General features: G+C 57.6%; 51 protein-coding genes and 1 tRNA gene (1 of these 52 running past the window's edge). 22 read left to right on the forward strand and 30 right to left on the reverse strand.

Translation table 11 applies throughout. The annotated features are described in order from the left end of the window. The 8 genes from groL to hypB all read right to left on the reverse strand — a co-directional run. Nucleotides 1-1,125 (reverse strand): chaperonin GroEL (gene groL, locus B3075_RS04460; RefSeq protein WP_290492031.1); only part of this gene is annotated, 1,125 nt, incomplete at its 3' end. A 41-nt stretch (nucleotides 1,126-1,166) separates the two neighbouring features. Then, nucleotides 1,167-1,457, reverse strand: coding sequence for a co-chaperone GroES (groES, locus tag B3075_RS04465; RefSeq protein ID WP_012420445.1), 291 nt, complete (start codon nucleotides 1,455-1,457; stop codon nucleotides 1,167-1,169). Between the two features lie 96 nt (nucleotides 1,458-1,553). Beyond that, nucleotides 1,554-3,482 (reverse strand): molecular chaperone DnaK, encoded by a 1,929-nt coding sequence (gene dnaK / locus B3075_RS04470; protein WP_290489100.1) that lies wholly within the window; start codon nucleotides 3,480-3,482, stop codon nucleotides 1,554-1,556. Nucleotides 3,483-3,859: 377 nt separating this feature from the next. Continuing rightward, nucleotides 3,860-4,894, reverse strand: coding sequence for a hydrogenase expression/formation protein HypE (gene hypE / locus B3075_RS04475; protein WP_290489098.1), 1,035 nt, complete (start codon nucleotides 4,892-4,894; stop codon nucleotides 3,860-3,862). A 4-nt stretch (nucleotides 4,895-4,898) separates the two neighbouring features. After that, entirely contained in the window at nucleotides 4,899-5,966 is a 1,068-nt protein-coding gene (gene hypD / locus B3075_RS04480; protein WP_290489097.1) for a hydrogenase formation protein HypD, read from the reverse strand. A 31-nt stretch (nucleotides 5,967-5,997) separates the two neighbouring features. Further along, a complete protein-coding gene (locus B3075_RS04485; protein WP_290489096.1) occupies nucleotides 5,998-6,240 on the reverse strand; it encodes a HypC/HybG/HupF family hydrogenase formation chaperone in 243 nt (80 codons plus the stop codon). Nucleotides 6,241-6,243: 3 nt separating this feature from the next. Further along, nucleotides 6,244-8,571 carry a carbamoyltransferase HypF gene (hypF, locus tag B3075_RS04490; protein WP_290489094.1) on the reverse strand — a complete coding sequence of 776 codons (2,328 nt, stop codon included), beginning with the start codon at nucleotides 8,569-8,571 and terminating at the stop codon, nucleotides 6,244-6,246. Then, a complete protein-coding gene (gene hypB / locus B3075_RS04495) occupies nucleotides 8,552-9,292 on the reverse strand; it encodes a hydrogenase nickel incorporation protein HypB (protein WP_343125175.1) in 741 nt (246 codons plus the stop codon). Before hypB ends, hypF begins: the two co-directional genes overlap by 20 nt. A gap of 490 nt (nucleotides 9,293-9,782) precedes the next feature. Here hypB and hisS point away from each other — a divergent pair, with 490 nt between their 5' ends. Both hisS and aspS read left to right on the forward strand, forming a co-directional pair. Beyond that, nucleotides 9,783-11,057 carry a histidine--tRNA ligase gene (hisS, locus tag B3075_RS04500; protein ID WP_290489090.1) on the forward strand — a complete coding sequence of 425 codons (1,275 nt, stop codon included), beginning with the start codon at nucleotides 9,783-9,785 and terminating at the stop codon, nucleotides 11,055-11,057. 38 nt (nucleotides 11,058-11,095) lie between these two features. Next, nucleotides 11,096-12,889, forward strand: a complete 1,794-nt coding sequence (aspS, locus tag B3075_RS04505; protein ID WP_094135377.1) for an aspartate--tRNA ligase — start codon at nucleotides 11,096-11,098, stop codon at nucleotides 12,887-12,889. A gap of 276 nt (nucleotides 12,890-13,165) precedes the next feature. Here aspS and B3075_RS04510 read toward each other — a convergent pair whose 3' ends face one another. The 6 genes from B3075_RS04510 to B3075_RS04535 all read right to left on the reverse strand — a co-directional run bounded on the left by B3075_RS04510 (nucleotide 13,166) and on the right by B3075_RS04535 (nucleotide 18,176). After that, nucleotides 13,166-13,717, reverse strand: a complete 552-nt coding sequence (locus tag B3075_RS04510) for a hypothetical protein (RefSeq protein WP_290489087.1) — start codon at nucleotides 13,715-13,717, stop codon at nucleotides 13,166-13,168. A gap of 527 nt (nucleotides 13,718-14,244) precedes the next feature. Further along, nucleotides 14,245-14,610: a DUF2752 domain-containing protein gene (locus B3075_RS04515; protein WP_290489085.1), complete on the reverse strand. Its 366-nt coding sequence runs from the start codon at nucleotides 14,608-14,610 to the stop codon at nucleotides 14,245-14,247. Between the two features lie 69 nt (nucleotides 14,611-14,679). Then, nucleotides 14,680-15,135, reverse strand: a complete 456-nt coding sequence (locus tag B3075_RS04520) for a hypothetical protein (RefSeq protein ID WP_290489083.1) — start codon at nucleotides 15,133-15,135, stop codon at nucleotides 14,680-14,682. A 116-nt stretch (nucleotides 15,136-15,251) separates the two neighbouring features. Continuing rightward, nucleotides 15,252-15,794, reverse strand: coding sequence for a hypothetical protein (locus B3075_RS04525; RefSeq protein ID WP_290489081.1), 543 nt, complete (start codon nucleotides 15,792-15,794; stop codon nucleotides 15,252-15,254). A 19-nt stretch (nucleotides 15,795-15,813) separates the two neighbouring features. Then, a complete protein-coding gene (locus B3075_RS04530) occupies nucleotides 15,814-16,977 on the reverse strand; it encodes an aminotransferase class I/II-fold pyridoxal phosphate-dependent enzyme (protein ID WP_290489079.1) in 1,164 nt (387 codons plus the stop codon). 23 nt (nucleotides 16,978-17,000) lie between these two features. After that, on the reverse strand, nucleotides 17,001-18,176 hold the full coding sequence (locus B3075_RS04535) for a beta-ketoacyl synthase N-terminal-like domain-containing protein (protein ID WP_290489077.1): 1,176 nt from the start codon (nucleotides 18,174-18,176) through the stop codon (nucleotides 17,001-17,003). Between the two features lie 121 nt (nucleotides 18,177-18,297). On the opposite strand from B3075_RS04535, the gene B3075_RS04540 reads away from it, so the two are divergent. Beyond that, nucleotides 18,298-19,581: an alpha/beta hydrolase family protein gene (locus B3075_RS04540; RefSeq protein ID WP_290489075.1), complete on the forward strand. Its 1,284-nt coding sequence runs from the start codon at nucleotides 18,298-18,300 to the stop codon at nucleotides 19,579-19,581. Between the two features lie 56 nt (nucleotides 19,582-19,637). On the opposite strand, the gene B3075_RS04545 is transcribed toward B3075_RS04540, so the two are convergent. The 7 genes from B3075_RS04545 to folP all read right to left on the reverse strand — a co-directional run bounded on the left by B3075_RS04545 (nucleotide 19,638) and on the right by folP (nucleotide 28,865). Further along, the gene (locus tag B3075_RS04545; RefSeq protein WP_290489074.1) at nucleotides 19,638-20,825 is read right to left on the reverse strand and encodes an acyltransferase; all 1,188 of its coding nucleotides are present in this window, start codon (nucleotides 20,823-20,825) and stop codon (nucleotides 19,638-19,640) included. Nucleotides 20,826-21,124: 299 nt separating this feature from the next. Next, nucleotides 21,125-21,724, reverse strand: coding sequence for an SDR family NAD(P)-dependent oxidoreductase (locus B3075_RS04550; protein WP_290489072.1), 600 nt, complete (start codon nucleotides 21,722-21,724; stop codon nucleotides 21,125-21,127). Nucleotides 21,725-21,804: 80 nt separating this feature from the next. Continuing rightward, the gene (gene ispG, locus B3075_RS04555) at nucleotides 21,805-23,562 is read right to left on the reverse strand and encodes a (E)-4-hydroxy-3-methylbut-2-enyl-diphosphate synthase (RefSeq protein WP_290489070.1); all 1,758 of its coding nucleotides are present in this window, start codon (nucleotides 23,560-23,562) and stop codon (nucleotides 21,805-21,807) included. Nucleotides 23,563-23,762: 200 nt separating this feature from the next. Continuing rightward, nucleotides 23,763-24,731: an NAD-dependent epimerase/dehydratase family protein gene (locus B3075_RS04560; protein WP_094135388.1), complete on the reverse strand. Its 969-nt coding sequence runs from the start codon at nucleotides 24,729-24,731 to the stop codon at nucleotides 23,763-23,765. Between the two features lie 64 nt (nucleotides 24,732-24,795). Further along, nucleotides 24,796-25,317 carry a GbsR/MarR family transcriptional regulator gene (locus B3075_RS04565; RefSeq protein ID WP_290489068.1) on the reverse strand — a complete coding sequence of 174 codons (522 nt, stop codon included), beginning with the start codon at nucleotides 25,315-25,317 and terminating at the stop codon, nucleotides 24,796-24,798. Nucleotides 25,318-25,426: 109 nt separating this feature from the next. After that, the gene (locus B3075_RS04570; protein WP_290489066.1) at nucleotides 25,427-28,018 is read right to left on the reverse strand and encodes a YfhO family protein; all 2,592 of its coding nucleotides are present in this window, start codon (nucleotides 28,016-28,018) and stop codon (nucleotides 25,427-25,429) included. Nucleotides 28,019-28,025: 7 nt separating this feature from the next. Continuing rightward, nucleotides 28,026-28,865, reverse strand: coding sequence for a dihydropteroate synthase (gene folP / locus B3075_RS04575; protein ID WP_290489065.1), 840 nt, complete (start codon nucleotides 28,863-28,865; stop codon nucleotides 28,026-28,028). A gap of 64 nt (nucleotides 28,866-28,929) precedes the next feature. Between folP and B3075_RS04580 the strand changes: the two genes are divergently transcribed. Then, nucleotides 28,930-29,445, forward strand: a complete 516-nt coding sequence (locus B3075_RS04580; RefSeq protein ID WP_094135392.1) for a hypothetical protein — start codon at nucleotides 28,930-28,932, stop codon at nucleotides 29,443-29,445. A gap of 126 nt (nucleotides 29,446-29,571) precedes the next feature. Here B3075_RS04580 and pssA read toward each other — a convergent pair whose 3' ends face one another. Together pssA and alaS are read right to left on the reverse strand one after the other, a co-directional pair. Beyond that, nucleotides 29,572-30,396: a CDP-diacylglycerol--serine O-phosphatidyltransferase gene (gene pssA, locus B3075_RS04585; RefSeq protein ID WP_094135393.1), complete on the reverse strand. Its 825-nt coding sequence runs from the start codon at nucleotides 30,394-30,396 to the stop codon at nucleotides 29,572-29,574. A gap of 32 nt (nucleotides 30,397-30,428) precedes the next feature. Then, a complete protein-coding gene (gene alaS, locus B3075_RS04590) occupies nucleotides 30,429-33,257 on the reverse strand; it encodes an alanine--tRNA ligase (RefSeq protein ID WP_290492029.1) in 2,829 nt (942 codons plus the stop codon). Between the two features lie 134 nt (nucleotides 33,258-33,391). On the opposite strand from alaS, the gene B3075_RS04595 reads away from it, so the two are divergent. From B3075_RS04595 to B3075_RS04615, 5 genes are all read left to right on the forward strand, one after another. Continuing rightward, nucleotides 33,392-34,414, forward strand: a complete 1,023-nt coding sequence (locus B3075_RS04595) for an efflux RND transporter periplasmic adaptor subunit (protein WP_290489062.1) — start codon at nucleotides 33,392-33,394, stop codon at nucleotides 34,412-34,414. Then, the gene (locus B3075_RS04600; protein ID WP_290489060.1) at nucleotides 34,411-36,174 is read left to right on the forward strand and encodes an ATP-binding cassette domain-containing protein; all 1,764 of its coding nucleotides are present in this window, start codon (nucleotides 34,411-34,413) and stop codon (nucleotides 36,172-36,174) included. The genes B3075_RS04595 and B3075_RS04600 overlap by 4 nt, the downstream gene beginning before the upstream one ends. After that, nucleotides 36,171-37,277 carry an ABC transporter permease gene (locus B3075_RS04605; RefSeq protein WP_290489058.1) on the forward strand — a complete coding sequence of 369 codons (1,107 nt, stop codon included), beginning with the start codon at nucleotides 36,171-36,173 and terminating at the stop codon, nucleotides 37,275-37,277. The genes B3075_RS04600 and B3075_RS04605 overlap by 4 nt, the downstream gene beginning before the upstream one ends. Nucleotides 37,278-37,281: 4 nt before the next feature. Further along, nucleotides 37,282-38,394, forward strand: coding sequence for an ABC transporter permease (locus tag B3075_RS04610; RefSeq protein WP_290489056.1), 1,113 nt, complete (start codon nucleotides 37,282-37,284; stop codon nucleotides 38,392-38,394). A gap of 152 nt (nucleotides 38,395-38,546) precedes the next feature. Beyond that, a tRNA-Arg gene (locus tag B3075_RS04615) sits at nucleotides 38,547-38,621 on the forward strand. Nucleotides 38,622-38,886: 265 nt separating this feature from the next. On the opposite strand, the gene B3075_RS04620 is transcribed toward B3075_RS04615, so the two are convergent. Together B3075_RS04620 and B3075_RS04625 are read right to left on the reverse strand one after the other, a co-directional pair. Further along, complete coding sequence (locus tag B3075_RS04620; RefSeq protein ID WP_290489054.1) at nucleotides 38,887-39,732, reverse strand: PEP-CTERM sorting domain-containing protein; 846 nt, start codon at nucleotides 39,730-39,732, stop codon at nucleotides 38,887-38,889. Between the two features lie 577 nt (nucleotides 39,733-40,309). Then, on the reverse strand, nucleotides 40,310-41,629 hold the full coding sequence (locus tag B3075_RS04625; protein WP_290489052.1) for an NTP/NDP exchange transporter: 1,320 nt from the start codon (nucleotides 41,627-41,629) through the stop codon (nucleotides 40,310-40,312). A gap of 185 nt (nucleotides 41,630-41,814) precedes the next feature. Between B3075_RS04625 and dinB the strand changes: the two genes are divergently transcribed. The 5 genes from dinB (at nucleotide 41,815) to recR (ending at nucleotide 46,192) form a co-directional block, all read left to right on the forward strand. Beyond that, nucleotides 41,815-42,894 carry a DNA polymerase IV gene (gene dinB / locus B3075_RS04630; protein WP_094135455.1) on the forward strand — a complete coding sequence of 360 codons (1,080 nt, stop codon included), beginning with the start codon at nucleotides 41,815-41,817 and terminating at the stop codon, nucleotides 42,892-42,894. Between the two features lie 107 nt (nucleotides 42,895-43,001). After that, the gene (locus B3075_RS04635; protein WP_290489050.1) at nucleotides 43,002-43,517 is read left to right on the forward strand and encodes a peptide-methionine (R)-S-oxide reductase; all 516 of its coding nucleotides are present in this window, start codon (nucleotides 43,002-43,004) and stop codon (nucleotides 43,515-43,517) included. Nucleotides 43,518-43,808: 291 nt separating this feature from the next. Next, entirely contained in the window at nucleotides 43,809-45,056 is a 1,248-nt protein-coding gene (gene fabF, locus B3075_RS04640) for a beta-ketoacyl-ACP synthase II (RefSeq protein ID WP_094135453.1), read from the forward strand. An 88-nt stretch (nucleotides 45,057-45,144) separates the two neighbouring features. Beyond that, on the forward strand, nucleotides 45,145-45,591 hold the full coding sequence (locus B3075_RS04645; RefSeq protein WP_290489049.1) for a hypothetical protein: 447 nt from the start codon (nucleotides 45,145-45,147) through the stop codon (nucleotides 45,589-45,591). Continuing rightward, a complete protein-coding gene (recR, locus tag B3075_RS04650) occupies nucleotides 45,584-46,192 on the forward strand; it encodes a recombination mediator RecR (protein ID WP_290489048.1) in 609 nt (202 codons plus the stop codon). The genes B3075_RS04645 and recR overlap by 8 nt, the downstream gene beginning before the upstream one ends. A 116-nt stretch (nucleotides 46,193-46,308) precedes the next feature. On the opposite strand, the gene B3075_RS04655 is transcribed toward recR, so the two are convergent. From B3075_RS04655 to B3075_RS04665, 3 genes are all read right to left on the reverse strand, one after another. After that, entirely contained in the window at nucleotides 46,309-46,533 is a 225-nt protein-coding gene (locus B3075_RS04655; RefSeq protein ID WP_102735285.1) for a hypothetical protein, read from the reverse strand. A 12-nt stretch (nucleotides 46,534-46,545) separates the two neighbouring features. After that, nucleotides 46,546-48,105, reverse strand: a complete 1,560-nt coding sequence (locus B3075_RS04660) for a hypothetical protein (protein ID WP_290489045.1) — start codon at nucleotides 48,103-48,105, stop codon at nucleotides 46,546-46,548. 102 nt (nucleotides 48,106-48,207) lie between these two features. Next, entirely contained in the window at nucleotides 48,208-49,917 is a 1,710-nt protein-coding gene (locus tag B3075_RS04665; RefSeq protein WP_290489043.1) for a hypothetical protein, read from the reverse strand. Between the two features lie 131 nt (nucleotides 49,918-50,048). Between B3075_RS04665 and B3075_RS04670 the strand changes: the two genes are divergently transcribed. The 8 genes from B3075_RS04670 to B3075_RS04705 all read left to right on the forward strand — a co-directional run bounded on the left by B3075_RS04670 (nucleotide 50,049) and on the right by B3075_RS04705 (nucleotide 56,485). Then, the gene (locus B3075_RS04670; RefSeq protein ID WP_179218298.1) at nucleotides 50,049-50,675 is read left to right on the forward strand and encodes a redoxin domain-containing protein; all 627 of its coding nucleotides are present in this window, start codon (nucleotides 50,049-50,051) and stop codon (nucleotides 50,673-50,675) included. Between the two features lie 260 nt (nucleotides 50,676-50,935). Continuing rightward, complete coding sequence (locus tag B3075_RS04675) at nucleotides 50,936-51,829, forward strand: mechanosensitive ion channel family protein (RefSeq protein WP_290489040.1); 894 nt, start codon at nucleotides 50,936-50,938, stop codon at nucleotides 51,827-51,829. A 66-nt stretch (nucleotides 51,830-51,895) separates the two neighbouring features. Then, nucleotides 51,896-52,621 carry a UMP kinase gene (gene pyrH, locus B3075_RS04680; protein WP_094135444.1) on the forward strand — a complete coding sequence of 242 codons (726 nt, stop codon included), beginning with the start codon at nucleotides 51,896-51,898 and terminating at the stop codon, nucleotides 52,619-52,621. Between the two features lie 51 nt (nucleotides 52,622-52,672). Continuing rightward, nucleotides 52,673-53,239 carry a ribosome recycling factor gene (frr, locus tag B3075_RS04685; protein WP_012420357.1) on the forward strand — a complete coding sequence of 189 codons (567 nt, stop codon included), beginning with the start codon at nucleotides 52,673-52,675 and terminating at the stop codon, nucleotides 53,237-53,239. Nucleotides 53,240-53,273: 34 nt separating this feature from the next. Further along, nucleotides 53,274-53,594 (forward strand): bactofilin family protein, encoded by a 321-nt coding sequence (locus B3075_RS04690; protein WP_012420356.1) that lies wholly within the window; start codon nucleotides 53,274-53,276, stop codon nucleotides 53,592-53,594. Between the two features lie 619 nt (nucleotides 53,595-54,213). Next, nucleotides 54,214-54,675 (forward strand): MarR family winged helix-turn-helix transcriptional regulator, encoded by a 462-nt coding sequence (locus tag B3075_RS04695; protein WP_290489030.1) that lies wholly within the window; start codon nucleotides 54,214-54,216, stop codon nucleotides 54,673-54,675. After that, complete coding sequence (locus B3075_RS04700; RefSeq protein ID WP_290489028.1) at nucleotides 54,672-55,586, forward strand: DUF1848 domain-containing protein; 915 nt, start codon at nucleotides 54,672-54,674, stop codon at nucleotides 55,584-55,586. Before B3075_RS04695 ends, B3075_RS04700 begins: the two co-directional genes overlap by 4 nt. Beyond that, a complete protein-coding gene (locus B3075_RS04705; RefSeq protein WP_290489026.1) occupies nucleotides 55,583-56,485 on the forward strand; it encodes a radical SAM mobile pair protein B in 903 nt (300 codons plus the stop codon). The genes B3075_RS04700 and B3075_RS04705 overlap by 4 nt, the downstream gene beginning before the upstream one ends. A gap of 37 nt (nucleotides 56,486-56,522) precedes the next feature. Here B3075_RS04705 and B3075_RS04710 read toward each other — a convergent pair whose 3' ends face one another. Both B3075_RS04710 and B3075_RS04715 read right to left on the reverse strand, forming a co-directional pair. Beyond that, the gene (locus B3075_RS04710; RefSeq protein WP_290489025.1) at nucleotides 56,523-57,092 is read right to left on the reverse strand and encodes a sugar O-acetyltransferase; all 570 of its coding nucleotides are present in this window, start codon (nucleotides 57,090-57,092) and stop codon (nucleotides 56,523-56,525) included. Then, nucleotides 57,082-57,671, reverse strand: the 3' portion of a protein-coding gene (locus tag B3075_RS04715; RefSeq protein WP_290489274.1) for an HDOD domain-containing protein. Its footprint extends 31 nt past the window's final position; 590 of the gene's 621 nt are visible here — the last part of the coding sequence; its start codon lies beyond the right edge, outside the window; its stop codon occupies nucleotides 57,082-57,084. Before B3075_RS04715 ends, B3075_RS04710 begins: the two co-directional genes overlap by 11 nt.

Here is a 57,671-nt window from a genome sequence, read left to right on the forward strand (position 1 = left end):
GCCGCCGGCCAGCTTGGCCAGGCGTTCCTGGAGTTTTTCGCGGTCGTAGTCGGACGTGGTGTCCTTGATCTGGCGGCGAATCTGGGAAATGCGGGCTTCAATGTCGGAAGATTTTCCGGAACCTTCCACGATAACGGTTTCATCCTTGGAAACAACCACGCGCTTGGCCTGGCCGAGGTCTTCAATGCCCACGTTTTCCAGCTTGATGCCCAGGTCTTCCGTGATGCACTTGCCGCCGGTAAGGATGGCGATGTCTTCCATCATGGCCTTGCGGCGGTCGCCGAAGCCGGGAGCCTTGACCGCGCAGATGTTCAGCACGCCGCGCAGACGGTTGACCACCAGGGTGGCGAGAGCTTCGCCTTCAATGTCTTCCGCGATTACCAGGAAGGGACGGCCGCTCTTGGCCACTTTTTCGAGAAGCGGAAGGAAGTCCTTCAGGTTGTTGATTTTCTTTTCGTGGATGAGGATGTAGGGGTTTTCCAGCACCGCTTCCATCGTTTCCGCGTTAGTCACGAAGTAGGGGGACAGGTATCCCTTGTCAAACTGCATGCCTTCCACCACGTCCAGCGTGGTTTCAATGCCCTTGGCTTCTTCCACGGTGATGGTGCCGTCCTTGCCCACCTTGTCCATGGCTTCCGCGATGATGTTGCCGATTTCAGCGTCCCAGTTGGCGGAGACGGTAGCGACCTGGGCCACTTCCTTGCTGGAGTCAACAGGCTTGCTGATTTTCTTGAGTTCTTCCACAACGGAATCCGCAGCCTTCATGATGCCCCTCTGGAGGGAGATGGGGTTGGCTCCGGCAGTGACGTTGCGCAGACCTTCGCGGTAAATGCTTTCAGCCAGCACGGTAGCGGTAGTGGTGCCGTCCCCGGCCACATCATTGGTTTTGGAAGAGACTTCCCGGACAAGCTGGGCGCCCATGTTTTCAAACGGGTCTTCCAGTTCAATTTCCTTGGCCACGGTTACGCCGTCCTTGGTGATGAGGGGGGAACCGAATTTCTTGTCGATCACTACGTTGCGGCCGGCAGGGCCCAGCGTGCTCTTGACAGCCTTGGCAATCTGTTCCACGCCGCGGAGCAGAGCCTGGCGGGCGGTTTCGTCAAATTGGATTTGTTTAGCCATAATATTAATATTTAAAATGATGTTGAGTGTGTGTGCGGTGCCGTTTAGCCGATGATGGCCAGAATATCATTTTCAGACAGGATAAGGTAGTCTTCTCCGTCCAGTTTGATTTCCGTGCCGCCGTACTTGGAAATAAGCACGCGGTCTCCGGGCTTCACGGTGAATTCAATCAGGGCGCCTTTTTCATCGCGGCCGCCGGTGCCTACGGAGATCACTTCGGCTTCCTGGGGTTTTTCCTTGGCGGTGTCCGGCAGGAACAGGCCGCCGGCCGTCTTGGTTTCAGCTTCAATGCGCTTGACCAGCACACGTTGTCCTAGGGGTTTGATGTTTGCCATAGTATGTTGTTTTGATGTTGTTGTAGATGAATAATACGGGATGTAATGTTCCGCCGGAGGGGGAATCGCTTCCCACTCCGGCGGGAAGGGGATTGCTTATTTGTCGTCGTCCACGATTTCGGCGTCCACCACGCGGCCCTTCGCCTTGCGGGGACCGTCGGAAGGTTCCTCTTCGGGAGCGGCGCCCGGCATGGGGCCGGCGGCCCCGGCGGACTGCTGGGCGGCTTCCGCCGCTTTGTACAGGGCTTCCAGGCGGGATTCCAGGTCTTCCTTGCCAGCCTTGATCGCCGTGATGTCTTTCTTGGAGACGGCTTCCTTGAGACGCGTTACCTTGTCTTCAATTTCGCGCTTGAGTTCCGGGGGCAGCTTGTCCCCCATATCCTTAAGCTGGCGCTCCACGGAGAAGCAGAGGGAGTCAGCCTGGTTAATGGTGTCAATTTCCTCAGCGCGTTTCTTGTCTTCTTCCGCGTGGGCTTCAGCGTCGCGCTTGGCGCGCTCAATTTCATCCTTGGAAAGGCCGCTGGAGCCCTGGATGGAAATTTTCTGCTCCTTGCCGGTGCCCTTGTCCTTGGCGGACACGTGCAGAATGCCGTTGGCGTCAATGTCAAAGGTCACTTCGATCTGCGGTATGCCGCGCGGAGCGGGGGAAATGCCGTCCAGCTTGAAGTTGCCGAGGAGCTTGTTATCCTCAAACATCTTGCGTTCGCCCTGGCAAACGCGGATGTCCACGGCGGGCTGATTGTCGGCGGCGGTGGAGAACACCTGGCTCTTGCGCACCGGGATGGTCGTGTTGCGTTCGATCATCGGAGTGGCGATGCCGCCCATCGTTTCAATGGACAAGGTCAGCGGAGTCACGTCCAGCAGAAGCACGTCGTTTACGTCCCCCTGAAGCACGCCGCCCTGAATGGCGGCGCCCAGGGCCACCACTTCATCCGGGTTCACGCCCTTGTGCGGTTCCTTGCCGGCCAGCGTATGGGCCATTTCCTGAACGGCGGGCATGCGGGTCATGCCGCCCACCAGCACCAGCTCGTCAATGTCTCCGGTTTTCAGCCCGGACGCGGCAATGCAGTCCAGCACAGGCTTGCGGGTGCGGTCCAGCAGGTCTTCCGTGAGCTGTTCCAGCTTGGGACGGCTCAGCGTCAGCTGGATATGCTTGGGGCCGGAAGCGTCCGCCGTAATGAACGGCAGGCTGATGTCATAGCTCTGGGTGGAGGAAAGGGCGATCTTGGCCTTCTCCGCTTCTTCCTTGATGCGCTGGATGGCGTCAGGCTGGTTGGAAAGATCCATGCCGGAGTCTTTCTTGAACTCGCCTATAATCCAGTTGATGATTGCGTTGTCCCAGTCGTCGCCGCCCAGGTGGGTGTCGCCGTCGGAAGCCTTCACCTCAAACACTCCGTCGCCGATTTCCAGCACGGAAATATCAAAGGTGCCGCCGCCGAGGTCATATACGGCAATGTTTTCATTGGACTTTTTGTCCAGGCCGTAGGCCAGGGCCGCCGCCGTCGGTTCATTGATGATGCGGCGCACTTTAAGGCCGGCGATTTCACCGGCGGCCTTGGTCGCGTTGCGCTGGGCGTCATTGAAATAGGCGGGGACGGTAATCACGGCCTCCGTGATGGTTTCGCCAAGTTTGGATTCCGCATCGGCTTTCAGCTTGGCCAGCACCATGGAAGCGATTTCCTGGGGAGAAAAGGTCTTCTTTTCGCCGCCCACGTCCACGCGGATATAAGCATCCCCGTTGGGAGCTTCCACAATTTCGTAAGGCACCTTTTTATCTTCTTCCGTCAGTTCGCTGTATTTGCGGCCGATGAGGCGCTTGGAGGAAAACACGGTGTTTTTCGGATTGGTTACCGCCTGACGTTTGGCGGCCTGCCCCACGAGGCGTTCACCGCTTTTGGTGAAAGCGACAATGGAGGGAGTGGTGCGCGCACCTTCGCTGTTTTCAAGTACGGTTCCCTGACCGCCTTCCATCACAGCCATGCACGAGTTGGTCGTGCCAAGGTCAATTCCTAATATTTTAGCCATATCGTTATTTTAGATTGTTTTGAATGGATTTCGTTGAGATTTGATTTCCTCATGACCTGAAGTGTCATGCAGGCAAACTCATATTCTTGCCTCTCTTGTTGCAAATGGCATGCCAACCTGGCAAGGCATACAGAACAATAAACATAAATGTCATATTATGATGACATTATATCGTTTCTTCCTTCCTTTCCACTATTTCCCTGACAGAGGAAAACGGGACATAATGTCACACCAAAAAGAGACAAAATGTCGCACAACGCCATTTTGTCCCACTTCCTAAGAAACAAGACGGACGCAATGCCGTTCTGAATTCCCTGCGCCGGGAGAAGTTTCCGCATCCCCCATGGTTCCGCATTTTCCATATGAAACGCCAGGCGTCAGCAGATGCGGGGAAGCTGCATTCCTGAAGGCATCGTCAACACCCGCTCCACTCCAAGACGCCCCGTCATCAGCAGGGGAGCCGTCCCCAATTCCGCCACACGGCCTATGACGCAGGCTCCGGCGGATACGCCGCAGCCGCGCATCAGGTTCAGGGCCTCTTCCTCATACTCTCGGGGAAGAATAGCCAGATAACGCCCCTCACAGGCCACTTGAAGCGGGTCCAGCCCTAGCAGGCCGCACGCCGCCCTGACATCCTCGCGCACGGGAATGGACATTTCATTCAACTTCACCGTCAGGCCGGCAGATTCCGCAATTTCCGAAAGAGTGGCGGTCAACCCGCCGCGGGTCACGTCACGCAGGCAATGCACGGGAATGCCGGAACGAATGACGGCAGCCACAGACTCGTGCAACGGAGCGGAATCACTTTCCAGGCCATCTCCGAAAGACAGCCCGGCGCGCAGGCTCATAATCGTCATGCCGTGCCTCCCCAAATCCCCGCTGAGCAGCACGGAATCCCCCGGACGAACGGAAGAAGGGCTGATCTCCAACCCATGGCGCACGATGCCCACCCCGGCAGTATTAATATAAATGCCGTCCCCTTTTCCGCGCTCCACCACCTTCGTGTCCCCCGTCACAATACGGACGCCCGCCGCACAAGCCGCGGCAGCCATATCCTGCGCCACGCGGGTCAGCACCTCCAGCGGAAGCCCTTCTTCCAGAATAAAGCCCGCCGTCAAATACAACGGCTCCGCGCCGCTCATGGCGAGATCATTCACCGTTCCGTGCACCGCCAGTGAACCGATGGAGCCACCGGGAAACTCCAAAGGCTGCACCACAAAGCTGTCCGTCGTCATCGCCAGCCTCCCCGGAGGAACCTCCAATACGGCAGCGTCATTCTGCACGCCGCCGGAAGGGGAACCGAAGGCGCTCAGAAACACGGAACGAATCAGCTCATTCATCAAACGGCCTCCGCCGCCGTGAGCCATCTGGATACGGTCGGAGACAGGTTCAGGAACAGGACACTCAAACATGGCATCAACTTCTTTTATAATGATAATAAGCGGCGCATGCTCCTTCCCCGGACACCATGGGAGCGCCCAGCGGGGTCAGCGGCGTGCAGGACGAGCCAAAAAAAGGGCATTCCCCAGGGCGAATCAGCCCCCTCAGCACCTGCCCGGCCAGGCATCCGGAAGCTTCATCCGCTCCCGGCCTCCCCGTTCCGCATTCAAAACGAAGAACGGCATCCATAGCACGCCACTCCCGGCGCAGCCTCATGCCGCCGCGGGGAATCAACCCCAGCCCGCGCCAATGACGGTCTTCCGGCTCAAAAACTTCATTCATTCTTTCCTGCGCCGCCCTGTTTCCACCGGGTTTCACATAACGCCCGTACGCATTCCGCACTGCATATTCCCCGGCTTCCAGCTGACGGACGCACATCAGAATGCCGCGGAGCAGGTCCGGAGCCTCAAACCCCGTCACTACCATGGGCGTCCGGTAACGAGTGGCCAGACGCCCGTAATCCATTTCCCCCGTGACGGCGCAGACATGGCCGGGGGCCAGGAAGGCGTCCGGTCTGCCCTCATCCTGATCCATCAGCCATTCCAGAGCCGGGGGGACCTGCACATGGGCGCAGAGAACGGAAAAATTGGCATACCCCAGCGCGCGGGCCTGCTGCAGGGCAAGCGCCGTAGCCGGGGCCGTCGTCTCAAACCCTACAGCGAAAAACACCACTTCCGTATCAGGATGGGTTCCGGCATAAGCGACCGCTTCCAGCGGAGAATACATCAAAAGCACGTCTCCCCCCCTGGCCTTGGCGGAAAACAGATCCCCGCGGGAACCCGGCACCCGCATCATATCCCCGTAGCTGCACAAAACTACGCCGGGCCGCAGGCTCAATTCCACGGCCTGGTCAATCAACTCCACCGCCGTCACGCAGACCGGGCAGCCGGGGCCGTGAATCAGGCGCAGACCGGGAGGCAACAGCTCCTCCAGCCCCAGAGAGGCAATCGCATGCGTCTGGCCTCCGCATACCTCCATGACCGCCCACGGACGCGTCACAGCGTGGCGCAATTCTTCAATCAGCTGCCGGACTTCCTCCTGCATAAACCATTAATTGAATTCGGGAAACGCCCCCTTACAGAGGATCCGTATTTTCCACAATTTCCCTCATCTCCCTGCGGGTTTGAAGAGCGGTTTCCTCATCCAGCACGCTCAGGGCCATGCCCACGTGGACGATGACGTAATCCCCCGGCACGGCTTCCGGCACACAGGCCAGGTTCACTTCACGGGTCACGCCGCCAAAGTCCACCACCCCCAATCTGAACAAAGGGTCCGTATCATTAACGCTCACAATCTTTCCGGGAACGGCCAAACACATATTCTATCCTTTCCATTGGCGTACGACCGCCGCAACCTGCCCCAAGGAAATTCCCCCGTCATTGCACGGCACCCGCTGGGGCAGAGCCAACTGGCACTTTCTAGACTGGGCCATTCCCGCCAGGCCTTCAAGCAAAAAGGCATTCTGAAAACATCCGCCGCCCAGCACCAGCCTGTCCAGGCAAAAACGCTCCGCCACGTCAAATGCCAGATTCGCCAGGCTCTCATGAAACTTGCGGGCGATGCAGCCGCGGGAAACGCCTTTCAACAAATCTTCATCCACAGACTTCATCAGCGGCCGCCAGTCCAGTTCCAGCAATCCCTCTTCTTCATGCATAACCCATTCATACGCTTCCCCCCGCATTTTTTCCCCGGAAGCTTCCGCGGCCCATGATTCCAGCATCATGGCGGCATGACCCTCACACCCCGCCTCACCGTCAAAACCGCACCAGAAAGCCACGGCATCAAACAACCGCCCCATGGACGAGGTAGCCGGGCAATGGATATTCCGGGCCATCATCGCCTCCAGAACCTCACGTTTCCGCACAGGCATCCCCCTCTCCAGACGCTTATCAAGACCCTCCGTACGCCACGGCATCATCTGGCGGGCCACGGAACAGGCGCACCGGAAAGGGTCCCGAACCGCTTCATCCCCGCCGGGCAGAAGAAACGGCCTGAGCCGTGCCACCCTGCGCGGCTCACCCTCTTCCTCCAACACAAAAAATTCCCCTCCCCATACCGTTCCGTCCGTACCGAACCCCGTCCCGTCCCAGGCGATGCCCAAAGCAGGAAACGGCGTTTCATTCTCCACGGCGCAGGCCAGCACATGAGCCTGATGATGCTGCACAGGGACAACCGCTGCATTCCACTTCCGCGCCAGACGCCGGCCAAAGGCCAAGGCAGGGCCGTCCGGATGGGCGTCCACGGCAATCACCTGCGGAACGGCATCCAGGGTTTTGCCCAGAGCCTCCACCGTCCGCTCAAAAGCATTCATGGAAGCCGCACTGTTCAGGTCACCGAGATGCTGGCTCATGACGGCCACGCCCCTTTTCAGCCAGCAGATGGTATTCTTCAGTCCGGCCCCCAGGGCGAGCACGTCGGGAGCCGCCGCGGATGTGCGCCACACGGGCCGCGGGGCATATCCGCGGGCGCGGCGCACCATCATGGCCTTGCCGTCCGTAACGCGGACCACGGAATCATCCACGGGCCGCACTACCGGGCGGTCATGCACAAAAAACACATCCGCCACACGGCCCAGTTTCTCCAGCCCCTCCTCCACGGAGGTGCACAGGGGTTCGCCGCTCAGGTTCCCGCTGGTCACCACCAGAGGCTTTCCCCACACATCCATCAGCAGCGCATGAAGAGGGGAAGACGGAAGCATTATCCCCACAAAACGGCTGAACATGCACACGGAAGGAGCCAGATCCGCCCCCTTCCTTCCCCGGGCCAGCACAATGGGGGCGGCCGGAGAAGCAAGCAGGCGCTTCTCCTCCTCCGACAGGCGGCACAGCCTCTCCGCCGCAGCCATATCCGGCACCATCACGGCAAAGGGCTTGGCGTCACGCTCCTTCAACTGCCGGAGACGCCTGACGGCAGCTTCCGAAGAAGCATCCGCCAGCAACTGAAACCCTCCCACGCCCAGCAGGGCCACAATCAAACCGTCCGCCAGCACCCATGCCACCTGTGCCGCGGGGGTATCAAACCCATGGCCGAACCCCAGTTCGGAACCATCTGAAAACAGCACCTTCATGGAAGGGCCGCAGGACGGGCAGCCGATAGGCTGTGCGTGAAAACGCCTGTCCTCCACATCCTGGTACTCCCTCCGGCACTCCGAACACATTCGGAACCCCTTCATGCTGGTTCCCGCGCGGTCATACGGCATTTTCTCAATAATGGAATAGCGGGGGCCGCAGTGCGTGCAGTTGGTAAACGGATAATGATACCGGCGGGAAGACGGGTCGCGCATTTCTTTCAGACATTCCGGGCACGGAGCCAGATCCGGCAGCATCATCGGAACGCCTCCGGGGGTGGAATCGCTTTCCTCAATGCGGAATTCCTCAAAACCGGCAGGCTCGCATACGGTCCGCTCCACTCCATCAACCCGGGCATGCTCCGGCAGACCGTCCATCAGCGCGGAAAAAAAACGCTCCGGAGCGCCGGACTCCCCTTCCACATGAATCTCCACGCCGGACTCCGTATTGCGCACAAACCCCTTCAATCCGTGCCGTACCGCCAAACGGTACACATGGGGCCGGAAGCCGACCCCCTGAACCATGCCGGCTATCTCCAATTTCAATGCCGCGGCGGCCTGTTCAATGGTGGTGATGGCCATGATGCTGAATCGTGCCTTCCCGGGCGCGGCGCGCACGCTCCACAATCTCCTCGCACCAGGCTTCCATTCCCTCGCCGGTCTTGGAAGACACCTCCATCACGTGCGCATGATGAGCCACCTTGTTCAGGGCGGCCAGGGCGGCGTCACGGTTAAACTCAACGGCATCCGCCAGATCGGACTTGGTCACCAGGGCAACATCCGCAGAATGGAACATGGGAGGATATTTCAACGGCTTGTCCTCCCCCTCCGTCACGGAAAGCAGCACCACGCGCGCGCCTTCCCCCAGATCATAGGAAGCCGGGCAAACCAGATTGCCCACATTCTCAATAACCAACACGTCGAGATCGTCCAGAGGCATTTTCTTCATGGCCTCCGCAATCATGCGGGCGTCCAGATGGCACATGGTGCCCGTTGTAATCTGCACCACGGGAATATCCGCGCGGCTCAGGCGCTCCGCATCATTATCCGTCGCCAAATCCCCTACGATAACCCCCATGCGCACACGGCCGCGAAGCATCTCCGCCGTCTTTTGCAACAAAGAAGTCTTTCCTGACCCGGGAGAAGAAAAAACATTGATAACCAAAAGGTTTTTTGCCGCAAAAAAACCTCTGTTGCGCTCAGCCAGCCGGTCATTGGCATCCAATACCGGAACATGGACGTCCATACCGTGGCCGTGACTTTCATGGGAGAGCTCCCCCCCGCATCCACATTCTTTACACATAATCAATACTGCTATTAGATTCTCAAAGAAGAAAAAAACTCATTCGTTTCACGTCATATTCCTATGAAATCAAACAAAACTGCCCCGGTTTTCTTTTTAGCACGGGAGGAAAACATTTTTCTATAAAGGGAAAGATGCAATGCTCCATACGCAGAAAAACTTTTGAAAACACCTTCTTATCATTTCCCCTTGCTGTTCAATATTGTTGTTTGACATCCGATTACAAATCCCCAGCCACTTAAACCCGCATGCCCCACAGCCCGCGCCAAAAATCCGGATAATTTATAAAAAACAATAAATTCCCCAATAATCAATCCTTTCCCGCCCTTCCTCATTTCATGTAAAACCGGAAGAACCATCCCCATCTGCCGGCATAAGGCCATTTATATGATTTCCACCGAAATTCCTTCATCATAAGCATGTGGACTTGCCAAGGCATAGGAATTCTGTAAACTGTTTCGTCCTCAGACAACATCCTTTTTCCCAGGTTATGCCAGACGCTCGCTTTCAACCACTTCCCGGATTCCGCGATTTTGCACCGGCGGACTGCGCCGTGCGCAACTATCTTTTCAACGCATGGAAGAAAGTGGCGCACCGTTACGGATTCCTGGAATGGGAGGGCCCTACTGTGGAAGCCACGGAGCTTTATCTGAAAAAGAGCGGGGGCGAACTGCCCACCCAGCTCTTCCGCTTCACGGACCAGGGGGACAGGGACATCACCATCCGCCCGGAACTCACCGCCTCCCTGGGCCGCATCGCAGCCGCCTACCAGCGCGAATACACCAAACCGCTCAAGTGGTTTGAAATCGGTTCATGCTTCCGTTACGAAAAACCTCAGAAAGGGCGTCTGCGCGAATTCTACCAATTCAATGCGGACATTCTGGGAGAAGCCTCCGCGTGGGCGGATTCCGAACTGATAGCCCTGGCCATTGACTGCATGAGGGAACTGGGCTTTACGCAAAACGACTTCATCGTGCGCGTCTCTGACCGGGAAGCCTGGATCAGGTTTGCTTCGGAACACGGCGTGAAGGAACAGGATATTCCCGCTTTCCTGGGCATTGTGGACAAATTTGAACGCGACCGCCCGGAAGAATGCCAGCGCAAGCTGGACGCCTTCCATATCAGCCGCGGAGATCTGGTGGCTTTCATTGAAAACCCGCCCGCCGGAGCGTCCGAACGCTATGACATCCTGAAGAAAGACCTGACGGCCCGCGGGCTGGACGGCTATGTCAGGCTGGATCTGTCCGTAGTGCGCGGGCTGGCCTACTACACCGGCCTGGTTTTTGAAATCTTTGACACACAGCGCAGTCTGCGCGCCGTAGCCGGCGGAGGCCGTTACGACACGCTGGTAGGCGCTCTTTCCAACAACGCAGTGGACATGCCGGCAACCGGCTTTGCCATGGGGGATGCCGTCATCACCCACCTCATTGAACAGACGCCCCATGCCAAAGCGCTGAAAGATGCGGCGCTGGCCTCCGCAGGCTGCGACATCTTCATGATTCAGGCGTCTGAGAGCCGCCGCGCAGAGGTTCTTGCCATCGCCTCCGCCCTCCGGGACCAGGGATACAGTGTAGACCTTCCCCTCACGCTCACCAAAGTCAACGGACAGCTCCAGAAAGCCGTTAAATCCGGCGCCCGCGCGGCCTTGATCGTGGGAGATGAATTCCCGGTCATGGAACTTCGCGACCTGGGAGCCCGCACCTCTTCCTCCGTCGTCATGGACGACCTGTTTGACGCCGTGGCTTCACTCACCGGAAACAATTGACGCCTTTCTTTCCCCCCTTTCTTTCATTTTCAATAAAGATGAACTCATACCGCACTCATACCTGCAGCGAATTGCGCGCTGCGAACATCGGCAAGCCGACCACCCTCATCGGCTGGGTAGATTCCGTCCGGGACCATGGCGGCGTCATATTTATCGACTTGCGCGACCGCTCCGGCATCACGCAGGTAGTCTTTCACCCGGAAGTCAATCAGGATGTGGCGAAAGCCTCCCAGCAGCTCCGCTCCGAAGACATGATCCAGATTTCCGGCACCGTGGCCGCCCGCCTGAAAACGGATACCGTGGACACGACCAACGCAGACCTTCCCACCGGGGAAATCGAGGTCTCCGCAGACACCCTGAACGTCATCAACAAGGCTGACGTGCTCCCCTTCCAGCTGGATCGGGCCCTCTCCAACGAAGACCTGCGCCTCAAATACCGCTTTCTGGACCTGCGCCGCCCGGCCATGGCCCGCAACATGCAGATCCGCCACCGCGTCACCAAGGCCACGCGCGACTACCTGGACGAGCACGGCTTTCTGGAAATTGAAACGCCCATCCTCTCCAAATCCACGCCGGAAGGCGCACGGGACTTCCTGGTCCCCTCCCGCCTGGCGCCCGGCAAATTCTACGCGCTGCCCCAGGCCCCGCAGCAATACAAGCAGCTGCTCATGGTGGCCGGCATGGAACGCTATTTCCAAATTGCCCGCTGCTTCCGTGACGAAGACCTGCGCGCGGACCGCCAGCCGGAATTCACCCAGGTGGACATTGAAGCTTCCTTCATCACGCCGGAAGACATCTACAACCTGGTGGAAGGCCTGCTCAAACGCGTATACAAGGAATCCCTGGGCGTGGACATTCCCACCCCCTTCCCCCGCATGACCTGGAAGGAAGCGATGGATCAGTACGGTTCCGACAAGCCGGAACGCCGCTTCGGCATGAAGCTGACGGACGTCTCCTCCATCTTTGAAAACAGCGGCTTCAAGGTATTCGCCTCGGCCGTAAGCAACGGCGGCGTAGTCAAGGCCATCAACGCCAAGGGATTCGGTTCCGCCTCCGTTGGCCAGATTGACGCCCTGACGAAAACGGCCGTGGAAGCCGGCGCCAAAGGCCTGGCCTACATCAAGGTGCGCGAAGAAGACTGGAGAAGCCCCATTTCCAAATTCCTTTCCGACGAAGAAAAGCAAAAACTCACGGAAGCCCTGGACATCGAAACGGGAGACCTCGTTCTCTTTGCCGCCGGCCCGTGGGAACCCTCCTGCGATATCCTGGGCCGCGTGCGCCTGCAATGCGCCGAATTCATGGAACTGCTCAAGGACAACAAGGAACGCGACTTTCTGTGGGTTATTGAATTCCCGCTGTTGGGCTGGGATGAGGAAGAACAGCGATGGGTCGCCATCCACCACCCCTTTACCCGCCCCGTCAAGGAAGACGAACAAAAACTGCTCAGCGGAGAACTCTCCGCAGACCTTCGCGCGCAGGCCTACGACGTGGTGCTCAACGGCACGGAACTGGGGGGCGGTTCCATCCGCATCCATGAACGCGACTTGCAGTCCGCCATGTTCAAGGCGCTCGGCATCACGGAGGAACAGGCCCGCGAACAATTCGGACACATTCTGGACGCTTTCAGCTTCGGCGCTCCGCCCCACGGCGGCCTTGCGCTGGGACTGGACCGCCTGGTCATGATGATTTGCAACGCGGAATCCATTCGCGAAGTCATCGCATTCCCGAAAAACAACCGCGGAGCGGATCTGATGAGCGACTCCCCCGCCGCCGCGGAAGACCGGCAGCTGCGCGACATTCACATTCAAGTGAAACTGCCCGCTAAAAAATAGCCGGAACCTTCAAACAAACCCCCGGATGGCTATCATTCCATCCGGGGGTTTTTTCATGCAGAAAAAACAGGGCTCCCTTTCCCGGCAGGCAGCACGCCATTCCTCCCGGCCTTTTTCCCGCGCCTTCACCTCGGATACGGCAACCTTCCCGTCGTCCATGACGGCCAAATAAACTCCGGGCCGGGCATGCCGGACATTCGGCCCAATTTCCCAACCGGAACGTGGCGGCCTCCGGATAAAACCAGAATAAACCGGTATCTGAAACAATCCGTTTTCCTACCCTTTCAGCACACATTCATCCCGGGGCGCCGTGAGAGAACCTGCTCCGATTTCAATATTCAAAATCCGGCAGGGATGCTGGCGCTGTTCCGAGGCGCAATGCCGCATCCCCTGAATCAACACCCTCAAATCACCCGCCCGGTCATCCTTCCTCCATCCGGAGATGAGCAGACGGAGGCACTGAACCCTCCCATCTCCATTCGTCTGGAACCAGATAGCCATGGTCTCATCCGCAGCCATGCGGCATCCCGTTCCGGTAAGCCTGAACATTCCGGAATCCCCTGAACACTCCATGCTGTCCCAAACAACATCCTTGATGCCGCACTCGGCTGAATTCCTGACGGCAATCTTTCCGCCGGGAAACCATCCCATATGAAACAGCAGGCATCGCATCAGGTAGGCACGTCTTAAGGCGCAATCCTCCCGGTGGGTGCCGAGCCCAAGAGATTTCCTGGCTCCGCAAAACTTGCTTCCCCGGTCGATAGTCAGCCGGATCTTATAACTTCCGGATGCATTCTTCCGCAATTCGATTGATCTATAGATGGACATGCAAATATTCATACAATATCCAAAAACTATATATATAAAATCAGGCGGGCCTAGAATAAAAATGTTAGAAAATAACACAACTACATAAAAAACAATATTATCAGCAAAACATTAAAATGAGAAAAATCCAAAATATTCCATAGCCCGGATACTCCTTTCCACGAACGACAAGAACGGCCGTTTTCAGAAAAGCTATTCTCCTTCCTGACAAAAAATAGCCCTGAGGAACAAAACAACAGCCCCGCATTCCCCTCTCCAAAAACCAGCCCCCGTGACAGGGAATAAACAGGCGGCAGAAGAACTTCCCACGCCCCTCTTCAAAACCTTCGCCGTCCCATCTGCCGGGGACAGGTAGAACTGTTTCTTCCAGCCCGGCTGCCCCTCCTTTCCGAATGGTCAATCAATGGGAGTTGAAAATAGACATGAGGACCATCCGGTTAATTCATCCGTCCTTTCCCGGAGCATCTTTTTAACGTGCCGAATTCATGACGGAAAAATCATCCTGACTGGCCGCATCCCGTAAGAAACTATTTGCCCTCCCTTTCCTGCCGGATTTCTCCACAGGAGAGCCATTTATCCTTTTTCCGGCGCATGGCCCTTCCCCGCCAGAGCCATGCCAAATAAACCACGGTAGCCCCTCCATTGAGCAGTCCTGCCATAAACCAGACCGGAGCGCCGCGGTTCCATCCCCATGCGGCGCGGATATTCCCGCGGGCCATTTCCGCATACCCCCGCGTCATGCCGCACAACGGGCATTCACGATGCGGCACGGCAACAGAGGCCGCCAGAGAATTCATCCCGTCAGGGCTGATTGCCAGCGCCATGAGGGAAGGCGCCAGCAACAGGCAGGACAGAACAGCCCATACAGGCAGCCACACTTTCCTGACCATCATTCTATTACAGCATGAACGCCATGACGAGCGCACGCCATTCATCGCCGATCTTCCTGAAAGGTTCAGGAACTACAGTTCCCGGGAGCCTGTTCCGTCCGCGGGGGACATTCCATCCGCCTCAACGGACCGCCTCAATGCCTCCTTGTTTTCCTGCTCCATCTGCCGAAGCTCCTTCTGAATTTCCAGAGCCTTCTTTTCCACATAATCCTGGTGCTGTTCCATGTAGGTCACGGTAACGCTGGCCATCCATGCCTGAACAATTCCCGCCACGGCGGACAGAACCAACGCGATAATGGCGACCACCAGAGCCCCTTTGGGTGAACCTTTACTGACAGCCACAATGCTCATAATCAGCGCAATAATGGCAAGCAATCCCGCAGGAATCAGGGTAATCCAGCCCAGGCACGGGAAAAAACCGACCAATGCCAATACCAGGGCAATAATGCCGAGCACAAGAGCAGCCGTGCAGGAAAGTGAACCGCTGCAGCAGGACGAAGGAGAAGAAGAGCCGTAAGTATTCATCATTACATTATTTTATAGGGTTCAGTGAAAATTCCTTTGGGAACCTTCATTCTTTCCCATTACAAGGAGAAAAACTTTCCTGTCAAGAGGCAAGCTCTGCCATTCGGGACATCAGGATGTCATCCCATAGTGAAGAACATCAGATACCCCGCCACGACGGCAGATGTCCCCAAAACGGCGCTGACCAGCATCAATTTCCGTTTCTTTCTGTTCCTCCACATCAGAAGAATGCCGGAAATATACAACAGGATCAGGGAAATGGCCGAGCCATATCCCAGCGCGGAAAACCACCACCCCGCCTTCCCCTTATGAACCAGCAACAGATTGGGGTAAATGCCAGGCTTCACCACCTCGGCCCTGAGGGAATTTTCCGTTCTTAGAAACAGCACATGCGTACCTGTTACCAAACCCAGAATGTAATTCCCCTTAAACGGCCTGACCTTTCCTTCCGGTAATTTCACGCCCAGACGCTCCAGTTCCCGGCAGGAATCCGCATAGGGAGGCTCATCTCCGGAACTTAATTCATACACTTCCACGTGGGAGGTAAAATGCTGATCCGCGCCACCCATATACAATAGGCCTGTCACGGCATATACCATGATCATCGGCAGAAAAAACAGGCTCAGGACCAAATGCAGGGAAAGGGAAGACAACGCTTTCATGATTTTCCAGCTGACAATCCTATTCTCCGTGCGGCAGATCCTCCAATATTTGCCCCAGCCGCCGTATCCAACCGGAGTGATGAGCCGCCGTCACCGTAATGCGCAACCGGGCCGTTCCACGGGGAACCGTGGGATAACGGATGGCGGGAGCCAGAAACCCCTGTTCCAGCAGAGCGTCCGCCGCAGCCAGGGCAGCCTCGTTCTCTCCCACAACAACAGGGAAAATGGAAGAAACAGGCCTTCCCGGCATCCCCAGGGCGGCGGACAAAACATTCGCCAGAACGGAAACACGGCGGCGCAATTCCTTTCCCTCCCCGCTGCGGATCACTTCCACCGCGGCCAGGGCGGCAGCGGCCAGAGCGGGAGGCGGAGCCGTGGAATAAATCAGGGACCGGGCGGAATTAACCATGGCATCCGCCCAGGCGCGGGAACAGGCCACATATCCGCCGCTTACTCCGGCAGCCTTGCTTAAAGTCCCCATTTGAAAATCTATCCGGGAGGAAACGCCCAGCTCTTCCGCCAGTCCTGCCCCGTGTTCTCCCAGCACGCCGAATCCGTGAGCTTCATCCACCAGCAGCAACGCGCCGAATTCATCCTTCAGACGCACGATTTCCCGGAGAGGGGCACGGTCGCCATCCATGCTGAAAACGGATTCGGTCACTATCAGAATCCCTCCGGAAGGATTCGCGTTCCGCAAATGTTGCAGTTTTTTCCTTAATGACTCCATATCATTATGCAGGAAGGTAGACAAACGCGCCCCGGACAAACGCGCCCCGTCAATCAGGCTGGCATGGGACAGCTTGTCCATCAGCACCGTATCCTCCCGGTCCGCAATAGAAGTAATCACTCCCAGGGAGGCAGCATAACCGGAAGAAAAGCTGACCGCCGCCTCAGTTCCCTTCAGAGCGGCCAGGGCCTCTTCCAGACGGGAATGCGCCCGCCGCGTCCCCGTCACCAGGCGGGACGCCATGGCCCCGGCCCCTTCATCCCGCACCGCACGGGAAAAAGCCTCCGCCAGAGACGGATGGTGGGCCAGCCCCAGATAATCGTTGCTCGCCAGATTGACCACTTCCCGGCCATCCGCCAGGCGGGCCATCCCTCCGGGCAGGCATTCCACATCCTGCAGGACGCGCAGCAACCCCGCAGACTGCAACTCTGACAAAAACTGTTCAGGATTCTTCATAAGCGTTCACTATTCAACAATATTCAGCCGTCCACGGCCAGACTCAGCACCACATTATGGCCGCCCATGGAAGCGGCGGATTTGACCAGCATCCGCCCCCCGGCCAACGGCAGTTCCTCCGCAGAACAGGCGCCGCCTTCCGGGAAGGTGACCCAGGAAGGATTGGGAGGCAATACCCCCTCTCTGGCAAAGGCCAACATCAGGGCCAGTTCCAGAATTCCGCTGCCTCCAATGGCATGCCCCGTCCACGGCTTCATCATCCTCAAATCCGGCAGCCCGTTTCTAAAAACCCTTTTCAGAGCAGCCCGTTCGGACACGCTATTCCCTGCCGTGCCGCTGGCATGGGGACAAACGGTCAGAGGGACCTCTCCATCCCAATTTTTCAAAGCAGCCTCCAGCAGGGCGGCAATGCTCTTTCCGTCCTCCGGCATGCCCAGCGGGCTATAGGCATCGGAATTCACCAGATAATCCTTCACATAAATACCGGGTTCCGAAGACAACTCCAGGGCTATGGCCGCCCCGCCCTCGGAAATGCACATGCCGTCGGCCAGGGGGCCGTAGGGATCATTCAAGCCATTGCGGGAAAGCATGCCGGAGGCCCAGTACGTTCCCAGCAGCTCCCGGCACAAGGGCAAATCCAGACCGATAGCCAACGCTCTCTTGACAATTCCCTGCCGCATCAGCATGGCGGCCATGCCTACGGCATCCAGGCCGGCGGCACAGCCGCTCGCCAGGACGTGATAAGGCCCGCAAATTCCCAATTCGATGCTGACGCAGGAAGCAAGCTCACTATGCAGGGAATTGGGAACGGCCAAAATTTTCATGGCCCGCCGTCCCGGCCACGGGCTCAGCCACCCGGAAGCGTTCCCGCGGGAACTGCCTACAATCAGGGCGGCGTCCCTCAATTCATCCGTTCCCCAGCCGGCTTCCTCCACGGCCTGTCGCGCCAACAGCAGCGCCAGCTGGGAGGCAGGGCCGTTCCTGCGGCTGCATAACAGCCCCCTGTCTGGAATCCATCCGCTTAATACATCGTCCCAGGGATTCCCCTCGCCCCACAACTCGCTCAACGGCTTCAACACTCTGCGTCCTTCCCTTACCCCGGCAAGATGGGCTTCCGCCCCCATGCCGAAGCCGGAAGCCAGGCCCAGGCCGCATACCCGCGGTTCCGGGCTTCCAGGACTCTTACCCCCCGTCATCATGACGGCGGCAAAACTACCGCCCTGCCCGGAAAAACTCAAGCTTCCGGTGCGTCAGGAACAACCTGAAAAGACCACCGCCGCAACCTTGCAACGGGAGCTCCTTTTATGGCAATCTGGCTTCATGACTATTCAGCCCGCCGTTTTCTTCTCTCTTCTGTTGGCAACACTTTCTCTTCCCTCCTTCTCCCTTTCCCCGCCCAGTGAAAAATTCCGGGCGGAAGACTGGGCGGTGCTTCATTCCTCCCGGAGCGACCAGCGGCATGTTTCCTCACGGGGCGTCGTCCAAACCATGCTGGAAAAACTGCGTCCGGCATGCGAATTTTCTCCGGATATGGCTCCAAAGGATTTCCCCGCCTGGCGGGAAAAACTCCGGGAAGCCATGAAACAACTGATGAAATTTCCCCTTCAGGCGGATATCCCCGCCCCCGTTCTGGTAAAAACCGCGCAAAGAGAACACTACCGGGTGGAAAAATGGGAAGCCTATCCCTTCCCGGGAGCCGCCGTACCGTTCCTGGCGCTCCTGCCGGACAACGCTTCAGACAAAAATCCGGTTCCCGTGCTGTTCTGCATTCCCGGTTCCGACCAGACCAAGGAAGAGCTGGCGGGGGAAACATCGCCGGATCTGGACCATCCACCCGTACAGCAGCCGGGCAACAACGCCATGGCGTTCCATTATGTCAGGCAGGGATGGGCGGCCATTGTGGTGGACAACGCCGGAACGGGAGAGGAAGGAGACGCGGAACGCGCCGCAGGCCGTTCTTCTCACGATTATGAAAACCTGGCCCGTTTCCTGCTGGAAATGGACTGGAGCTGGCTGGGCTACGCCTCCTATGCGGACCAATGTATTCTGGATTGGGTGAAAACACGCCCCTGGGCGCAAAAAAACCATATTATTCTCAGCGGCTTCTCCCTGGGAACGGAACCCTTGATGGTTCTGGGCATCCTGAATCCGGATATCTTTGCCTTTGTATATAACGACTTTCTGTGCCGCACGCTGGAACGCGCCAAAACCATGACCATGCCCAACGGCAGGGGCATGCGCTCCGCGCCCAACTCCATCCGCCACCTCATTCCGGGCTTCTGGAAACAATTCGACTTCCCGGATATTGTGGCGGCTCTCGCCCCGCGCCCCGTCATCTGCACGGAAGGCGGCCTGGACAGGGACTTCCGTCTCATCTCCGCAGCCTACCGTATGGCCGGAGCGCCGGATCATTTCCAATACCACCACCAGCCCCGGTTTGCGGACCCTGCCCAACGCAGGAACGGCAGCCACTTGCCCGCAGGACTGGACAGAGACGCTTTTTTCCGCCTCGTCAACGTGGACCCTCGCAACCACTTCTTCAAAAAAGACCTGGTTATTCCCTGGCTTAAATCCCTCCTGGACAAAAGCCATCATAACAACTAGCCCGGCTTCCGGGCAAAAACCGCCCGGAACCGCCGGAACAGAGCATTTCCACGTCCTCAGGAACGCGGATTTATCCGGCGGTACATCTGCCGGAACGCGTGCCCCAGCTTTCCGCAAAAGCCCGTTACTGACCGGGCGCCTCTTTCCACGTTTATCAACCTGAACAAATAACGCCTCACGGAGTCCACCAGGGCGCATCCAGCGTAAACCGCGGCGGCGGCAGCCAACACTTTCACAACCATCAGCGCTGTGGAAGGAGACGCAGTCCACTCAAAGACATCCCATAAAAACCACTTTCCTATCAAAGCATTGCAATGCAGCACATAAACGCTGAACGACGCTGCCGCCAACCATGAAACGCAGGAGACATATCTTCGGGATGAAAAATGCATCCGGGAAAAAATCAGCAGCAGAGCAACCGCCGTTCCTACAATAAAAGGAGAATTATAGTGAACAAACATTCCACCGCCCTTGACCTGCCCAATCAGGTATGGAGACACCACGTTAAGAACCATCCTGAAACCCCAGGCGAAACATACGCATCCGGCATAAAACATCCATAAAGAACGCGTTTTCATTCCCATCAGCAAACCATGCTTTTTAATATACATCCCCAGCATGTAAAGGCTGCCCAGCCACCAGATGGTATACCCTTCTTCCACCGAAAACACATCCCTGTGAAGCAGGGTGGGAATAACGGAAAACAGCACAAAAACGGTCACCAGAAGATATTGGAACTGTAATTTGGTCAGCCTGTTCCCCAGGGCGTTAAGAAACGGAATGAAGAAAAACAACCCCACATACGCCGTCACATACCAATATTGACCGGATAAAACGGGGAAAAGGGAATTCAGAATATGATTCAATTGAAGCGCGTGGGGGAACAACAACAGCGCGAGCAGCAAACTGCCCCATGTATAAAAAACAACCTGAAACCATAAGGAAACCACGCGTTCATACCTGAACGTTCCGTCGCAGCACACATATCCTGTAATGAGCGCATAACAATTCACCCCGCAATAAGCGGCAGTCTCCAGCAGCCACCCGACATTATAGGAAGAGGTCCCATGATTCTCCACAGACAAAACATCAATGGAGGCCAAAAGATGAAGAATTAAAACCATCACCATGGCAACAATGCGCAAAGCATCTATCCCATAATTCCGGGACGGGGAAATATATTCCGGACAACCACAGGAAAAACGCTTTCCTTTCTCTTCATCATCAGCCAGCGGCAAACTCATGGAGAAACATTTCTACGGATTTATTATCCGCGTTCAAGCCTTAATATTGAAGAAGAGTGATTTAAGAAAAAACTGACGGTTCAGGGATATCCGGTTTCCGCCGGAAACATGAAATTCCAGACACGGAAAGAGAATTTTCTCCATGTTTACATGCTTTCCAGAAGACCGGAAAACCCTTGTTCCTGGGGATTTCCTGTTTTCAGAATCATTGCAGGCGCCCCCTTTTATTTAAAAAAGGAATTTTTTGAAAATATTTTATTGGGAGAAATGAACGCGGATAATAAATCCGCTGTCCATTATTAAACAATTCTGCTGTCCAGATCGAACACCTGGCCGGAGGCTGCCGTAAGAACATCCTGTAAAAACAGGATAAACGCCGCAGCCTGCTCCGGCGTATTCAACCGGTTCAACACATGCCGGGACAAAGCCGCCTCTTTCACGCTCTCCCTCAGCACGGCCGTCATCTCCGTCAGCATGAACCCCGGCAACACCAGATTCACGCGAATCCCCTCCTTTCCCCATTCCCGCGCCAGGCTCTTCACCAGGCCTGACAGAGCAGCCTTGGAAGCGGCATAAGCCGCCTGGGACGGAGCCGGACGGAGCGCCGCATAAGAGCCGACCATCACCACCTGCCCCTGCCGTTTCTCCCGCACCATGGCGGCGGCGGCGCACCGGCCGCACCAGGCGGCTCCCGTCACATTCACGTTCATTACCTCGTCCCACTCCTCCTCCGTCTGTTTCAGGAACGGCCTGTCCCTGGTAATTCCGGCGGCGCAAACCGCCAAATCATACGCGGCATGGCAATCAAACCAGCGGCGTACAGCGGAACGGTCTCCCACATCCAGTACGGCATGGCCCGGAGCATCCGTCTCCCATCCTGCGGCGGAAAAACATTCCACGACGGCCCGCGCCAAACCGCCGTGACCGCCGCTGATAAACACTCTCCGCATCAGAAAAAGCCTCCCTCAACGTTAAAACCTCACTTGGAGTCCACCCACCGCCCATACTCCTTAATCAGGTCTACCAGCCGTTCCACAGCTTCCTCCTGGGGAATATTGAACTTCACAGGGGTGTGCTTCACATACAGGTTGATCTTGTTCGGCGCGCCGCCCACATAACCGAAATCCGCATCCGCCATTTCTCCGGGGCCATTCACAATACACCCCATCACGGCAATCTTCACCCCTTTCAAATGTTCCGTGGCTTTCCGGATGTGGGCCGTCGCCTCCTGGATATTGTACAGAGTGCGTCCGCAGGACGGGCAGGAAACGTAATCCGCCCGCGTCAGCCTCGTTCCCGTGGCCTGCAAAATATTGAATCCCAGGAAGGAAGCCAAACGAGGATCTGGCTCGCCCTGAATCAGCACGGCGTCTCCAATCCCGTCGCACAGCAAGGAGCCAATATTGCGGGCAGCCGTCAGCGGCACGTCTTCCCCGGAAACGGAACCGGGCGCCAGCGTATCTTTCAGCAGGATCAGGTGCCTGTCCTCAATACGGGCAGCCAGAAGGCGGAACGCATATACAGGCTCCATAGCCAGCCCGTTCTTTACAGTGACAATGGACGGTTCCGCCAGTTCCTTCAACGGCTCCAGATCGGCATCGCACCGGGGATCCACCTCAATGGCATCCAGCTGCCCCAGGGATAATTCAGGCATCATGTCCCCCATCGCCTCCCGTTCCGTCTGCAGGGCGTAAAACCCGGCGTCGGGGATCGCCACGCGCACAGGCTGCTCCCAGCCCAAGCGCACGCCATGACACATCGCCAGCCCCCCCTGCCTTTTGGAAAACTTCAGGGGGTCATAACTCAACTCCGGTTCAGAGAAGGAAACCGGGTCATCAGAACGCTCCGACGGCTGGAAAGGATTGGTCAGGCGGTAAGCCACGGGCACCTCCCGCACGGCGTCCTCCGTCAGGGAAACGCGCAGGGTATCCCCAATGCCGTCCGTCAGCAGGGAGCCGATGCCCACAGCGCTCTTGATGCGTCCGTCCTCTCCGCCCCCGGCTTCCGTCACCCCCAGATGAATGGGATAATTCCAATCCGGCCCCAGGGCGTTCATGCGCTCCACCAGCAACCGGTAGGCGGCCACCATCACCTTGACGTTGGAAGCCTTCATGGAAAACACCAGGGAATGGTAATCCAGGTCGCGGGCAATCTGGGCAAACTCAATCGCGCTCTCCACCATACCCTCCGGCGTATCGCCAAAGCGGTTCAGAATGCGGTCGGACAGGGAGCCATGGTTGGAACCGATGCGCATCGCGCGGCCATGCTCCCGGCAAAACAGGACCAGGGGCGTAAATTCCTCCCTCAGGCGGTCCAGCTCTTCGCGGTATTCGGCGTCGGAATACTCCCGCACTTCAAACTTCTTTTTATCAACGAAATTGCCCGGATTAATACGAATCTTCTCCACCCATTTGGCAGCCTCCATCGCGGCATCCGGCTTAAAATGAATATCGGCCACCAGAGGCACATGGCAGCCGGCAGCGCGCAATTCCCGGGAAATATTCTCCAAATTGGCGGCATACGCCCTGGTCTGCGCGGTCAGGCGGATAATCTCGCACCCAGCCTCCGCCAGCTCCAAAGCCTCCTTCACGCAGGCATCCGTATCCCGCGTATCGGACGTCAGCATGGACTGAATCCGGATGGGATTGGACCCGCCCACCCCCACATTCCCCACCATGACTTCACGGGTTGCGCGGCGCGTGTATCGATAAGGACTCGGACAATAGGAAGACTGCATGAAACCACTCTACCGCGCCAGATTCCCCTGTCAACCATCCTTCAAAACGGAAAGCCTTTTCCCGCCAATCCGGCAACCGGAAAAACGGGAAAAACAACGTATTGCGGAGCTGCCGAAAACCCATGTGTTGAAAATAACCATGGAAAAAGTCAACGGCCGTGAAAGAAACGGCCTCAGGCCGTCCGACGCCATAAACCTGGTCATGAACGCTTCCTTCGGGCCATTTCGCAGGCATAGGTTTTTCCCAGCTCCGCAGCGTGCTTTTCCGCCCATGCGGAAAGCCGGATAGAACCGGCAGGGGGAACCCCTTCAACATGGAGCCTGTCCTCCATCAACCCGCGGATCTCATCCCGGGTCAGCATCACGTCGCGATGAAAGATGCCCATGATACAGGCGGCGGCATAAGCTATCCATGGAGAAACAGACAATACCGGGCGCCTGCATCCCGTCACCCTTCCCAACATGGAAAACAATTCATAGAACGTATATGTTTCCGGCCCCACTGCTTCAACCACATTGTTTTTCCCGTCTTCCCGCAATGCTTCCCGTACAGCCAGGGCAGCCAAATCCCGCACATGAATCGGCTGGAGACGGTACTTCCCGTTTCCGGGAACGCCTACTACAGGAAGATGGCGCAATACCCAGGCCATGTTATTAATCAAAATATCCTCTCCCGGCTCCTCTCCAAACAATACTGCCGGACGCAATACCGAATACGGAACGCCCAGCCCTTCCAGCTCCTTTTCCAGAACGGCTTTTCCACGAAAATAACTCAAGCTGCTGCGGGCATCAGGGCAGGTAATGCTCACATGCACGATTCTCGTCACTCCAGCTCTCCGGGCCGCCTCAAACAGCACCTTCGTGCGCTCCACCGCCTGCGCATGCGAAAACCACCGCGTATTGAACCGTACCCAATACGTATTAATCAGGGAACGGCACCCGCGCAGGCTTTCCGCCAAAGAATCCGGATCATCCCAGCACAGAGGACACAACCGCCAGCCGTCCGGATTGGGTTTATCCGGAGAGTTGGTCAACCCCAGCACTCTGCCACTGAGCCTTTCTATTTCCCGAGCCATGTAACGGCCGCTGTAACCAAGAATGCCCGTCACGGCAAACACATCGGAACTCCCGCATTCATTCCGCCTTACTTCATTTTCTCTATTTTCCATAATTACAGAAATATCAGATTCGTAAATTGAATATCCGTTTTTTGCCAATCCTTCCGAAACCTTTTTACTTTCCCGCTATCCAGCCAAGAATTTTATCCCCCATTCTCAGTGCTTTCTTTATCAGGGAAGACGGCCATACCACCGCTTTATCCGCAAAAGCACAGCTCAACCGCAAAATCTCCTGCATGGACTCCAGACGTTTCACCTGAAACGGATTCCGCGCCCGGCGGGCCTTATCCAAACACTCCCCAACCGCTCTCAAGGCTCCGTCAGCCTCCCGCCTCTTACGCTCCTTCATGATGGCCCTGGCCATCTCCCATACGTCGGCCTGCACACGATAATAAGACTTCCTGTCCCCCACCTTGCTCTCCCGAAACACCAGTTCCCATCCCTCCAGTTCCTTTAGAGCGGTGGAAACATTGGAACGAGCCATGGACAAAGCTTCACACAAATCGTCGGCAGTCAAAGCCTCTTCACTTAAATACAAAAACGCGTGAACGGCCGCTACCGAACGGCTGACGCCCCACCGTGCGCCCATTTCCCCCCACTGTTCCACAAAGGCTTTCTGCACATCATCCAAAACCATACCTGTATTTTCTGTTATTTCAGAAAATACGCAAGCAGAAAAATAATAACAATTCAACCTCTCCACGAACGAAGTCTCCAGCCTTTTTCCCCGCCTTCCGGGGATTCCTTCACAACGCGGACTGCACGATAAACAACACGATTGACCCTATATAAACAGCCGCCAGCACCACGGCGGCGCAGCACTGAAACAGCCTGTATCCGCAGGCCAGGACAATCCTCCTGATCGTGGATTCCGGACACCGCCACGCCCACCATGCATACAGCAGGAAGACGGCGGCCGCTCCGGAGGAAACCAGCAGGGAACTTTTCAACAGAGGCGGATAATAATCAAACACCACCCGGTTTTGCCCTTCCAGAAGGCGCACCGCCATCAATTCCCCCACCTTTTCCACAGGCGCCTCCAGCCCGTTCCGCCGGGCCCTCCATCCCCGGTCATACACGAGCGGAACCATGAGAGCCTCCCCTTTTCCGGCAGTCAGCTCCACCTCCACATGGCCACCTCTTCCTTTCGCCTCCAGCCCGTACTTATCCTGCTCTTTCCCCAGAACCGGAACATCCTGCTCCGGCGTACGCGCCGCAGCCGCCAGAAGAGGAGCCTCCACAACCCGCAGCATTCTTCCCTCCACCACGGTTTCCCCGGCAACGGCCGCACGCTTCAACTCCAATACCCCGTTATAGGTGCGGCTCGTTCCTCCGGATGTCTTCTGCGCCTCCGCCATGACGGACACCGCACAGCCATTGACGCGGAGTTCCGCCGTATCCGTCTGCGGGAACCCGTACACCGCGCCGGGATATTCCGGAATGCCCGCCCGGTAAAAGGGGCCGCTCATCTCCGTCCTCATTGTTACGGTCGCGTAAAGGGGGCCTTCCGCTGATGGGCAGAGCGCGGCATGCAGGGCATTAAGATTGCTGAACACATCAGCGTTTTCATCCAGACGCAGCCCCAGCGCGCCCTGGGGAACCACCAGCCCCCAGCGGGCGCCCGGAAGCCTGTATAAATACATGCCTTCCCGGGAAAGCACGCACTCCATTCCCTCCATGGGGCGGGACGCCAGCACAAAACCATGGCCCAGCAGCAAATCGGAAAACAGAGTGCCTCCCTGGCCGTACGTGCGCGTGAATTCATCCCGGTACCCCAGGTTTTTCAGAAAACGGAAATGATCGATGCTCGTCGTATGCCGGAAATTGCCAATACCCGGGACAGGCCCCAGGCAATCCGCGTTTTCCACCATCAGGCGATCCCTGTCCTTTACACGCAGCAAATCTGAATACCCCCTCATGCCGCGCGCCAGCCATTCCGCATTGAGCGCCTGGACGGAGGCTTTCTCCTCCTCCCCCTGCTTCCAGAACGCGGCAGCCCCTATGGGCAGCCCCAGCATCATCACGGCGGCAATGGACCACGCCAGCCTTTTGCCTTCCACATGCCTCCAGCACAGCCATGCGCATGCAAAAAACAGCAACGGCAGAAGACGCGCCGCAAGATCCGCAGCCGTCATCTGCAGGACAAACAGGGAAACGGAAAAAGCCGCTATGGGAAGCCCCAGGCTCCATCCCCACCCCCACGGCCGTCCTGCCGGCCCCGGCAGCCTGCCGCCGGACAAAATCCAGGCGCAGAACGACATTACCGCCAGATTGGGAATAAAACCGAACCGGACTGGAAAATCCACGTAGCTCCACAAATGGGCGGCGCGGTGGATGGGCTCGACAAACGCGGGCAAAACGGCCGCCGCCAGAAGAAGAATAAACAGGCTTCTCCCTCTGTCCGGCGCAGGGGACGCCTTCTTCCCGCAAGCCAGATAAACCGCCGCCAGAGCGGCGAATGACATCCCCGGCAGGCAGGCGTAAAGGCGTTCCAGGAATTTGGGAGGGTCAAACGGCCATGACAACTCAAAAAACGTGGGCGGCGTCATAAACAGGGAGCGCATGGAATCCCGGCTCATTTCCGCCATCGGCAGCCAGTAATAACAGGTGGCCAGCGTCACCGCCGCCGTGTACCAGAACACGCGGGCCAGGCGCACGCGGCGTTCCCGCGTCCCTTTCAGGGGCAGCGTAAAGGCCCACGCGAACAGCCAGCCGGTGACGACGGACATGAACGCGCTGTACAGGGAGGTAGCCAGCAGGAAGAGGCCGGCGGCATACAGCCAGCCCCTCCCCCCGTTCACCAGACGGTAAAGGCCCAGCGCAAACAGGGGGAACATGGCGGCATGGTCCAGGAACTGCATGAACCCGTACTTGGTCTGGAAAAAGCCCCCCACGGCATAACCCGCCGTCAGCAGCACGGTCCAGCATACGGGCAGGGAGGGAAACACGCGTCTCAGGAACCAGGAAGCCGTCACGCAGATGCAGGCCACATCCGCCAGCATCACCCAGACCATGTCCTTCAACAGGAAGGAATCCCCCATCGCCACGGCAATCCAGGTGGAGGGGATCAGCAACTGATGCGGCAGCGTAGGGCTCACCCGGATTCCCGCGCCGCCATTGACATCATAAAAAAAAGCTCCGTCAAACGCTCCGGACATCAGGGCGGAGGCATAATACTTCAAGGTAGGATAAACCAGCTGCCCGTTATCCATATACTCCAGGAAGCGGCCGCCGAAAGGCCAGATCCCCCGTACCGCCAGAAAAAGGAACACCACCGCCAGGGAAAACGCGATGGACGCCAGGGACGTCAATACCGGACGGGAAGAAGCGGATTCCATGGCTCAATCAGCGGACAAACGGTTCAGCGGCCCGGATCAGCCGGAGAGCGCGGGCGCATTCCGCCACGTCATGGACACGGTGAATCTGCGCGCCGTGCAAATGCCCCCACACCGTCATCACGGCGGTGCTCAGCGGCGCGCGGCCCTGCTCCGCATCCCCCAGGACGGCGCCCAGCATGCGCTTGCGGGAAAGGCCCAGCAGCACCGGGCGTCCTGCCACCTGAAGCTTGTCCATGTTGGACAGCAGGGCCAGATTGTGTTCCGCCGTTTTGCCAAAGCCGATGCCGGGATCCCAGCAAATCTGTTCCGGTTCCAGGCCCCGCGCCAGCAGAAAATCATAACGTTCCTCAAAATAGCCGCGCACTTCCCGCACCACATCCCCATAAGAAGGGGCGTCCTGCATGGTTTCAGGCTGTCCCTGCATGTGCATCGCCACCACGCCGCAGCGCGCCTCAGCGCACAATTCCGCCATCCCCTCCTCCCGCAATCCGGAAATATCATTAATGACGTCCGCACCCGCTTCCAGCACAGCCGCCGCTACGGCGGCATGGCGCGTGTCCACGGAAATCACGGCATCCGTGCACGAACGGAGTTCCCGCACCACGGGCAGCACCCTGCCCAATTCTTCCTCCGCGGAAACCTCCGCGGCCCCCGGCCTGGTGGACTCCCCCCCTATGTCCAGAATCAGGGCCCCCTGCCGTTCAAGCTCTTTTGCATGGGAGACAGCGCGTTCCGTCGCATAAAAACGCCCTCCGTCGGAAAAGGAATCCGGAGTAACGTTCACAATTCCCATCAACACGCCTCCGCGCGCCACATCCAATACGTCTCTCCTTACAAGCCAGTTCATCTAATTACGTTCTTGTCAAAGCCACTATACATCACTTTAATAAGTCAGAAACTCTTTTTTCACCATGAAAACAACGCCCCTGCTTCTCTTCATCCCCATGCTCATGACGTCCGGAGCCCTGGCCGCCGGCCAGGACGATTTCCATGTTCAGACTGCTTCTTCCCGCATGGTCAAGCATGAAGACGGTTCCCGCAGCTACTTTGAAAAAACAGGGGACGGCAAGGGGATGAAAAAAACCACTTACAACGTCCGCAATGTTCTTGTTTCCGTAACCCTGTACAAAAGAGGGCCTTTTGGAGAATTGCGCTCCTGCCTGATCTTTGACGGACAGAAAAACGAACTCTTTTTCGTGCGTTACGGCTACGACGGCAACGCCAACCTGAGAGAAGAGCAAATGTTCGATTCCCGCACCAAGGAACTCGTGCGCCGCTTCCTTTACACTTATGACGCCATGGGCAACCGCAGCAAGCCCGTATGCATCACGCTGGTCAAGAGCACCAAGGACATTGAAACGCACGCCGTGCCCACTGCCCCGGAAAAAGACCCCTTTGCGGATGACTTTAAAAAGAAAAACAAGTAAGCTCCGGTCCTTAGGGGCTATTCCGCCCCTCCCTTAAAAAAACGGACTCAGGGGCACGGCCGGTTTCAATCCGTCGCAGCGTAGTCTGTTCAAAGAAAAGGAAGGAACAGTTTTCTACAGGCTTTCTTATTCTCCATCACGGGCTTCCAGCCTGTTCCGCCAGCGGCGGGCCACCCAGGGCCGCACCAGCCCGTAAAGCAGATAAATGGAAAAAATGACTGCGGGCATCACCCACGGGAATTTGAAAATGCAGATGACCGCCAGCACGATGAACACAATCGCGTACATCGTCCCCCGCGTGCGCATGTTGATATGCTTGAAGCTGGGATAAATCACCCGGCTCATCATCAGAATAGAGACTCCCGCCATTGCCAGCGCAATCACGTACTTGAAGACGCCCAGGTCCATGGCCCCGTCCGGCGCCCTGCCGGCCAGATACATCACCAGGTACATGGTGGAGACCACGGCTCCCGCCGCCATCGGAACAGGCAGCCCCACAAAATCGCTGCTCTGGCCTTCCTTCCGGGGAGCGGCCGCCATGCAGTTAAACCGCGCCAGGCGCAACGCGGCGCACAGCAGGTACAGGATGCCGATGCCCCATCCCACCTCCGGCGGGGACAGCTGGAACAGAACGGCCTTGGCCACCAGCAACGCCGGAGCGATGCCGAAGGAGACAATATCCGCCAGTGAATCGAATTCCCGCCCGAACGGGCCGTCCTGCCCGCGCATGCGGGCAATGCGGCCGTCAAACAAGTCAAACAAACACGCCGCGAAGATCAGAAAAGTGGCATTCTGATAACAGGAAAAAGCGGCCACAGCGTCGCTGTCCGCCTGGTTGATTCCCTCAAAAATAGTCAGAATGGCGAAAAAACCGCACACCAGGTTCCCTGCCGTAAACAAATTAGGCAAAATGGGAATCTCAGGTTCGTCCGGAAAAATCTTCTTGTCCATGCTTGGTGTCCGATAGGGCCCGGTTAAGGGGCTTATCCGTTAATAATATTGCGGGCGGCGGCAGCCAGGGCCTGTGGATCGGCATCCTGCGGAGCGGAACCGCGGGCCTGGTCCGCACGGCCGCCTCCCTTGCCTCCGGCAAGAGCGGCCACCTCGCGGATCATGTCTCCGGCGGACAAACCGTCCGCAATGGCATCTTTGCCACAATAAGCGCCCAGGAGCAAGGAAGAACTGTCCACGCACAGCAGGAAGGCGGCACCCGCATACTGGCGCTTTTTCAGTCCGTTCAGCAGCTCCTGAAGCAATTCCCCGGCGCCCTCCGCCACCTGGATCAGGGAAGAGGGGGCATCGGAAAGCCACTCATTCAGCAGGGCGTCCGCCTTGGCGGCGGACTGCCCGGCGCGGGCTTTTTTAAGCTTCTTCTCCGCATCCAGCGCCGTCTGTTTGAAATGCTCCACGGAGGCGTCGAAACGCGCCAGGGAGTCATTTACCGTCCGGATATCGGAAGCCCCCAGGGCCGTCAGCCCCGGCTTGCCTTCAATCGTGGGGACGGTCACCTGTTCCAGCCCCATGTCCGCCAACTCGTAATTGACTTCCTTGATCTTCTCTACCGCCTTGGCGATTTCCAGGCTCTTGGCGACAACATGCTGCCGTATCATCTCCAGAGCTGCGTCCCCCGTCATCGCCTCAATGCGGCGCACGCCGGAAGCGATAGCCCCCTCGCTCTTAATCTTGAACAGACCGATATTCTTCGTATTGGAAATATGGGTTCCGCCGCAGAATTCCATGGAAACGCCGTCCAGCCCATCCCTGCATCCGCCCACCTGGACCACGCGCACCACATCCCCGTACTTGTCGCCGAAGAACTGGGCAATCGCGGCATTGCCCTTCACGTCCGCATAAGCGCGTTCCGTGCAATGCACGGGAAGAGACTCCTCAACCCAGCCGTTCACCTTCTCTTCAATCAGGCGGAGCTGGTCCGAAGAAACGGCGCTGCTGTTAAAGTCAAAGCGCAGCCGGTCTTCCGAGACAAAAGACCCCTGCTGGGCCGCATCCGGGCTGACCACCTGATGCAGGGCGCAGTGAAGAAGATGGGTGGCGGTGTGATGCGCCTCAATGCGGCGGCGGCGTTCCGCGTCAATGCTCAAATGCACGCGGTCGCCGGGCTTCACGTCCAGCCCGGGGCGCGCCTCCACCACATGGGCGCGGGCATTCCCAATCTGCTGGACGGCCATCACATGGTAACTGTCTCCGCCGATTTCAATCAACCCGGCATCGGACACCTGCCCGCCCATTTCCGCGTAAAACGGAGTCTTGTCCGTGATGATGAACAGGGAATCCCCCTGGCGGCTTACTTCCAGCACCGTAGCGGAGCATTCGTCCACATCGTACCCCGTAAACGCCGTCACGGCGTCCGTCTTCAAATCCAGGGCGCGCACCACCTCGCTCTTGCGGGCGGCCCGGGCGCGTTCCCGCTGTTCCTCCATCAGCCTGTTAAACCTCTCCATATCAATATCCAGGCCGCGTTCCTCCGCCAGCAGGGCGGTCAGGTCAATGGGGAACCCGTACGTATCATACAGCTTGAAGGCGAACTCGCCGCTCACCTTTCCGGCGGAAGCCGTTTCCGCGTCAAACAATTCCAGGCCGCGGTCCAGCGTTTCATTAAAACTGGCTTCTTCACGGTTCAACACCTCCTTCACGGTAGCGGCGCGGGCGGCCAGTTCCGGGAACACCTGCCCGAAGGACTCCACCAGCGTATCCACCAGTTCCGCCAAAAACGGCTGGGTAAAGCCCAGGCGGCGCCCATAGCGCACGGCACGGCGCAGAATGCGGCGCAGCACGTAATTACGTCCATTGTTGCCCGGCAGAATGCCATCCGCAATGGAAAAACTGAGCGTGCGCAGATGATCGGCAATCACGCGGAAGGCAATCGCCTCCTGAAGGGTCCCGTCCTCCGCATCCACCTTCTTGGAACCGGGCGCCGGATACACGTCCGCGTACTTCCGCCCGCTCAAAACTTCCAGGCGGTCAAACAGGGGGCGGAATACATCCGTGGCGTAATTGGACGGTTTGCGGGAAAAATCCTTGAACCCGTTCGTGCACTGCATGATAGAGCACGCGCGTTCAAAACCCATGCCGGTATCCACATGGCACGCCGGGAGGTTGCGCATGGAGCCGTCGCTCTCCGCATTGTACTGGATAAACACCAGATTCCAGATTTCTATGCACTGGTCGGAATCCTTGTTTACCAGGCTTCCCTTCGTATTCCCCTCCGGAGTCAGGTCCACGTGCAGCTCGGAACAGGGGCCGCAGGGGCCGGTTTCCCCCATCATCCAGAAATTATCCTTCACATTCCCGTGTACGATATGCACGTCCGGGTCCAGCCCGCGGGAACGGAACAGCTCAGCCCAGAAATCCCAGGCTTCCCGGTCAAACTCTCCGGGGTCGCCCTTGCTCTTGTCCGGCGCGTACACGGTGGCGTACAGGCGTTCCGCCGGAAATCCCCACCGCTCCACGACCAGCTCCCAGGCCCACCGGATAGCTTCCTTCTTGAAATAATCCCCGAAAGACCAGTTCCCCAGCATTTCAAAAAACGTGTGGTGGTAGGAGTCATAACCCACATCCTCCAAGTCATTGTGCTTTCCGCCGGCGCGGATGCACTTCTGGGTATCCGTAGCGCGGGCGGGCGTCCACGGGGGAGTCCATACGCCCAGGAAATACGGAACAAACTGATTCATGCCGGCATTTGTGAACAACAAACCGGGGCTCTGAGGCATCAAAGAAGCGGAGGGCACGACCGTGTGCTGTTTTTCGCGGAAAAAGTCCAGAAAGCTTTGGCGTATTTCGGTGGCGGTCATCATAACGAATAATGGGAAAAGTAAAAGACGCCGGATTATGCCTGTTCTCCCCCCGTTAGTAAATCGCTAATTCCTTCCCCGTCATGCGAACTTCTTTTTTGCTTGCGGCGGATTTATACACACGTATAAATAAAATCATGAAAAAGCTGGTTCTCCTCCTGGTTCTTCTTGCGGCGGCAGGAACGGCCGCCTGGTTCATCTGCCGGGAAACTCCGTCCGGGCCTGAAGACAAAGCCGTTCTTTACGGCAATGTGGACCTGCGCCAGGTGGATCTGGCTTTCCTCATCTCCGAACGTATTGATTCCGTGCTGGCGGACGAAGGAGACACGGTTGTTCCCGGCCAGAAACTCGCCACGCTGGAAACGGTGCGGCTCCGGCAGGCAGTGGATGAAGCCCGGCAGATAGCGGAAGCCGCCCGCCAAAACTACCTGCGCGTTAAAAACGGCCCGCGCGCGGAAGAAATAGCCCAGGCAAGGGCGAACGTGCAGGCCGCGGAAGCTACGCTGAACAACGCCGGAATGCGCAGCAAAAGGCTGGAAGCGCTGGCAGAAACCAAATCCATCTCCCGCCAGGAGGCGGACGACGCCATCGCCTCCCGGCAAGTGGCCGCCGCCAATCTGGATGTAGCCAGAAAACAGCTGGAACTGCTGCTGGCCGGGTCCCGTGAGGAAGACGTCGCCCAGGCTCTGGCCCAGTACAACCAGGCCAGGGCCAGCCTGACCATCAGGAAGCAGAACCTGAAAGACGCCGTGCTCTACGCCCCCGGCAATGGCGTGGTGCGCAACCGCATTCTGGAAAAGGGGGACATGGCCTCCCCCCAGAAACCCGTTTACAACATCTCCCTGAACCATACCAAATGGGTGCGGGCCTACCTCACGGAATCCCAGCTCGGCAAAGTAAAGCCAGGCTTTTCCGCCACCGTGCGCAATGACAGCTTCCCGGACACCAGCTTCAAAGGGACGGTGGGGTTTATCTCCTCCGTAGCGGAATTCACTCCTAAAAACGTGGAAACGCCGGACCTCAGAACGGCTCTGGTCTATGAAGTGCGCATCATTGTGGACGATCCGGACAACCGGCTGCGCCTGGGAGCCCCCGCCACCGTCACCATCCCCCTGGATCAGAACGCCGGAACGCAGCCCCCGGAACAGCCCAGGCCATGACCACGGAATCCCAGCCCCTGATTGACTGCCGGAACGTCCGGAAAATATTTCCGGACTCCGCCGGCATTCCCTTTGCGGCGGTGGACGATGTTTCCTTCCGTCTGTCCGCCGGGGAAATCGTAGGGCTGCTGGGTCCGGACGGCGCGGGAAAAACCACCCTGATCCGCCTCATCACGGGATTGATGAAACCGCATGGCGGCTCCATCTCCGTTCTGAATCTGGACTCCGTGAAAAAAAGCAGGGACATCCAGGCCTCCATAGGCTACATGCCGCAGAAATTCGGACTTTATGAAGACCTTACCGTCCGGGAAAACATGGAGCTTTACGCCCGCATGCACGGCGTTTACGGACAGGACAGGGAAAAACGCCTCCGCAGCCTGCTCTCCATGACCAGCCTGGAACGCTTCACCACGCGGCTTGCGGGAAAGCTCTCCGGCGGCATGAAACAAAAACTGGGCCTGTGCTGTGCCCTGGTCTCCTCCCCGCCCCTTATCCTGCTGGACGAACCCACCGTGGGCGTGGATCCGCTTTCCCGGCGGGAACTGTGGAGCATCCTGAAGCAATTCTCAGGAGAGGAAGGCGTGGGTGTGCTGGTCAGCACCTCCTACATGGACGAATCCGCCTACTGCAACAGAACCCTCATCATGTATGAAGGGCGCCTGCTCATGGACGCTCCGCCCTCCGACGTCATCGCCCGTGCGGAAGGCATGTGCGTCACGGTGCGCACGCCGGAAGGGCTGCATGCGCGCCAGTTCCAGAGCAGGCTGGCCGCCGTGCCCGGCATCATCAACGCCACCCCGCAGGGGAACACCGTCCGCATCATCGTTCCCCCCGGCCACCCCGCCCGGGAAAAGCTGGAGGAATACCACCCCGCCCCCGCGCGGCCGGACTTCTCCGACGGATTCATGACCCTGCTTGCCGGCCAAGTGGACCTCTCCCCGCAGGACATCCCCGTCCCCGCCGGACCGCCGGAACCGGAACAGGCGGAAAACAACGGCGCCGTCATCCGGGTAACGGACCTGGTGAGGAAATTCGGCAATTTTATTGCCGTCAACCACATCAGCTTCTCCGTCCGCAGAGGGCAGGTCTTCGGCCTTCTGGGCCCCAACGGAGCGGGGAAAAGCACCACCTTCCGCATGCTCTGCGGGCTGTTGCCCGCCAGCGGCGGCACGCTCAATGTGGCCGGGGCGGATCTGCGGACCGCCGCCGCCAGGGCGCGCAGGAAAGTGGGATACGTGGCCCAGAAATTCTCCATGTACGGCATGCTCACTACGCGGCAGAATCTGGAATTCTTCGCCGGGGCCTACGGCATGTCCGGAAAGGAGCGGCAGGAAGCCATCCGTTCCATGGAAGAAGAATTCCGCCTGACCCCGTATATGAACGCCCCCGCCGCGCACCTGCCCGGCGGCTACAGGCAGCGCCTCAGCATGGCGTGCGCCCTGCTCCACTCCCCGGACATCCTTTTTCTGGATGAACCCACTTCCGGCGCGGATCCCCTGGCCCGGCGGGACTTCTGGCTGCGCATCAACGCCCTGGCGGAAAAAGGCGTCACCGTCATCATCACCACGCACTTCCTGGGAGAAGCGGAATTCTGCGATAACATGCTCATCATGATGGACGGGACCACGCTGGCGGAAGGCTCCCCGGACGACATCCGAAAACACGCTCCCCCGCGCGAAGACGGAGCCCCAGCCTCGCTGGAAGACGCCTTCCTGGCCATCACGGAAGAACACATGAAGAAAGGAGGAGGAGAAACATGACCGCCTCCCTCAAAAGAATAGGAGCCCTCATCGTCAAGGAACTCCACCAGGTAGTCCGGGACCCCGGCAATATAGGCATCGCGGTCATCCTGCCGGCCGTGCTCCTGATCCTCTTCGGCTACGGCATGAGCATGGACATCAAAAACGTGCGCATCGCGTACCTGGCCGTCCCCGCCTCCAGCCAGTCCACGGACCTGGAAACGCGGCTCACCCTTTCCAGATACTTCCAGACCTCACGCGTCTTTTCCACCCGGGAGGCGGAAGAAAAGCTGCGCACCCATGAGGCGGACGCCTTCATCGCCCTGCAAAGCGACGCGCCGGACACGCTTCACAATGGAATCACGAAAGTCCAGATTGTAGTCAACGGCGTCAACGCCAATCAGGCAACCCTCATCCGCAACTACCTTCAGGCCGTCGTGGCGTCCTGGGCAGCCTCCCTGAACGGTCAGGCCGCCCCCGTGCTGAACGTGCAGACGCGCGCCCGCTTCAATGAAGCCAACGACAGCCACTACTACCTGGTCCCCGGCGTCATCGTCACCATCATGACCATGATCGGGGCGCTCCTCACCTCCCTGGTCATGGCACGGGAATATGAACGGGGCACGCTGGAAAGCCTCTTCGTCACGCCCGTGGGCAGCGGGGAAATCCTGGCGGCCAAGGCCGCCACCAACTTCCTGCTGGGCATGGTCAGCCTGGCCATCTCCATGATTTTCGCCGCCTTCGTCTTCGGCATCCCCATCCGCGGCTCCCTCACGCTGCTGCTGACGGTCTCCGCATTATTCCTGATTGTGGCTCTGGGGCTGGGGCTGGTCATCTCCACCGCCGCCAAAAACCAGTTCCTGGCCTGCCAGTTCGCCATCATGGGCACCTTCATGCCGGCGCTCATGCTCTCCGGCTTCCTGTACGACATTCTCAACATGCCCCCCGCCGTCCGGGCCATCACCTACCTCATTCCGGCCCGCTATTACGTCACCCTGCTCCAGACCCTCTTCCTGGCCGGGGATATCCCCTCCGTCATCATTCCCTGCTGCATCACGCTGGGCGTCTTTGCCGTGGCGCTCATGGGCATCGCCCGGCTGAAAGCCCCCAAATCCCTCGAATAACGCCATGGACTTTCTCGTCAGAATAGCCTCCCTCGTCAGAAAAGAACTGCTGGCCGTGCTCAGGGACAAAAAAAGCCGGCTGGCCCTTATCATCCCGCCCATCCTCCAGATAGCCATCTTCGGCTATGCCGCCACCATGAACGTCACCCGCGTGCCGTACGCCGTGCTGGACAAGGACGGCGGAGAAGCGGCCTCTCAGTACATCGCGGACCTGGAAGGCACGGGCATCTTCCAGAGGCAGGCTACGGCGGCCACGGAAAAGGATATCGACCGCATGATCGACAACCGGGAAATCGTCGTGGGGCTCACCATCCCCCCGGACTTCTCCCGCAACATTCAGACGGGGAGGCCCGCCTTCCTCCAGCTCATTGCGGACGGACGCAACACGAATACGGCGGCCATCGCCCTCAGCTACGGCCAGCAAATCGCTTCCGCCTACGGGGAGGATCTGCTCTCCCAAAACGGCGGGGCCTCCCCGGTGGAAATAGAATCCCGCGCCTGGTTCAACCCCAACCTCATCACCCGCTGGTTCATCGTCCCCGGCCTCATTGCCGTGCTCGTGCTCATCAACTCCATCCTCTCCGGAGCTCTCTCCATCGCCCGCGAACGGGAAGAAGGCACCTTCGACCAGCTTCTCGTCGCCCCGTACACTCCCGGAGAAATCCTGCTCGGCAAGGGGACAGCCTCCGTCATCACCGGAATCATGCAGGCCGTCTTCGTAGTGCTGGTAGCCATGTTCTGGTTCCGCATCCCCTTCCAGGGCTCCATCTGGCTGCTCTCCGCCGCCCTTTTGCTCTTCATCGTCACGGCGGCGGCCATCGGGCTGTGCATCTCCTCCTTTGCCCAATCCCTCCAACAGGCCATTGTGGGAACCTTCCTGCTGCTGGTGCCCATGGTCATGCTCTCCGGCTTCGCCACGCCCATCTCCAGCATGCCGGAAATCTTTCAGGACCTCACGCTGCTCAACCCCATGAGATACGGTCTGGAACTCATCCAGCGCATCTTTCTGGAAGGAGCCGGCTTCCTGGATCTCTGGCCCCTCTTCGCGGCCATTATGGCCGTTACCGTGGTAGCCGCCCTGGCTGCCGTCTTCTCTTTCCATCGCAAAATTTCCTGACGCCCCTTCCTTTTCCCCGGAATACCCGGAAGCATCTCTTCCTTTAACCTCCCGGCTTTAACATTTTCCTCAGTCCAATCCCGTCACCGGCATAAAAATACTTGCATCCTGCCCGTTTTTTCTATTCTATTTCTCTCGTTCCTTGGGAACATGGGCTCGTCGTTCAATGGATAGGACATCGGTTTCCGGTACCGACGATGTAGGTTCGATTCCTACCGGGCCTACCACTTCTCTTGAAAAGAAGCGGTTATTCTCGGCAATATCAGGAGCCCTTTTCTTTCCCGCAGGTTTGTAGAACAGCAGCAGGAGCTAATCCCGTTCCGGCATCCTCCGGGGGAAAACAGACCCATGCGTGTGCATTCTCCCGGCTTCCCTCTCCCGTTCTGCCCGGACATCTTCCGGAAAGATGCCGCCCTTCCGTTAAATAATAAAAAACTCCCTTCCGTTAACCGCGGAAGGGAGCTGCATGGAAACAGAAATCCAAGTTTGCCGTTACTTGCGGCGGCGGCGCATCGCCAGGCCAACCAGGCCCAGCAGACTCAGGGAAGCCGCTGCGGGTTCGGGAACCACATAGGAAACGCTGTACCCGTCCCCATTCTTGGTAACCATATAAGAACCAACTTCGGCATTAGTCAAATCGTCCACCGCAGTGAGGGTATCAACGCCTGCAATGCCGCTGAGCATTTCCAGGGAAGTGTTCGTGCCGTCAAAAGACATATTATCCCCCAGGGAAACCAGATTCCGGGTCAGGATTTGATGTCCGTCGGCGGTTACTCCGCTGGCGGTGCCTCCGTCAAGAGTCAGCGTAGCAGTCAGGCTTGCTATCTTGGCATTGTATGAATTACCGTTGGAAGAAGTAAGGTTCATCACGCCCGTGGCTCCCAAATTGACGTTAAAGCCTTCACCTCCCTGGCTCTTGGAATAAGCCAGGTTAAAGGTGCCGTAGTTGTTCAACGTCGTGATCCCGCCGTCGTTGCCGCCGCTAAAACCATTGATGGTCAGCGCAGATGACTGATCAATGTCAATAGTGCAGCCCCCTTGGAATTTCTTGACGTTCCCTACGGTCAAATCCGCGCCGTTGCTGAGGGCAAGCTTCAATGTCCAGCCTTCCAGCTGGTTGATGGAACCGCTCGCATTGGAAACGGAAATAAGAGACCAGGCATTGGAGTCGGGCGTGCCGGGGCCGGTTCCGGCTGCCGGCCAGGAATCTGACTCGCTGATAATCCAGCTGGATTCTGTCTGCCAAAGCTGCTGGGTAATGTCACTGCCGCCATTCCATGTGAAATCGGCATGAGCTATTCCCGCCAGAGCAATGAGCGTAATGAGTGTCTTCTTCATTATCAGAGGAATATAATAATAGGAGTAATGATTGATTCATCTAACGAAACGATGACTAGCCTGCTTCACCCGAAGAGGCTTTGAACCCAATAACGAATTCTCAATCCGGTCCATGAACCGGCTTAGAGGGAAAATTCCATGTACAATATATCCTGCGGCATCAAACCACCATTTCGATATTTATTATAATTTGTTTATATTAAAAAGATTGTATTTCTATCAACAAGGTGTCGAGAAAATCAGCCTGTCTAAAAAACAATAGAGGATGCCTGGCACGGAAGTATTTCCTTTGGAGGAGAAATCATCCTGAAAACAGCTTCCCGATGATACTTAAATTGTTTTCCCACAATATTTAGTATTGATTTCGGATTGAGAATCCGAATGTCGGCGCCACGTCGGAAACCGCCGTCAAATAAAAAAATATTCCAGAAATAATCTGTCACCGGGAGGGAAAAACATCTGTTTCCCCCCTGCCGCTTCCGCCGCATTAAGGGCATCACGCCAGCCTTGACCTGAAAAAAGATTCCGCAACCGCAGGCCGTATCCGGACAAGACGGAGAATTCCCCGTCACGGGGATTATTCCTTTCCCTGAACTCCGGCCATCTTCCGGAATCTGTGCGCAAGCAGGAAGCCGGTGGCCGCCCAAAGCAGGGAAATGGCGGCTCCGGTCAGCATGGCCCACGGGGAATGGGAGCCCAACACGTTAAAGAAGCTTTTCAGCCATGCGCTGACGGCGTCGCCGCCACGGTAAAGGACCGTATCAATAAAGCTCTTGGCCTTGTATTTTTCTTCAGGGGACAATACGGAATTCAGCATTTCACGGCCGGGACGCACCATTCCGTATTCCCCGATGCGGCGTACCGCCATCACTATGGCCACGACGGCAAATACCGGGGCGAAAGCCATCCAGACAAAACCCAGGGAAATAAGAACGGGGACAGCCGCCAGCAATGCCGCCAATCCGAATTTCCGAACAATACGCCCCGCCAGAAATACCTGAAGCAGCATGGTACACCCCTGAACAACGGCGTCCAGTACTCCGAATACCTGCGTCTGGCGCACCGGATCAGGAAAGGAAGACGCTACAACGCTCATCAGCTCAAAATACAGGAACGTGTTGGTCCCGGCCAGCAGGATAATGAACAGCCCGATGCCCATCAGGAAGGGAGACCGGAACACGGCAGACGCCCCGGCAAAAGGATTCCCTCCCAGAGGGCGTTCCCGGCAGTCGGCCGGAAGAGGAATCCCCACACCCGCTCCTTCCGGGGAAGTCCTGTCACGCCAGCGGTGCAAATACATTCCCGCCAGCATCGCCAGCGCCAGAAAAACAGCGGCGGCAAGAAACAGCCACAGATGGCCGGCCACGCCGGCAAGGGCGGCCGTCACCGCCGGCCCCACAATGGCCCCAAGGCTGCTTCCGCTGGCAATCAGGGCAAACAGGCGTTTCATCTGCCCCGGCTTCATGACGTCCGACAGCACGCTCCACGCCACGGAAACGGTAAGCAGGTTAAATACGGACAGCCACACATAAAACGAACGGGCCGTCCAGATATTTCCCGGGCATGCCAGCACAAGCGCCGCAAAAACCACCAGGTTAAGAATGAAAAAACCGTACGTCCACGGAAGAATGGCCTTTCTCCGCACTTTTGAGGATGCCCACCCAAATAAAAACTGGATCCCTATGGAAGCGGCAAAAGTAGCCGTAAAAAGCCACTGCAAATTCTGAACGCCTCCGGCAATGCCCATCGTCTCCCGGACCGGCCTTAACATGGAATAGGCCAGGAACAGCAGGAAAAACAGAACAATTCCCCCCGCTGCGGCAGGCAATTCACGGGGTTCCACATGCAGCGCCTTTTCCAGACCCCGGCACAGGCGTTCCTTCATTCCTCTGGGCATGCCCGGAATGTACCATAGCCGGAAGATTTTTTCACTTAAATCTCCCGTTCCCAAAAAAATCCGCCTTTTTTCGCCTCCCTGCCGGAGCTTCTCCTTCCAACTGGACTTGCTGGATAAGCCGGATTATGATGGGGCATCCCATTTCCTCATGTTTTCCGCCCCGTCAGGAATCATGAAACGCTCCCATGAACCAGAGAAAAATCATCCATGTGGATATGGATGCCTTTTACGCGTCCATCGAACAGCGGGACCATCCCGAATACCGCGGCAAACCTATCGCCGTAGGCCGGCCGGAAATGCGCGGCGTGGTGGCGGCGGCCAGCTATGAAGCGCGCCGCTTCGGCGTGCGTTCCGCCATGCCCTCCATGAAGGCGCTCAAGCTTTGCCCCCAGTTGATTTTCACCCGCAACCGCATGGAAGTGTACAAGACCGTCTCCGCGCAGATACACGCCATCTTTCACCGTTATACGGACCTGGTGGAACCACTCTCCCTGGATGAAGCCTTTCTGGACGTCACGGAAAACAAGCCGGGCATTCCGCTGGCCGTCGACATTGCGAGGAGGATTAAAAAGGAAATCCGCCAGGAACTTCGCCTGACGGCTTCCGCCGGCGTTTCCTACAACAAATTCCTGGCAAAAATCGCCTCTGATTACCGCAAGCCGGACGGCCTGTTCACAATCCATCCATCCCGGGCGGAGAAATTCATCGCGGCCCTTCCCATTGAGGCTTTCTGGGGAGTCGGCCGCGCCACCGCCGAACGCATGCGCGCTCTTTCCATCACCAATGGGGCGCAGCTCCGGGCACGGGACAAGGACTTCCTGGTGCGGCATTTCGGCAAGATAGGAGCCCTCTTCTATAACTTCGCCCGCGGTGTGGACGACCGCCCCGTGGAACCTTCCCGCATCCGCAAATCCGTAGGTTGTGAAGAAACCTACCGGGAAAACGTCACCAGGGAGGAAGCGCAGGAACAGCACCTCCCCCTGCTGGCGGAAGAACTCGCAAGGCGCCTGGCGCGCGCCGGCTTCCGGGGAAACACCCTTACCCTGAAGGTTAAATTCCCGGACTTTGTCCAAAAGACCCGCTGCACGACCGTTCCGGAAACGCTGACGGAAAAGGAGGACATCCTCCCCCTGGCGCGGACCCTGATGGAAGAACTGGATTCCGGAGACCGTACATTCCGCCTTCTGGGGCTGTCCGTCTCCCATCCCCAGGAAGAACAGCGGCAGGGCATCTGGGAACAGCTCTGGCTGGAGCTGGAGTATTAACCCTTCCATAGACTCCCGCATTTCCAGCCCCCCCAAAAAACGGCGATATCCGCAAGATATTGATTCATGAATGAGCAAAATCCGCCCCAACCCGGTCATAAGCACATATGAATCAGGAAGAGCGGAGACACTGGGCATCATGGATAGGAGTGATTGCGGAAGGCGTGGCTGGAGTCATGGCCGTGAATGGGGGAATTCCCGCCTCCCGGGACGTGCCCGACCCCGGCCCTTCCCGAACGCGCCGCCCTCTCACGGAAACGGAAAAACGCATTATCGAACACCAGGGAACGGAACCGCCCTTCTCCGGGGAATTCGTCAGTTTCTTTGAGCCGGGCATCTATTCCTGCCGCAAATGCGGTGCGCCCCTGTTCCGGTCGGAAGACAAATTCGATGCCGGATGCGGCTGGCCCTGTTTTGATGATTCCCTGCCGGACGCCGTCACAAGCGTCCATGCGGGCTACGGGCGGCGCACGGAGATTACATGCGCCCGCTGCGGAGGCCATCTGGGGCATATTTTCAATGGCGAACGCCTGACGCCGAAGAATGCGCGCTACTGCGTCAACTCCCTTTCCCTGGAATTCCGGGCCGCACCTCTTCCGATGTTGGCGGATGTCCCCCGTTAAAAGGGCTCGGCGGAAGAAATATCCGTCCGCCGTCCCCGGAAGCAGGCCTCCGTCCCACGCCCGGCCGGACACGGCCGCCGCGGCGGAATTTACCCTGAAATCCTCTCACGGCCCCGGAGCCGCGGCAGGCAACAGGGAATACCCTTACCCGCAAATCCCTTGCCGGCAACAGGATACGGCATTTATCCCATCCTGTTTCCACCGCACCGGGAAAGAGGGGGGATTAGCTTGACTTTCCTGCAATGTCGCCTATTCTGGTTTAAGCATTATTTGCAACCACGCACACTTATTATGACCGACCGCAGAATTGTTATCACCGGCATCGGAGTGATCAGCCCCCTGGGCAATGATCTCGCATCCACCTGGGAAGCCATGAAGGCTGGCCGCAGCGGCATTGACACCATCAAGTCCATGGATGTTACCGGCTACTCCACGAAAATCGCCGGTGAAGTCAAGGATTTCGATCCCGCTCCGTACTTCAAGACGCCCAAGGACGCCCGCCGCGTGGACCGCTTCACGCACTTTGCCATGGGCGCCGCCGGAATGGCCCTCAAGGACTCCGGGCTGGATCTGGACGCGGAGGACAAAACCCGCATCGGCGTCATGGTGGGCAGCGGCATCGGCGGTCTCGGCACGCTGGAAAGCCAGCATGCCACGCTTCTTTCCAAGGGACCGGCCCGCGTGTCCCCCTTCATGATTCCGTACATGATCAGCAACATTGCCTCCGGCCTCATCTCCATGGAATACGGCCTCGGCGGTCCGAACATGTCTATCGTCACGGCCTGCGCCACCTCCAACCACAACATCGGGGAAGCCTGGCGCATCATGAAGTTCGGCGACGCCGACGTCATGGTCTGCGGCGGGGCGGAAGCTACCATCCTGCCCACGGGCGTGGCCGGGTTCAGCAACATGAAAGCCCTCAGCTCACGCAATGACGAACCCCAGCGGGCCTCCCGCCCGTACGACGTGGACCGCGACGGCTTCGTCATGGGAGAAGGCGCCGGCGTTGTCATTCTGGAAACGCTGGAACACGCCCAGAAGCGCGGCGCGAAAATTTACGGGGAGCTCGTCGGCTACGGCATCTCTGCGGACGCCTACCACCTTACCGCCCCGGATCCGGAAGGCCGCGGCGCCGCCCGCTGCATGAAAATGGCTCTGGAACACGCGGGAATGAAGCCGGAAGAAATCGACTACGTCAACACGCACGGCACCTCCACCCCGCTGGGCGATATCTGCGAAATCAAGGCCCTCAAGGCCGTCTTCGGCGACCACGCCAAAAACGGGCTGCTGATCAGCTCCACCAAATCCATGACCGGCCACCTTCTGGGCGCCGCCGGCGGCGTGGAACTGGCCGTCTGCCTGATGGCCATGCAGGACAACATCGTCCCGCCCACCATCAACGTGGACAACCAGGATCCGGAATGCGACCTGGACTGCGTGCCCAACAAGGCCCGTGAAACCAGGGTGGATGCCGTCCTGAGCAACTCCTTCGGCTTCGGGGGGCATAACTCCTCCGTCATCGTGAAACGGTTCGCCTGACCCTTCCGGGCCTCTCCTTTCTCCGGCGGAAGCGCTGATGTTTGCGGCCACCGCAGCCATCGCGCTTCCGCTTTTTTCATTTAAAGCCATGCCCGCCAAAACGCACCAGGACATTCTGCTCATGCGCTGGGCCCTGTTCTCCGTAGCCGGGCTTATCCTGATCGTGGCGCTCTACTCCCTGGGCATTACTCCCGTCTGGGCCCGGGGCCTGAAGGAAGCCATGGCCTCCGCCCCGTTTCTGCTTCCCGCGGACGCCCCCTCCCTTTCTCCTGGCACGGGATTCCTGCTGTGCATGGCGTTGACGCTGGCTCTCGTTTACGATTTGCTGCTCATCCGCGGAACACTCCGCAAAACGGCCGTTCTGGCCGCTTTCCTCCTGCTTCTGGCCTGCTTTACCCCGGCGCTGGGGCTGTGGGGCTTTTTCTTCAATGCCGTCCCATGCCTGCTTTCCGCAGGGGGCGCGGGCGCGCTCGCCATCCTCTGGCCACCCTCTCCCCCCCGGCATCATTCCGAACCTCCTCCCGCTCATGAATAATCTGGACTATCCCATTCCCGTGCTTGAACTGGTCACCGCCCTGAAACAGCTTCCGGGCATCGGCATCCGCGGCGCGGAACGCTTGGCCCTGTGGATGCTCCAGGGGCACATGGGGGAAGCGGAGGCGATTGCCCTCACCATCGGCCAGGCGGCGGAACACGTCACGCCCTGCCCCGTCTGCGGATTCTTCAGCACGGCAGGGGAACCCTGCGCCGCCTGCCGGGACGAAGAACGGGACAGCCGCCTCATCTGCGTGGTGGAACAAGCCACGGACGTCATCCCCATTGAACGCAGCAGCGCCTACCGCGGATTGTACCACTGCCTGGGCGGCAAACTTTCCCCACTGGATGATGTGGAGCCGGAAGACCTCAACATTCAATCCCTGGTGGAACGCGTCTCCCGGCAGCCTGACTGCGAAGTCATTCTGGCAACAGGCTCCGATGTGGAAGGGGAGGCAACAGCCACCTACCTCCACCATCTGCTCAAAGAAATGGATTGCAGGATTTCCCGCCCTGCCCAGGGGCTGCCTGCTGGTTCCGGCCTCAGCCACGCGGACACGCTGACGCTGATGAAAGCTCTGGAAGGACGCACCCGGCTGTAAAGGAACGTCCTTTCCGCATCAATCCCGGCACGGGACCATTCCGTCTTTACAGCGGTTCTGCCTGCACCGTGCGCGACGCCTCTTTCCCCCAATAATGAGGGGAAAAACGTACCGCCTCATTCCGCCAGCCCGTCCACTCGGGCGCGGTCAAAATCCGCCGGGCAAATCGTCACGTTCACCCGGTCGCCCGGCTTGAGCAGCTCCCTCAGGGAAGCGTTCTTTTTTTCTACAAAAGCCACGGCGGTCTTGCCATTCGGCAGGGTGGCGCGGAAAGCCGTATCCGCGATACGCTCCACGATAACGGCGACCGCCTGCACCATTTGGCAGGGATAAGGTTTCATCTGAAAAAAGGGTTACCAATTCATTAATTCGTTCATCAGGTCACTTCCTGTTTTAAGCCCCTTTTCCGCAGCGTCCTGCAACTGCGGCACAACCGGGGCGGGAACTTCGTCCGCGGCGGGAATCCCGAACTTGCGGCCAGGATGTTCCTTACCATCCCCTGCCCCGTTTTTCCCGGTTCCCCTGTTCAGCAGCCGCGACGCGACGTCCGCCACTTCAGCCGCCTTGCCCATTCCTATTTCCGTCAGGCGGTTTCCCGCCGCCTTGATGAGCCGCGCGGACAAGTCCTCCGACGGGTTGTCCAACGTCCCGCCGATATTCACATTGGCCCACGCCAGATTGCCTCCCGCTCCCTGGCGGGAAACGGAAAACACATCGGAAAATCCCGGAAGAGCTTTCCACAGGCCGTCGGCCCGCAGCCCCACCTGCAGCCTTCCGGTCAGCGCCCCTCCTTTCCCGATTTCCAGCCAGCCTTCCACCCTGACCAGGTTTTCGCTTTCCACCAGAATATTGGAAATATGCCAGGCAGATTCCTGATAGACGAACTGGGCGGACGCCTCGTGCAGGGGAAGATTCCGGAATCTGGAAGAACCGCAGAACAGGGCCAGCCTGTCCAGGACGGGAAGGCCGGTCAGCATGCCGCCCTGCAATCTGGCGAGCCCGGCCACATGGGTGACGCCGTCCTGTCCGCCGCGCAGGTCTATCCCGCCGCTCACGCTGCCCTGCACATGCTTTTTCCAATGATCTTCCAGGAAGGAAGAGACAGGGACGCCGTTCACCACCATATTCGCCGTCCAGAAGGAGGAAGAGCCGTCCCAGTCCCCCTTGATGTCCAGATAACCGCCGGCGTCCGTAGTCAGGCGGCAGGACGGGACGTTCACCCTCCTGCCGGCATGGTTAAACTGCGCCGTGCCGGACATCAGGGAAAATTCGGGACATCCCCTGAAGGGAAGGAGCAGCTTTCCCCCCCGCACTTCAAACCTGTACTGGCTGGAACCGGCGTCATAGACGCTCTCCACGCGGGCCCCGTCCAGAATATACAGCCGGCCGGCCTCCCCATAGGAAACGGACAGGGAATCAATGCTCCCTTTTTCCAGACGGAACGTATCCGGCAGAATATTCTCTTCCGCCCAGCTTCTGGGCCCTTCCGGCTTTTCCCTGAAACGGAAAGACGCGGGGGCGAGCTGAAGCTTCAGCTCCGCGATATTGACGGAGGTCATGACGAAAGCGCGCTTCAGCAAATCCCAGCGGCTGAATTCCGTCTCAATGTCCCTGGCCTGAAGGGAAGTCAACAACTCATGCCCCTCCATCATTACGCCGCCGCACCGGATGCCGGAACCGTCCCAGTCAAGAGGGGCTATCCTGGCTGTCTCCACATTCATATCATCAATGGCGGACTGTTCCAGCATGGCTAAAAAACCATCGCTCTTCAAGTAGGCCCTGACATACAGATAAGACCCCGCCACCGCAGCGGCAGCCAGAACAAGCATCCCCAGCACGCCCCACAGCAGCAGCTTTTTCCAGACGCTGCCTGCACGGGGCTTTTTCCTGCGTATCCTCCTTGTTCTGGACATGGTTCCAGCCTATATCAAATCCGGCTCCGGTCAAGCCTCCGGATTGCCTCACAACCTGCCTCAGACTGCGGGAAACGGGCAGCCGCGCAGGCCTTTCCGCGCCTATCGCGGGCCGTGGTACACCTTATGCCTTCCGGACGCCATGGTGATGAAAATCAGGAACAGGGCATAAGCCGCCAGAAACCCCATGGGAATGACCGCCCCATGCTCTCCCCGCCCCAGCGCTTCAATGGGCGCGGCCTGCTTCACCCAGATATTCTGCGCCAGCCAGGCCAGGAAAATCGCCAGCAGCAGCGTGGGCGTCACAAACTTCATGATGAAACGGTAAATTCTGGGTATGCGGATAACGGAACTGTCCTCCAAATCCTTCAGCCCCCGGTCCACCCCCAGCTTCCAGGAAAAAAGAATCATCATCACCATGGCGCTCACAAAGAAACACAGCGTGCCCAGAAAGAAGTCATAAGTATCCATCGCCAGCAGGTTGCCGCTGTACCAGGCAACGATGAACGTGCCCGTAGCCGTAAAAAAGCCCTGCACCACCACAGCCATCTTGCGTTTCAACCCCATGAATTCCTCAATAAAGGACAAGCCCACCTGCATCATGGAAATGGAGCTGGTCACCGCCGCCACCGTCAGAAGCAGGAAAAACAGGCTGCCGAACACCACGCTGGCCCCCATCTTGGCAAAAGCCTGCGGAAGCACCATGAAGCCCAGCGCAAAAGTCCCCTGCCCGGCGGCTCCGGCCACTCCCAGGAACGCCACGGCGGCAGGCACCGTCATCATGCCGGCAATGCCCACCTCGCACACTTCATTGGAAGCGGCTGCCGAAAAGCCGCTCAACGCGATATCCTCCTTCTTTTTGACATAGCTGGCATACGTCAGAATCAGCCCCGTCCCTACGGAAAGACTCAGGAAAACCTGCCCGGCGGCCGCGATCCAAAGCTCAATATTTTTCAGGCCGTCCCACAAGGACACCTCAGTCAGCCTCCGGGTTCCGCCGGACATCTCCACCTGCCGCACGGCTTCATCCAAGGCTCCCACCTGGGAGGCTGAAACCATGGAAACCGTCTTCCAGTCCCCGCTGTCCCGGTCCAGTTCCTCCACCAGCACCTTGCTGGGATTCCACATATACCCCAGTCCCTGCTCGATGCTGCGGTCCGGATAAGAAGGGTCCGGCGTGCCGATGCACAAAATGCGCACCAGCAGCACCAGAGAAATCAACAGCAGCAACGGCATGAACCAGCGCGAAAACATTTCGATGCCCTTGCTGATGCCACGGTAAATAATTACCAGGTTCAGCAAAATGACCCCGACGACGATCCACAGCAGCCCGTTGTCCGACAACAGGGCGTTCCCGTCACCGTACATGCCCGTGAAACTGAAAAAAGTCTGCGCCGTCCCCTCCGCCGTGGCAAAAACCTCCGGACGGGTGAGCATCTTCCAGAAATAGCCGCAACACCACGCTTCCACCACCATGTAGTAAAAAGCCACGGATGAAGGCCCCAGAACCGCCAGCACGCCCAGAAACTTCCACAGCCTGGACCCTTTGGTCAGGTACCAGAACACGCCGGGGGCGCAATGGGCGCCCATCTGGCCGCCGCGCCGCCCGATGGACCACTCCGCCCATGCCACGGGCACGCCCACCAGAACCAGCATGAGCCCGTAAGCCACCATGAAGGCGCCCCCTCCATATTGAGAGGCCAGCCCCGGAAAGCGCAAAAAGTTTCCCAGCCCGACGGCACTGCCGGCCACAGCGAGAATCACGCCGATTTTTCCGGACCACTCATCTTGTTGCGCCTTTGAGGATGACATGGAGGGAATACTGACAAAAAAAGCTTCATTTTCAAGAGAAAACAGGCTCATTTGGAACGAATGCGGCATCATTGCCGCTTGACTTTCGTCCGTTTTTTGGAATCATTCTTTTAGAACCAAACCAAAAAACAATCATGCTTCTCATAGGAAAACCGGCACCTCATTTCAGCGCAAACGCAGTTGTAAACGGTACCATCGTACCGGATTTCAGCCTTGACCAGTTCAAGGGCAAAAAATACGTAATCCTGTTCTTCTACCCGAAGGATTTCACCTTCGTGTGCCCTACCGAGCTGATCGGCTTCCAGGAAGCCCTGGGCGAATTCGACAAGCGTGACGTAGCCGTCGTCGGCTGCTCCACGGACAGCGAATTCTCCCACTGGGCCTGGATCAACACCCCCCGCAGCCAGGGCGGCATCCAGGGCGTGACCTACCCCATCGTCTCCGACATCAACAAGACCATTTCCGCCGACTACGGCGTGCTGGCCGGCGATGAGGAAATTGACGAAGACGGCAATGTGGAAGTCAACGGGGAACTGATCGCCTACCGCGGCCTCTTCCTGATTGACAAGGACGGCATCGTCCGCCACCAGCTCATCAACGACTTCCCGCTGGGACGCTCCATTGATGAAGCCATCCGCGTAGTTGACGCCCTCCAGCACTTCGAACTGTACGGGGAAGTCTGCCCCCTCGGCTGGCACAAGGGAGACGCGGCCATGACCCCTTCCCACGAAGGCGTGGCCTCCTACCTCAGCAAGTAAAACAGCCCCGGCAATATTTCAAGGCCGCTTCCCCTCTCCGGGGAACGGCCTTTTTTCATCCCCGCCTTTCCCTTTTTCCCAATCAGGCGCCATATCCGGCCATGCGGCAGCCGCCCTTCCCGCGGGATGAATTTCTGCGGCCGCCGCGCCTGGAAAACCCGCCCTTCCCACTGCCGGAGGAACTGTCATAAACCGGGAAGAATACGCGCGCGCCCCTTGAGCCGGGCAGGAGCGTTTGCTACATCCTTCATATGAATATCATGGCAGACGCATCCCCCAGAGAAGACATCTGGACAAAAACCATGGACTTCCTGAACATGCCGGACTGGCTCAAGCTGGAAATGGTGCAGTCCGCGGGAGTCAAAATCCTGCACGTGGCGGTATGGCTGGTAATCAGCTGGATACTCCTGAAACTGCTCTGCCAGGTGCTCAAAAAAATCACTATTTTGAAAATGTCGCCCCAGGCCTCCCGCCTGACGGTGAAAATCGTCAAAAACGTCGGCTATATCATTATAGGCGTGGAAGCCTTTGCCCTGATGGGGTTCGATATCCTGACCCTGCTGGGCGCGGCCAGCATCATCGGCGTCGCCGTAGGCTTCGCCTCCCAGACCTCCCTGTCCAACATCATCAGCGGCCTCTTCCTGGTAGGGGAAAAGCAGATTAACCTGGGGGATATGATTGAAGTGAATGGAATTACCGGAAACGTGGACTCCATCAACCTGATGTCCGTCCAGCTCCGGCTGCCGAACAATACCATGGTGCGCATCCCCAATGAAATAATCATCAAAAATCCGGTCAGCAATATCACCCGTTTTTCCACGCGCCGGTGCGACCTGAGTCTGGGCGTGGACTATAACTGCGACATTGAGCATGTCGTGAACGTTCTCCGGGAAATAGTCAAACAAAACAAATTCTGCCTGGACGACCCCGCGCCCCTCATCTCGTTTTCAGGGTTCCAGGACTCTTCCCTGGGCTTTACCGTAGGCGCTTGGTGCCAGAAAGAAAATTTCCTGGACTGCAAGAAAACGCTTGCCCATGACATCAAGCGCCGCTTTGAGGAAGAGGGCATTTCCTTCCCCTTCCCTACCTGCAGCCTGGAGAGCAGAAGCCCCATCAAGGTGGAAATTTCCGGACCTCCGGAGAAAAATCAATAAGGAAGCTCTTTTTGCTTTCTTTTTGCCCCGTGAAATTTCAATCTTGTCTGCGTAAAATCCGCATCTATGTCTGATACATCCGCACCCGCCTATCGAAGAATCCTCCTGAAACTCAGCGGGGAAGCCTTGCGCAGCCCCGGCAGCATGGACAACATTTCCCCGGAAATCGTCGCCCGCATTGCTGAAGAAATCGCCCAGGCGCACCGCTCCGGCATCCAAATAGGCCTGGTCGTGGGCGGCGGCAATTTCTGGCGCGGGGCGAAAGCCAGCGTGCGCGGCATGGACCGCGCCACGGCGGATTACGTGGGCATGCTCGCCACCGTGATGAACGCCCTGGCCCTTCAAAGCGCGCTGGAACGGGCGGGAGTCCCCTGCGTGGTGCAGTCCGCCATTGAGATGAAAAACGTCGCGGAATCCTTCATCCGCCTGAGGGCCCGCTCGTATCTGGACAACAATAAAATCGTCATCTTCGCCGCCGGCACCGGCAACCCGTTCTTCTCCACGGACACCACGGCCGCCCTGCGCGCCAGCGAAATCAATGCGGAAGTGGTCATGAAGGCCACCTCCGTGGACGGAGTGTATGATGCGGACCCCAAAAAAGTCTCCGGAGCCAAGCGATTTGACACCATCTCGTATCAGGAATGCCTGGAACGCCAGCTCAAAGTGATGGACTCCACGGCCTTCACCCTGTGCATGGACAACAAAAAACCCATCATCGTATTCGACATGCACACGCCGGGCAACATCACGCGCGCCCTTCTCGGGGAACCGATCGGCACCATCATCAGCTGAGCCCCGCATTCCCTTTCAACCCACTAAAAACACTTAGCACCTACCATCACCATGGACGCAGAAACATTATTATTGGAAACGGAGGAATCCATGCTCAAGGCCGTGGACTTCGCCAAACAGGAATTCTCCGGCGTACGCACGGGCAAAGCCTCCCCCGGCCTCGTGGAAAACCTGGACGTGCATGTCTCCAGCTACGGCTCCGTCATGAAGCTGAAGGGCCTGGCCGTCATCAGCACGCCGGAACCCCGCCTCATTCTCATCCAGCCCTTTGACCCGAGCACCGTTCACGACATCGGCCGCGCCATCAATGAAAGCAAGCTGAACCTCAATCCCCTGGTGGAAGGCCGCTCCATCCGCCTGCCCATTCCCGCCCTCACGGAAGAACGCCGCAAAGACCTTGTGAAGCTTGTCAAATCCCAGGCGGAAGAAGCCCGCGTACGCGTGCGCGGCGCCCGGAAGGCCGCCATGGATTCCGCCAAAAAGCTCAAGGCGGAAAACATCGTCACGGAAGACGGCCAGCGCGACCTGGAAACGCAAATCCAGAAGCTGACGGACAAATACGTGAAGGAGATTGACGAGCTGGTAGCCGTCAAGGAAAAGGATATCATGACCATCTAAACCGGAAACACCCATCCCCAACCATTTGACGACAATGACAGACAACGTAACCAACTTCCTCGCCTCCGGCATCGAAATCAAGGGAACCATCCGTTTCCAGAATGACATGCACATCGACGGCAAAATCGAAGGCGAAATCATCTCCGACAAGGGAAAAGTCACCATCGGGGAAACCGCCCAAATCAAGGGTGACATCACTGCCGGAGACGTCCGCATCTATGGCAACGTGGAAGGCAAGGTCACCTCTGACCGCTGCGAACTCAAGCAGCAGGCCCGCGTCGTCGGAGACATGAAAACGCGCAGCCTCGCCATGGAGGAAGGCGCCCACCTGCTGGGCCGCACGGAAATCGGCTAAAAAACAGCCGTCCTGTTCTTCCCTGGCGTGCCTTGATACGGCCGCTTCTCCAAAAGCACGAAAGCGCGCCGGGGGTTCAGGAGGCGGAAAAATGCCGTTTGGCACAAAGCCCCTCCGGCAAAAAAAACGCTCCTTCCTTCTGTCAGAACTATCGCCGGATACCGCGCAGGCGCATCGCCGCCTGCGTTTTTTATTGAGTTCCTGCGCCCCTCCCCGCCTCTGGAAAAACATCCTTAACCGGAGCAGGCGGAACTTGCCCTGATGCTGAAAAGCCTCACTGGGCAAACTCTCTAATTCCCGTAAAAACAGGGAATCGCTTCCCAGGCGGCCACAGGCGCCTGTTTTCCAAGCCATACGGCAAAAAAACTCTTCTGCCGCGAAACAGCAGATACGGGAACAAAAAAGAAAAACGCCCCGGATTCTTGAACATCCGGCAGCCATGACCTCCCGGCGCCGTTTCCGGAAAATTTGCCAGGCCACGCAAAAAAGCCGTCCCTATCCCCCGCCTCTTTATCTGGGGCTTTATATTTAGGGCTTTACAAAAAACGCGTGAAGAGCTACATTCTTTTTGTCAAATATCAGACTATCAAATATTGTACCTTTTTTTTCATCTCCGCCTATGAGCAAAGAGCGCGTCAATATCCACGTAAACAACTACTGCCGGCTACGGGACAAACAATATGCCGTCTATACGGAATACGCCAGAAAACACGGGTTAACCACCAAAGAGCTGTTTATTCTGGATATCATCTATTTCGCTCAGGGCGGCTGCACGCAGGCGGGGATTTGCGAACGCCTCTCCGCCACGAAGCAAACCGTCAGCGCCGCCATCAAAAAATTCTGGAAGCTGGGGTACCTTTCTTTTGAAGAATCCAAAACCGACCGGAGAATCAGGCTGGTACGCTTCACCGCAGCCGGAAAGGAATACGTGGAACGCATCATCCCTCCTGCCGCGCAGGCGGAAAACGACGCCATGGCGGAATTAAGCGGAGAACAACAAGCGGAACTGGTCCGTTTAACCGACCTTTTTTCGGAACAAATGCGTCTGAAATTTCAATCCATCAACAAAAACACGCTATGATTATCAATACAGGAGGACGGACGGACACCGTCCAGTATTACACCCGCTGGCTGCTGAAGAGGTTTGAAGAAGGCTATGTCCTTTCCCGCAATCCCCTGTTCCAACATAAGGTGACCCGTTATGAACTGACGCCGGACCAGGTGGACTGTGTTGTGTTCTGCTCTAAAAATTATGCTCCCATTCTTCCGCATATCAGCAGCATCGCCGAGCGTTTCCATACCTATTTCCACTATACGATTACAGCCTACGGAAAAGAAATTGAACCGGGTGTTCCCGGCATTGACGAAAGCATGGCCACTCTGGTCAAACTTTCGGAAATTGTCGGAGCAAACCGCATCGCATGGCGGTATGACCCGGTATTGCTGACAAATGAATATACCGTCAGAAGGCATCTGGAAACCTTTGAACGCATGGCGGCCTTCTTATCCGGCCATATCGACCGCTGCATTTTCAGCTTTGTGGAAATGTACAGGAAGCTGCAAACCAACATGCCGGAACTAATCCCCCTCACGGAAGAAGACAAGGAGGAGCTGGCGGCAGGGCTGGGAGCCATCGCGGCCGAATACAACATCCCTATTCAAACCTGCGGAACCAATGGCGATTACACGCGTTACGGCATTTCATCCTCCGGCTGCATGACCCTGAACATTCTGGGACAGGCCAACGGCGTTCAATTCCGCAACCTGAAACATCAAGGAATGCGGCAGGGCTGCCATTGCATTGAGAGCCGGGACATAGGAGCGTATGACACCTGCCTTAACGGCTGCAAATACTGCTATGCAAATACGAACCGGCAAAAGGCCCGTGAAAATTACAAACTCCATGACCCGGACTCTCCGCTGCTGCTGGGGCATCTGCTCCCTTCCGATACCGTGCAGCAGGGAATGCAAAGGAGCTTTTTAAAACCATGAACGCTGATGAAATCAAAGTAAGGAAAATTCAGGTAAAGAGCATCCTGTCAACGTCAAATCTGCCTGTGGCCGATTACTCGGTCAATCCTTACGTGGGCTGCCCCCACGCCTGTAAATACTGTTACGCCTCCTTCATGAAGCGGTTCACCGGGCATCCGGAACCATGGGGAACCTTTCTGGACGTCAAATACTGGCCGGAAATACGCAACCCCGGGAAATACGCGGGAAAACAGCTGTTTATTGGTTCCGTGACCGACCCTTACGGCCCTCAGGAAAAAATCTACAAGAGGACAAGGGCGCTTCTGGAACAGCTTCAAAACAGCGGCGCGGAAATCAGCATAGCTACAAAATCCGATTTGGTGCTGCGGGACCTGGATTTGATAAAAACATTTCCCCATGCCCGCGTTTCCTGGTCCGTCAACACGCTTGACGAGCGTTTTCAGGCAGATATGGACATGGCGGTTAGCATCTCGCGGAGGTTGGCCGCCATGAAGGCCTTCCACGAGGCAGGAATCCGCACCACCTGCTTCATCTCCCCCATTTTTCCGGGCATTACGGATATTCCGGCGATTGTGGAGCAGGTCGAAGACAAGTGCAACCTGATTTGGCTGGAAAACCTGAATCTGCGGGGCAGCTACAAATCCGTAATTCTGGAGTACATCAGAAAACGCTACCCCCGCCTGGCTCCCCTCTATCAGGAAATTTACCAGAAAGGCAGCCGCGGATACTGGGAAGAACTGGACGCCGCAATACGGCAGATGGCGGAAAAACGGGGGTTACCGTATCTGCGCAATGACGATTCCATGCACCGGCCGTTCAACGAACCGCCGGTTATCGTGAATTACTTTTACCATGAGCAGATCAAACGTTCCGCCATGAAGAAAAAGGAATACGCCTGAACCCGCTTCCTCCCGCGGCGGCCTTCATCCGTTGATGTCAAAAACGCCTGATCACCCTGCATGGATTCCCAACAGCAACACAGCCGGCCGGTATGGAATGAGTAACGACGCTTCCCGCTCCAATAACGGAGCCTTTTCCTATCGTCACGCCCGGCAGCAGAACGCTGCCGCCTCCAATCCATACCTGATCCTCAATTTCTACCGGCAGTGCATAAGTTCGGAAAAACGTTCCCTTACCTTCTTCCCATTTCGTCACAAGGCGTTCCTGAGGCAAGACCGGATGCGAAGCCGTATAAATCTGAACATTGGACGCAATCAACACCTGGCTGCCCATGTGAATGGGCGCATTATCCACCAACGTGCAGTTCATGCCGATGATCACGTTGCTCCCTAAAAAAATGTTCTTCCCGTAGTCGCAATGAAAGGGAGTATCTATCGTCACGTTATCCCCAATCCCTCCCAGCAATTCCTGAAGAATTTCACGTCTTCTCCGCGTATCGCCATACGCGGAAAAATAATATTCCCTTGTCAATTCCCTCGCCCGGGCAATTTTCCTTAACGCATCAGGACTTGCCGTTTCCAAAAAATCTTTTGCTTCATAACGCATGGCTTTCCTCCTGACGAAAACTGTTTTCAACGGCTCCCGGCAACAGATCATAAATGGAACAGTCTGTTTTCTTTTCAAAGAACGCCTTGAGCTGAAGAATTTTTTTCCACCGGTCCACCGTAAACGGATGCACTCCATAACGGATTGTCACATCTACAAAACGTTTTTCCAAAAGGCAGAAGCCTGTAGGCAAGGCCAAAGCATCACATAACTGGACCAGACGGTCATAGTCGTCATAGACTGCGTTCTCTACAAAATTTTTCATGAACAGGTAATCTTCTTCACTCACGTCAAACGTGCCGATAGAAGTATTGATATCCTGTATCATAAACGCATGAGAAATGCAAATCTGCGCAGCCTTGTTCCAGCCTCTTACCGAACAATAGCGGTACCCGTCTATTAAATGCTTTTCGGAACTTACTCCGGCATGCCGTCCAATATCATGCAACAACCCCAGAACATAAGCCTTTTCGCCGGACATCCCTTTACAATGTGACGCTATATTTTCACAGGCCTGCGCTACATGGCGGGAATGTTCCGCCCAGCCTCCCGGGTTGGATTCATATGCTTCCCTGATTG

The organism is Akkermansia sp. UBA7090 (assembly GCF_002493465.1).
Classification (GTDB): domain Bacteria; phylum Verrucomicrobiota; class Verrucomicrobiia; order Verrucomicrobiales; family Akkermansiaceae; genus Akkermansia; species Akkermansia muciniphila_A.

Bases quoted from the DNA above. Each gene is read 5' to 3' on its own strand.
- B3075_RS04600 (WP_290489060.1), top strand. From the start codon at position 34,411: ATGACCACGGAATCCCAGCCCCTGATTGACTGCCGGAACGTCCGGAAA.
- B3075_RS04580 (WP_094135392.1), top strand. From the start codon at position 28,930: ATGAAAACAACGCCCCTGCTTCTCTTCATCCCCATGCTCATGACGTCC.
- B3075_RS04610 (WP_290489056.1), top strand. From the start codon at position 37,282: ATGGACTTTCTCGTCAGAATAGCCTCCCTCGTCAGAAAAGAACTGCTG.
- recR (WP_290489048.1), top strand. From the start codon at position 45,584: ATGAATAATCTGGACTATCCCATTCCCGTGCTTGAACTGGTCACCGCC.
- hypB (WP_343125175.1), bottom strand. From the start codon at position 9,292: ATGTGTAAAGAATGTGGATGCGGGGGGGAGCTCTCCCATGAAAGTCAC.
- pssA (WP_094135393.1), bottom strand. From the start codon at position 30,396: ATGGACAAGAAGATTTTTCCGGACGAACCTGAGATTCCCATTTTGCCT.
- hypE (WP_290489098.1), bottom strand. From the start codon at position 4,894: ATGTTTGAGTGTCCTGTTCCTGAACCTGTCTCCGACCGTATCCAGATG.
- B3075_RS04605 (WP_290489058.1), top strand. From the start codon at position 36,171: ATGACCGCCTCCCTCAAAAGAATAGGAGCCCTCATCGTCAAGGAACTC.
- B3075_RS04695 (WP_290489030.1), top strand. From the start codon at position 54,214: ATGAGCAAAGAGCGCGTCAATATCCACGTAAACAACTACTGCCGGCTA.
- hypD (WP_290489097.1), bottom strand. From the start codon at position 5,966: ATGCAGGAGGAAGTCCGGCAGCTGATTGAAGAATTGCGCCACGCTGTG.
- dinB (WP_094135455.1), top strand. From the start codon at position 41,815: ATGAACCAGAGAAAAATCATCCATGTGGATATGGATGCCTTTTACGCG.
- alaS (WP_290492029.1), bottom strand. From the start codon at position 33,257: ATGATGACCGCCACCGAAATACGCCAAAGCTTTCTGGACTTTTTCCGC.
- dnaK (WP_290489100.1), bottom strand. From the start codon at position 3,482: ATGGCTAAAATATTAGGAATTGACCTTGGCACGACCAACTCGTGCATG.
- B3075_RS04540 (WP_290489075.1), top strand. From the start codon at position 18,298: ATGACTATTCAGCCCGCCGTTTTCTTCTCTCTTCTGTTGGCAACACTT.
- B3075_RS04545 (WP_290489074.1), bottom strand. From the start codon at position 20,825: ATGAGTTTGCCGCTGGCTGATGATGAAGAGAAAGGAAAGCGTTTTTCC.
- B3075_RS04560 (WP_094135388.1), bottom strand. From the start codon at position 24,731: ATGGAAAATAGAGAAAATGAAGTAAGGCGGAATGAATGCGGGAGTTCC.
- groES (WP_012420445.1), bottom strand. From the start codon at position 1,457: ATGGCAAACATCAAACCCCTAGGACAACGTGTGCTGGTCAAGCGCATT.
- B3075_RS04565 (WP_290489068.1), bottom strand. From the start codon at position 25,317: ATGGTTTTGGATGATGTGCAGAAAGCCTTTGTGGAACAGTGGGGGGAA.
- fabF (WP_094135453.1), top strand. From the start codon at position 43,809: ATGACCGACCGCAGAATTGTTATCACCGGCATCGGAGTGATCAGCCCC.
- B3075_RS04655 (WP_102735285.1), bottom strand. From the start codon at position 46,533: ATGAAACCTTATCCCTGCCAAATGGTGCAGGCGGTCGCCGTTATCGTG.
- B3075_RS04675 (WP_290489040.1), top strand. From the start codon at position 50,936: ATGGCAGACGCATCCCCCAGAGAAGACATCTGGACAAAAACCATGGAC.
- ispG (WP_290489070.1), bottom strand. From the start codon at position 23,562: ATGCAGTCTTCCTATTGTCCGAGTCCTTATCGATACACGCGCCGCGCA.
- B3075_RS04645 (WP_290489049.1), top strand. From the start codon at position 45,145: ATGCCCGCCAAAACGCACCAGGACATTCTGCTCATGCGCTGGGCCCTG.
- B3075_RS04635 (WP_290489050.1), top strand. From the start codon at position 43,002: ATGAATCAGGAAGAGCGGAGACACTGGGCATCATGGATAGGAGTGATT.
- B3075_RS04660 (WP_290489045.1), bottom strand. From the start codon at position 48,105: ATGTCCAGAACAAGGAGGATACGCAGGAAAAAGCCCCGTGCAGGCAGC.
- aspS (WP_094135377.1), top strand. From the start codon at position 11,096: ATGAACTCATACCGCACTCATACCTGCAGCGAATTGCGCGCTGCGAAC.
- B3075_RS04690 (WP_012420356.1), top strand. From the start codon at position 53,274: ATGACAGACAACGTAACCAACTTCCTCGCCTCCGGCATCGAAATCAAG.
- B3075_RS04510 (WP_290489087.1), bottom strand. From the start codon at position 13,717: ATGTCCATCTATAGATCAATCGAATTGCGGAAGAATGCATCCGGAAGT.
- B3075_RS04485 (WP_290489096.1), bottom strand. From the start codon at position 6,240: ATGTGTTTGGCCGTTCCCGGAAAGATTGTGAGCGTTAATGATACGGAC.
- B3075_RS04515 (WP_290489085.1), bottom strand. From the start codon at position 14,610: ATGATGGTCAGGAAAGTGTGGCTGCCTGTATGGGCTGTTCTGTCCTGC.
- hypF (WP_290489094.1), bottom strand. From the start codon at position 8,571: ATGGCCATCACCACCATTGAACAGGCCGCCGCGGCATTGAAATTGGAG.
- folP (WP_290489065.1), bottom strand. From the start codon at position 28,865: ATGAACTGGCTTGTAAGGAGAGACGTATTGGATGTGGCGCGCGGAGGC.
- B3075_RS04665 (WP_290489043.1), bottom strand. From the start codon at position 49,917: ATGTCATCCTCAAAGGCGCAACAAGATGAGTGGTCCGGAAAAATCGGC.
- hisS (WP_290489090.1), top strand. From the start codon at position 9,783: ATGCCAGACGCTCGCTTTCAACCACTTCCCGGATTCCGCGATTTTGCA.
- B3075_RS04520 (WP_290489083.1), bottom strand. From the start codon at position 15,135: ATGATGAATACTTACGGCTCTTCTTCTCCTTCGTCCTGCTGCAGCGGT.
- B3075_RS04530 (WP_290489079.1), bottom strand. From the start codon at position 16,977: ATGAAGAATCCTGAACAGTTTTTGTCAGAGTTGCAGTCTGCGGGGTTG.
- B3075_RS04525 (WP_290489081.1), bottom strand. From the start codon at position 15,794: ATGAAAGCGTTGTCTTCCCTTTCCCTGCATTTGGTCCTGAGCCTGTTT.
- B3075_RS04705 (WP_290489026.1), top strand. From the start codon at position 55,583: ATGAACGCTGATGAAATCAAAGTAAGGAAAATTCAGGTAAAGAGCATC.
- B3075_RS04535 (WP_290489077.1), bottom strand. From the start codon at position 18,176: ATGATGACGGGGGGTAAGAGTCCTGGAAGCCCGGAACCGCGGGTATGC.
- B3075_RS04570 (WP_290489066.1), bottom strand. From the start codon at position 28,018: ATGGAATCCGCTTCTTCCCGTCCGGTATTGACGTCCCTGGCGTCCATC.
- B3075_RS04700 (WP_290489028.1), top strand. From the start codon at position 54,672: ATGATTATCAATACAGGAGGACGGACGGACACCGTCCAGTATTACACC.
- pyrH (WP_094135444.1), top strand. From the start codon at position 51,896: ATGTCTGATACATCCGCACCCGCCTATCGAAGAATCCTCCTGAAACTC.
- B3075_RS04710 (WP_290489025.1), bottom strand. From the start codon at position 57,092: ATGCGTTATGAAGCAAAAGATTTTTTGGAAACGGCAAGTCCTGATGCG.
- B3075_RS04625 (WP_290489052.1), bottom strand. From the start codon at position 41,629: ATGCCCAGAGGAATGAAGGAACGCCTGTGCCGGGGTCTGGAAAAGGCG.
- frr (WP_012420357.1), top strand. From the start codon at position 52,673: ATGGACGCAGAAACATTATTATTGGAAACGGAGGAATCCATGCTCAAG.
- B3075_RS04620 (WP_290489054.1), bottom strand. From the start codon at position 39,732: ATGAAGAAGACACTCATTACGCTCATTGCTCTGGCGGGAATAGCTCAT.
- B3075_RS04595 (WP_290489062.1), top strand. From the start codon at position 33,392: ATGAAAAAGCTGGTTCTCCTCCTGGTTCTTCTTGCGGCGGCAGGAACG.